This window comes from Pedobacter sp. ASV1-7 (assembly GCF_040203335.1).
Classification (GTDB): domain Bacteria; phylum Bacteroidota; class Bacteroidia; order Sphingobacteriales; family Sphingobacteriaceae; genus Pedobacter.
Window position 1 is genome coordinate 230,686 of sequence record NZ_JBEHBV010000008.1, and the last position, 49,937, is coordinate 280,622.

Annotated in this window: 36 protein-coding genes, 2 pseudogenes and 2 riboswitches (1 of these 40 running past the window's edge); of the genes and pseudogenes, 14 read left to right on the forward strand and 24 right to left on the reverse strand. The window is 36.1% G+C overall.

Annotated elements, in window-relative coordinates:
* From bioD to ABDJ41_RS18315, 3 genes are all read right to left on the reverse strand, one after another.
* Positions 1-515, reverse strand: partial view of a dethiobiotin synthase gene (gene bioD, locus ABDJ41_RS18305; protein WP_349787533.1) — the 5' portion only. Its footprint begins 94 nt before the window's first position; only the first 515 of its 609 coding nucleotides appear in the window; its start codon is at positions 513-515; its stop codon lies off the left edge, out of view.
* Positions 512-1,639, reverse strand: coding sequence for an aminotransferase class I/II-fold pyridoxal phosphate-dependent enzyme (locus ABDJ41_RS18310; protein ID WP_349787534.1), 1,128 nt, complete (start codon positions 1,637-1,639; stop codon positions 512-514). The genes bioD and ABDJ41_RS18310 overlap by 4 nt, the downstream gene beginning before the upstream one ends.
* 113 nt (positions 1,640-1,752) lie before the next feature.
* Positions 1,753-2,529 (reverse strand): XRE family transcriptional regulator, encoded by a 777-nt coding sequence (locus ABDJ41_RS18315; protein WP_349787535.1) that lies wholly within the window; start codon positions 2,527-2,529, stop codon positions 1,753-1,755.
* 135 nt (positions 2,530-2,664) lie between these two features.
* On the opposite strand from ABDJ41_RS18315, the gene ABDJ41_RS18320 reads away from it, so the two are divergent.
* Positions 2,665-3,015, forward strand: coding sequence for a GIY-YIG nuclease family protein (locus ABDJ41_RS18320; protein ID WP_349787536.1), 351 nt, complete (start codon positions 2,665-2,667; stop codon positions 3,013-3,015).
* A 199-nt stretch (positions 3,016-3,214) separates the two neighbouring features.
* On the opposite strand, the gene ABDJ41_RS18325 is transcribed toward ABDJ41_RS18320, so the two are convergent.
* Positions 3,215-6,403: a basic secretory protein-like protein gene (locus ABDJ41_RS18325; protein WP_349787537.1), complete on the reverse strand. Its 3,189-nt coding sequence runs from the start codon at positions 6,401-6,403 to the stop codon at positions 3,215-3,217.
* A gap of 116 nt (positions 6,404-6,519) precedes the next feature.
* Complete coding sequence (locus ABDJ41_RS18330) at positions 6,520-8,967, reverse strand: penicillin-binding protein 1A (RefSeq protein ID WP_349787538.1); 2,448 nt, start codon at positions 8,965-8,967, stop codon at positions 6,520-6,522.
* A gap of 281 nt (positions 8,968-9,248) precedes the next feature.
* On the opposite strand from ABDJ41_RS18330, the pseudogene ABDJ41_RS18335 reads away from it, so the two are divergent.
* Positions 9,249-9,610, forward strand: a pseudogene (locus tag ABDJ41_RS18335) (polyphosphate kinase 2 family protein).
* A gap of 8 nt (positions 9,611-9,618) precedes the next feature.
* Here the strand turns inward: ABDJ41_RS18335 and ABDJ41_RS18340 are convergent.
* Positions 9,619-10,833 carry a serine hydrolase gene (locus tag ABDJ41_RS18340; RefSeq protein ID WP_349787539.1) on the reverse strand — a complete coding sequence of 405 codons (1,215 nt, stop codon included), beginning with the start codon at positions 10,831-10,833 and terminating at the stop codon, positions 9,619-9,621.
* Positions 10,834-10,911: 78 nt separating this feature from the next.
* Positions 10,912-11,117: riboswitch (cobalamin riboswitch) on the forward strand.
* Positions 11,118-11,225: 108 nt separating this feature from the next.
* Between ABDJ41_RS18340 and ABDJ41_RS18345 the strand changes: the two genes are divergently transcribed.
* From ABDJ41_RS18345 to ABDJ41_RS18370, 6 genes are all read left to right on the forward strand, one after another.
* Positions 11,226-13,088, forward strand: coding sequence for a TonB-dependent receptor plug domain-containing protein (locus ABDJ41_RS18345; protein WP_349787540.1), 1,863 nt, complete (start codon positions 11,226-11,228; stop codon positions 13,086-13,088).
* 113 nt (positions 13,089-13,201) lie between these two features.
* Positions 13,202-13,408, forward strand: a riboswitch (cobalamin riboswitch).
* A gap of 97 nt (positions 13,409-13,505) precedes the next feature.
* Entirely contained in the window at positions 13,506-15,584 is a 2,079-nt protein-coding gene (locus tag ABDJ41_RS18350; protein ID WP_349787541.1) for a TonB-dependent receptor plug domain-containing protein, read from the forward strand.
* Positions 15,584-16,729, forward strand: coding sequence for a YncE family protein (locus ABDJ41_RS18355; RefSeq protein WP_349787542.1), 1,146 nt, complete (start codon positions 15,584-15,586; stop codon positions 16,727-16,729). Before ABDJ41_RS18350 ends, ABDJ41_RS18355 begins: the two co-directional genes overlap by 1 nt.
* A 106-nt stretch (positions 16,730-16,835) precedes the next feature.
* Positions 16,836-17,939, forward strand: coding sequence for a cell surface protein (locus tag ABDJ41_RS18360; RefSeq protein WP_349787543.1), 1,104 nt, complete (start codon positions 16,836-16,838; stop codon positions 17,937-17,939).
* A gap of 11 nt (positions 17,940-17,950) precedes the next feature.
* A complete protein-coding gene (locus tag ABDJ41_RS18365; RefSeq protein WP_349787545.1) occupies positions 17,951-19,048 on the forward strand; it encodes a DUF5074 domain-containing protein in 1,098 nt (365 codons plus the stop codon).
* A 78-nt stretch (positions 19,049-19,126) separates the two neighbouring features.
* Positions 19,127-19,696 carry a DUF6580 family putative transport protein gene (locus tag ABDJ41_RS18370; RefSeq protein ID WP_349787546.1) on the forward strand — a complete coding sequence of 190 codons (570 nt, stop codon included), beginning with the start codon at positions 19,127-19,129 and terminating at the stop codon, positions 19,694-19,696.
* A gap of 79 nt (positions 19,697-19,775) precedes the next feature.
* Here the strand turns inward: ABDJ41_RS18370 and ABDJ41_RS18375 are convergent, their stop codons facing one another.
* The 15 genes from ABDJ41_RS18375 to ABDJ41_RS18445 form a co-directional block, all read right to left on the reverse strand.
* Positions 19,776-22,271: an outer membrane beta-barrel protein gene (locus ABDJ41_RS18375; RefSeq protein WP_349787547.1), complete on the reverse strand. Its 2,496-nt coding sequence runs from the start codon at positions 22,269-22,271 to the stop codon at positions 19,776-19,778.
* Between the two features lie 9 nt (positions 22,272-22,280).
* Positions 22,281-23,423 (reverse strand): PepSY-associated TM helix domain-containing protein, encoded by a 1,143-nt coding sequence (locus tag ABDJ41_RS18380; RefSeq protein ID WP_349787548.1) that lies wholly within the window; start codon positions 23,421-23,423, stop codon positions 22,281-22,283.
* A gap of 83 nt (positions 23,424-23,506) precedes the next feature.
* Positions 23,507-24,718: a DUF4374 domain-containing protein gene (locus ABDJ41_RS18385; protein WP_349787549.1), complete on the reverse strand. Its 1,212-nt coding sequence runs from the start codon at positions 24,716-24,718 to the stop codon at positions 23,507-23,509.
* A gap of 32 nt (positions 24,719-24,750) precedes the next feature.
* Entirely contained in the window at positions 24,751-27,144 is a 2,394-nt protein-coding gene (locus ABDJ41_RS18390; RefSeq protein ID WP_349787550.1) for a TonB-dependent receptor, read from the reverse strand.
* A 75-nt stretch (positions 27,145-27,219) separates the two neighbouring features.
* Positions 27,220-28,452 (reverse strand): DUF4374 domain-containing protein, encoded by a 1,233-nt coding sequence (locus ABDJ41_RS18395; RefSeq protein ID WP_349787551.1) that lies wholly within the window; start codon positions 28,450-28,452, stop codon positions 27,220-27,222.
* The gene (locus ABDJ41_RS18400; protein ID WP_349787552.1) at positions 28,436-29,086 is read right to left on the reverse strand and encodes a hypothetical protein; all 651 of its coding nucleotides are present in this window, start codon (positions 29,084-29,086) and stop codon (positions 28,436-28,438) included. Before ABDJ41_RS18400 ends, ABDJ41_RS18395 begins: the two co-directional genes overlap by 17 nt.
* Positions 29,087-29,178: 92 nt before the next feature.
* The gene (locus ABDJ41_RS18405; protein ID WP_349787553.1) at positions 29,179-29,724 is read right to left on the reverse strand and encodes an RNA polymerase sigma-70 factor; all 546 of its coding nucleotides are present in this window, start codon (positions 29,722-29,724) and stop codon (positions 29,179-29,181) included.
* A gap of 98 nt (positions 29,725-29,822) precedes the next feature.
* A complete protein-coding gene (locus tag ABDJ41_RS18410) occupies positions 29,823-30,116 on the reverse strand; it encodes a hypothetical protein (RefSeq protein ID WP_349787554.1) in 294 nt (97 codons plus the stop codon).
* Positions 30,117-30,158: 42 nt separating this feature from the next.
* Positions 30,159-31,901: a peptidase associated/transthyretin-like domain-containing protein gene (locus tag ABDJ41_RS18415; protein WP_349787555.1), complete on the reverse strand. Its 1,743-nt coding sequence runs from the start codon at positions 31,899-31,901 to the stop codon at positions 30,159-30,161.
* Positions 31,901-32,857 (reverse strand): FecR family protein, encoded by a 957-nt coding sequence (locus tag ABDJ41_RS18420; protein WP_349787556.1) that lies wholly within the window; start codon positions 32,855-32,857, stop codon positions 31,901-31,903. Before ABDJ41_RS18420 ends, ABDJ41_RS18415 begins: the two co-directional genes overlap by 1 nt.
* Before the next feature lie 7 nt (positions 32,858-32,864).
* Positions 32,865-33,431, reverse strand: a complete 567-nt coding sequence (locus ABDJ41_RS18425) for an RNA polymerase sigma-70 factor (RefSeq protein ID WP_349787557.1) — start codon at positions 33,429-33,431, stop codon at positions 32,865-32,867.
* Positions 33,428-33,991, reverse strand: coding sequence for a DUF4833 domain-containing protein (locus tag ABDJ41_RS18430; RefSeq protein ID WP_349787559.1), 564 nt, complete (start codon positions 33,989-33,991; stop codon positions 33,428-33,430). The genes ABDJ41_RS18425 and ABDJ41_RS18430 overlap by 4 nt, the downstream gene beginning before the upstream one ends.
* Before the next feature lie 10 nt (positions 33,992-34,001).
* Positions 34,002-34,652, reverse strand: coding sequence for a GIN domain-containing protein (locus ABDJ41_RS18435; RefSeq protein WP_349787560.1), 651 nt, complete (start codon positions 34,650-34,652; stop codon positions 34,002-34,004).
* A 25-nt stretch (positions 34,653-34,677) separates the two neighbouring features.
* Positions 34,678-35,757: a hypothetical protein gene (locus tag ABDJ41_RS18440; RefSeq protein WP_349787561.1), complete on the reverse strand. Its 1,080-nt coding sequence runs from the start codon at positions 35,755-35,757 to the stop codon at positions 34,678-34,680.
* Positions 35,758-35,823: 66 nt separating this feature from the next.
* A complete protein-coding gene (locus ABDJ41_RS18445) occupies positions 35,824-37,020 on the reverse strand; it encodes a Bcr/CflA family multidrug efflux MFS transporter (protein WP_349787562.1) in 1,197 nt (398 codons plus the stop codon).
* 221 nt (positions 37,021-37,241) lie between these two features.
* Here ABDJ41_RS18445 and ABDJ41_RS18450 point away from each other — a divergent pair, with 221 nt between their 5' ends.
* The 3 genes from ABDJ41_RS18450 to xth all read left to right on the forward strand — a co-directional run bounded on the left by ABDJ41_RS18450 (position 37,242) and on the right by xth (position 39,757).
* The gene (locus tag ABDJ41_RS18450) at positions 37,242-37,766 is read left to right on the forward strand and encodes a helix-turn-helix domain-containing protein (RefSeq protein WP_349787563.1); all 525 of its coding nucleotides are present in this window, start codon (positions 37,242-37,244) and stop codon (positions 37,764-37,766) included.
* A 54-nt stretch (positions 37,767-37,820) separates the two neighbouring features.
* Positions 37,821-38,804, forward strand: a complete 984-nt coding sequence (locus ABDJ41_RS18455) for a TerC/Alx family metal homeostasis membrane protein (protein ID WP_349787564.1) — start codon at positions 37,821-37,823, stop codon at positions 38,802-38,804.
* A gap of 185 nt (positions 38,805-38,989) precedes the next feature.
* A complete protein-coding gene (gene xth / locus ABDJ41_RS18460; protein WP_349787565.1) occupies positions 38,990-39,757 on the forward strand; it encodes an exodeoxyribonuclease III in 768 nt (255 codons plus the stop codon).
* Between the two features lies 1 nt (position 39,758).
* Here xth and ABDJ41_RS18465 read toward each other — a convergent pair whose 3' ends face one another.
* On the reverse strand, positions 39,759-41,174 hold the full coding sequence (locus ABDJ41_RS18465; RefSeq protein ID WP_349787566.1) for an alanine/glycine:cation symporter family protein: 1,416 nt from the start codon (positions 41,172-41,174) through the stop codon (positions 39,759-39,761).
* Positions 41,175-41,336: 162 nt separating this feature from the next.
* Here ABDJ41_RS18465 and ABDJ41_RS18470 point away from each other — a divergent pair, with 162 nt between their 5' ends.
* Positions 41,337-41,777, forward strand: coding sequence for an SRPBCC family protein (locus ABDJ41_RS18470; protein WP_349787567.1), 441 nt, complete (start codon positions 41,337-41,339; stop codon positions 41,775-41,777).
* Here ABDJ41_RS18470 and ABDJ41_RS18475 read toward each other — a convergent pair.
* Positions 41,774-43,501 (reverse strand): chloride channel protein, encoded by a 1,728-nt coding sequence (locus ABDJ41_RS18475; protein ID WP_349787568.1) that lies wholly within the window; start codon positions 43,499-43,501, stop codon positions 41,774-41,776. The genes ABDJ41_RS18470 and ABDJ41_RS18475 overlap by 4 nt on opposite strands.
* 206 nt (positions 43,502-43,707) lie before the next feature.
* Here ABDJ41_RS18475 and ABDJ41_RS18480 point away from each other — a divergent pair, with 206 nt between their 5' ends.
* Positions 43,708-44,403 carry a Crp/Fnr family transcriptional regulator gene (locus ABDJ41_RS18480; protein ID WP_349787569.1) on the forward strand — a complete coding sequence of 232 codons (696 nt, stop codon included), beginning with the start codon at positions 43,708-43,710 and terminating at the stop codon, positions 44,401-44,403.
* Between the two features lie 86 nt (positions 44,404-44,489).
* Here ABDJ41_RS18480 and ABDJ41_RS18485 read toward each other — a convergent pair whose 3' ends face one another.
* Positions 44,490-44,801, reverse strand: a complete 312-nt coding sequence (locus ABDJ41_RS18485) for a hypothetical protein (protein WP_349787570.1) — start codon at positions 44,799-44,801, stop codon at positions 44,490-44,492.
* A gap of 641 nt (positions 44,802-45,442) precedes the next feature.
* Between ABDJ41_RS18485 and ABDJ41_RS18490 the strand changes: the two are divergent.
* Positions 45,443-49,937: pseudogene (locus ABDJ41_RS18490) on the forward strand (hypothetical protein); the annotation flags it as partial.

Sequence of the window (49,937 nt, forward strand, 5' to 3'; positions counted from 1 at the left end):
TTCTCTATATATTGCTCACTTTCTTCATTTTTTACCCCATTAAATATTAGACCTGCTATTTCAATCTGATGTATTTTTAGCATTTCTATTGTTAATAGCGTATGGTTAATGCTGCCTAAATAATTCTGAGATACAATAATCACTTTAACACCCAGGTTTTTGATTAGATCAAGGATCAATTCTTTGTCGTTTAAGGGGACCATTAATCCTCCTGCACCTTCTATAATTAAGTTATTGTCGGTTTCTGGTTTTTTTATTGATTCGAGGGAGATTTCAATACCATCCAATCTTGCAGACAAATGAGGAGAGAGTGGTTCACTAAGGCGATAACTTTCTGGATGTATGATAGTATTGGGGCTAACCAGGTGTTTAACAAACAGGCTATCACTAATCTCCAGATCTCCAGACTGAATAGGCTTCCAATAGTCGGCTTTTAATTTTTCGGTAAGTATGGAACTGATAATTGTTTTGCCAATTCCAGTTCCAATTCCTGTGATAAAATAAGTATTATTCATGTGTTAAGGTCTTTAAGTTCATTAACTAGTATTTCAATTTCCTGATCGCTGTTAAATAGGTGAAGGCATATTCTCAATCTTTCTTTTCCTTCGGAAACGGTAGGGCTTAGTATAGCCCTTACATCTAATGCTTTACTTTGTAATTTTTGAGCAGCAATTTTTGCGTCATTAGCATTGTTATATAAAACCGTTTGTATGGCACTTGTACTTTCAATAGTAGGGATAGCTGTATCTTTTAATAAGGATTTATATAATGAAATCTTAGAACCGATCTGTTTGGTATAATCCATTCGAATCAACATTTGATAGGCTGAATATATTGTGGCAATAGAATGAATAGGGGCAGCAGTGGTGTATACAAAAGAACGTGCAAAATTTATAAGATAACTTCGTAGGTTTTTACTACCCAATATTATGGCGCCATGAGAACCTAATGCTTTGCCAAATGTTAGAATTCTGGCAAAAATATCTTGCTCAAGTCCTAGCATTTGAACTATTCCCGAGCCATGTGTTCCAAATATACCCAGGGCATGGGCTTCATCAACAATGAGGTTGGCTTGATATTGCTTGCAAAGCTTTGAAATTTCCATAATAGGAGCAAGGTCTCCATCCATAGAATAGACGCTTTCTATAAGGACATAAACATTTCCTTTTGAAATTTTAAGTTTAGCTTCCAGTTCATTCAGGTCATTATGTTTAAAGGTGTATCGGTTGGCATAACTTAGTCGGGCTCCATCAATCAGGCTGGCATGTATGAGTTCATCAGATATGATTGTGTCTCCACGTTGTGCTAAACTGGATATCAAACCAACATTGGCATCATATCCGGAATTAAAGATTAAGCCTGATTCTGCCTGATGGAAATTGGCAATTGCTTGTTCCGTTTCTTCAGTAAAAGCGTGGTTTCCGTTAAGTAACCGTGAGCCAGTTGCTCCATTCTTATAATCAGTTATCTGTGCCGATTTAGCTGCACTATTTATTTTTAATTCAGAGGAACGAGCAAATCCCAGGTAATCATTAGAAGAGAAATCAATTTGAAGTGGTTTAGAAGAGAGCATTCTTAGTATACCCTTTTCAGCTCTTTGCTGTAACTTACTTTGAATAAATTCTTCTGCTTTGTTCATGGTCTCCAAAAATATGCAAAGCAGTTTAAAGTATACCCGTCAAACTGAATTATTCAGTGAGACGGGCTCAATTATTTATTAAAACATCAGATTTATTATGTCGAATTACATCATTAATTCTTATTTAATTGCGAAATAGATTTTTGCATCTGTGCCATCATCGAACTTAGTGTTTCTATTGTTGGCTCTGGTGTTGGATCAGGTAATGCAGTAGATATATAAGCTTTAGCTTTCCATATTTCCAGGATATCGTCAGCTGGGACGGTATATGGGTCATAGATCTTGTTATCAGATATTAATTTTAAATCCTTATTTTCTTTAAAACGGTTTCCAGCTCTTTTGTATACTACACCTTCGTTTCTACTAATAATAATATAAGTTTCACCTGTTTTAACATCATTCCAGTTATCCATGTATTCTGCTACAATGATACTTCCTGGTTGTATAGGGAGCATTGAATCACCTACAATTTCAAACGCTCTGAAAGTTCCTTGTTTTAAAAAGGGAAGAGGTAACTGGAATTTTGGAAGATCTTTAATGTACTGAGGGTCTGAGAATCCATTTAAGTATCCTGCGCTCGCCTTTACAGGAACCATTTCAATATTTTCATTATCATCTTTATCTACTGATATACTTAATATACGAAGATTTGATCCCTGGCTTTTTGGCTTAGGTTTCCAGTCTTCATTTATACTTTCGTTAATAAACTCATCTATTGTTAAGTCAAAGTATTCTGCTATTTTTTTTAGCAAATCATATTTCGGCTCAGCCCGATCTTCTTCATAAGCCCCAATAAGTGATCTTTTAATTCCCATAGCATCAGCGAATTGCTGTTGTGTATGGCCTTTTTTCTTTCTTAAGTACTTAAGGTTGGATGAAATGTTTGACATAAAATAAAAAGTTAAAATAAATTTGTTTTTACTAAAATTGTTAGTATTATTGTGCCAATAAAGTTAGTAATATTTATTCAAATAGCAAATAGGTCTACTAACTAATTTAGTTTATTAATATTTAAGCTTAATGTTATGAAAAAATTTGTATACGTGATAACGGACAGGAACAGAGCAAGTTTACATGTAGGAATGAGTTCAGACCTAATTAAAACTTTGGATTTCTATAAGCAAATGCCTTGTTTATTCTTTGATAGCAGTCAGCAGTTAACCAGGCTGGTTTATTTTGAAGAGTTTAAAACAGAGGCTCAGGCATTAAGTCGCTTTAAACTGGTTAGTAGATTTACAAGGATGCAAAAGGAACGTTTGGTAAGGTCTTGTAACCCTGATTGGGTAGATCTTACGATAGGTTTGGATTTTGAGCACATTACTTCAGGAAAGAAAATGATCAATCAGGTTAACCTGGCATTTAATATTCTTTCTTAAATATAGGGGGTAAGAATTTTATGTTAACGCACTCGAAGTTAGCTTAACGTTCTCAATTTTTAGTTTAGTACTTTGTGTATTAGCGCTCTCAAATCATTAACACATTCGTTATGGACGCTTTTAAATGGATGAAGGTACATTTAATAATAAGTGTACCTTCATCCTGTAGCCAGGGCAGGATTATATCTCCTGAGAAAACTTACCAGCCTGGCGCGAAAGTTAATCCAAAAGTACCCAATTGTAAATCTCTGCGTTGGAAAGGAATCGCATAATAAGGTTCTAATACAAAAGCTCCAAATACGTTTACCCTCACTGATATGCCTACACTCAACGCTGGCACACGCTCTAGTGTTCTTGTATAAATTGGGTTACCATTTTTATCCTTTAATATTTCCCCCTGGTCATTAGTCAAAGGGTCAAGATCGTATGTTGGTTGTCCTTTGAAACGAACTTTAGAGTTTTCATTCCATGCTAAACCAGCATCAAAAAACAAATTCAGATCAGTAAATAGTAGGTTGGAAGGGATTGCTGATAGTTTCTTAGGACCGGTAAATGGAAGTCGTATTTCCAGATTAAACACCGACATTTTACTTCCTGATAGTTGGTTGATATCAAAGCTATTGGTATATCCAGCATTATTATTATTGTTGTACATGGAATTAGCCTCGTAGCCTCTGATAAAGTAAGGATAACCAACAAATAAAGGATAAAGGTTTTCGCCTTCTTTGCCTAATCTTAAATAGTTGTAAGTTCTGGCTGCGATGGTTATGGGTTTAATACGCCAGTACTTTCTTAAATCTACAGTAACAGCGGAGAATTTATAATCTCCAAAATATTGTTCCATTCCAACGCGATACCTAAAGCCTTCCAGAGGAGAGGTAATGCCATTTATAGAGTTATCGCCAACAAAAGCTGCATTTGCTTGGAAGATAGTGAAGTTTTTTAATCTTGTGCCGAATTGTGAAGTGACTTCGTCTATAGATACTTTTTTCTTGTCGGAAGTAATATATGGGCCAATAATTCCATCTGCGTATTGATAATAGTTGCTGATGCGGTCTGCCCTATAACTATAACGAGAAAAAGCTCCACCTGCTTCAAAGCGATGTACCTTATTAAAAGGATAAGCTGCAAATAACTGTGCCTGATCTTCAAAGGTTCTGATTAGGTTGGTTCTGTCGTCCCAAACATCAATCTTGTTACCATCACGGTCTGTAAGTTGGTCTTTAGCTAATTCTCTGAAACCTGTGATGTAGGGAATATGAGATATGGCTGCTCCCCAGTTAATCCTGCTTTGTTGATTAATATAGCCTACAAGTCCACCAAAATCATATATTTCACCATTAACAGATAAGTTGGCTACAATCTGATTTTGTCCTAGTATATCACTAAACATACCTACTATACCACCTTGAACACCTGTTCCAAATCTACTGCTTGATACACCCACACCGCTATTGGCCAGATAATCCAGTTTAAATTGGGGCCTGTAACGTACAAGCTGCATAGCCTCAGCTTTGGTTTTTTCAAAACGTTCAAAGTTATTGAGGTTGGCATTCACAATGTCTACTCCCAGGCTCTCCATAGGAGGGAGGATCGCAGCATCAAAATTTACCGCTGTTGGATCAACAGTTTTAGCTTTGAAAGAACTGGCAGGTGCATTGTAAAGTGTATACCGTTGCGAGCGATAGTAGCTATATACGATATCGTCATTTCTTGATACAGAAATCGCAGGAGAAAACTCTGTAATGCCACTTATTCCGGTAAAGTAATCTGTCAATTGTTTTACGGTATTATCTGCTAGCGTGTATTCATACAAGTTTCTAAATCCATCTCTATTTGATAGGAAGAATAACCTCTTACTATCACCAGAGAATTGTGCGTTAAGGTTATTGGCTTCTGGAAATACTGGTACGTCTGTTAAGGACTTACTTTCAGTATCGTAAATAGTCAGGTTGATAGGATGAACCGCTTTTTTATTGGTGCTCTGCATCGAAGCTCTGTCTGAAGAGAAGGCAATTTTCTTTCCGTCCTGAGAGTAAGCAGGAGCGTAATCAGAGTAAGTATCATTTGTAATCTGTGTAACTTTTCTGGTCTTTAGATTATAAGAGAATATATCACTTTGACCTTGCACCATGCCTGAGAAAGCAATGTCGTCTCCATTGGGAGACCAGGACAGGTTCCCGAACTGAGCTACATTCCCCATTTCTGCACGCAGCGCTACACTTCCATTATTAACATTAACGATCATGAGCTGGTTTTTACCTTTACTGAAAATACTAAAGGCAAATTGCTTACTATCTGGCGACCATGTACCTGCGGATTCAAGAAAGTTAAAGTCATCGATATGGGAATTAGAAACCTGACTACTTAATTTTCTTAAGATTTTTCCTGTTTTGGCATCTGCGAGGAAGAGATCTATCCCGAAAAGGTCCTTTTCAGATAGGAAAGCGAGGTATTTACCATCTGGACTGATTGCGGGTGCCACATTCATGTTTCCTGCATTTTTATGATCTATGATTTTAGTACCTGTAATCCTGATCTGTGAGCTATCGGCCTTTAACATCGGACGATAATGGGTCTCAATCGCATTTTTCCATAAGCCCGATAAGGCTCTGTCGTCATACCCAAAAGTATATCTTAAGCCATTTTCGTAACCGTATTTAGCTGTTGCTTTAAATAAAGGAACGATAGTGGTATCCCCATAAACAGAGCCTACAAATGTCCAGAAAGCTTGACCATAACGATAAGGAAAATACTTGTTAGAATTTGTCAGGTCTTTTAAAGAGGGGATATCCCTGTTCAAAAGAGCATCACGCATCCACATAGAAGTAAAAGCATCATTTTTTCCTACAGAAAGGTATTCTGCCATTCCTTCTATCATCCATAAAGGAATCTGACTGATGTTTTCAAGACTGATGGAATCTTTTTCAAGTAACAAATGATATTGAAATGCATGAACAAGCTCATGACCCAGAACGTGACGGGTTTGATTATTCAATTCCATCACAGGCATAATTACCCTGTTTTTAAATGCTTCTGTAACCCCACCAGTACCAATGCCTATGTCACCTTGCAGTGCAGTTGTTTGTTGAAAATCCGGATGGTTATTATAAAGGATAATTGGATTTTTTTTCTCGAAAGTAGCCTTGAAGATTTCCTGATGCATTTTATACCAGGTTTCTGCATCTTCAGCAAATTTTGATATAAGCTTTTCATTCTGTAGATAATAGTAAATTTCAAAGTGTGGAGTTTGCAGAACCTTAAACTTCTCATTGTTGTAGCGCACTTTGTTTTGTCCAAAATATTGGGCCTTTATAGCAAGTGTAGATACGATGAGAAGAAAAAAGATAAGTATTGATCTTCTGAGGAAAGTATAGCATTTATTCATATGGCTTATATTTCAAGAGTTACAGTTTAAATTTACAAAAAATAGCAATACATACGATTACATCCTAATTGTATTAAATATGGATCTAATTATGCATAATGCTGCTATAAAAAAGATTACTCGTTATTGTTTTTCTTCTTTTCTTTTTCTTCCTGACGTTGTTTTCTTCTGAGTTCTCTTTCTTGTTTTTTTGTAAGCGGAACTTCAGCAACAGGTTGTTTTACTTGTTCAGGAGTTTTCTTATCCTCAGATTTTTGAACTACAGGAGCATTTTGAGCAGGCTGAGTTGGTTCAACAATCGGAATTTCAAAATTTGTGGAGTCTACTTCCAGACTATCATTTGAGGTTGTATCTGGCACATATCTTGGTGTAGGACAATTGAGATCCTTAGTGATTTTAACTTTGGCTTTAGGGAAAGGACCCATAGTATAACCTGTAGATGGGTCTTTGTAGACCTTTTCCATAAACTTACCGAAAATAGGTAATGCCGTTCTTGAGCCTTCACCTGTTTCTCCATTTTTAAAGTGTGCAGTACGTTCATCGCAGCCTACCCAAATACCAGTTACTAAATCTTTGGTTACACCCATATACCATGCATCAACATAATCGCTTGATGTTCCCGTTTTACCACCAATCTGGTTTCCTTTTTTCCAAAGGTCCCATTCCCATAAGGCTTGAGATGTCCCCCCAGGTTCTTCCATACCACCTCTTAGCATATAAAGCATTAGCCATGACATTTCTTCAGATAACACTCTTTTTGTTTTGGCTGTAAATTCTTCAATAAGGTTTCCATCAAGATCAGTGATCTTTTCAACAAGGATCGGATCTGTTTTTAGACCTCCATTTAAGAAAGTTCCATAAGCTCTAACCATTTCAAAAACAGTAACATCATTTGGGCCTAAACTAACGGAAGGTACAGATTCTAAATGGCTGTCTATACCACATTCATGAGCCCACTTTACCACATTATCCCAGCCAACTTTTTCTGTGATCTGTGCGGTAATGGTATTTACAGATCTTGCCATAGCTAAACGGAGCGACATTTCACTATAGGAATTGCTCCAGCTTGCATTTTTAGGCTCCCAGTATTCTGTTTTTCCTTTTTCCTGATAGGCTATTCTAACTGGTTTATCCGTGAATTTATCACATGGGCCTAAACCGCTTTCGAGTGCAGCCAGATATGCAAAAGGTTTAAATGTAGAGCCAGCTTGTCTTTTTGACTGATTTACATGGTCATATTTAAAGTATTTATGATCTAATCCACCTACCCAGACTTTTATTTTACCGTTAAAAGGATCAAGCGTCATCATTCCTGTATTCATCATTTTTCCGTAATAACGGATAGAGTCCATGGTAGAAAAAAGTGTATCACGATCACCTTTCCAGGTAAAGATTCTCATCTTTTTCTTTTTATTGAACCAGGATGTTATAGAGTCAGGATTGTTGGGGTATTTCTTTTCCAGTATTTTATAAATAGGAAGGCTACGCATAGCGCGATCTGGATAATCCACTTTTTTACCTTCAGAATCTTCCCATGGATCTTCATTTCCCCAAACACTATAAAATCTCCTCTGGATAGTTTTCATTTGTTCAGCTACAGCTTCTTCAGCATATTGCTGAAGTTTAGAATCAATGGTTGTATATATTTTTAACCCGTCTTCGTATAAGTCGTAATTGTTGTCTTTACACCATTTTTCCAGGTATTTATCTACTGCTGCTCTTAAGTAAGAATCACCGTCACTACCATCATCAACTCTTCCTTCTTTAAGTTTTATCGGTGTGCTTTTATAGGTGTTTAATTCGGCAGTTGAAATGTAATTGTACTTATTCATTTGCGCAAGGGCCACGTTACGACGTTCCAATGCTTTTTGAGGGTTTTTAATAGGATTGTACGTTGTTGTTCCTTTTAGCATACCCACCAAAAGGGCTGCTTCAGGTACATCAAGTTGATTGGCTTCTTTATCAAAATAAATGCGTGATGCTGTTTTGATACCATATGTGTTATTACCAAAAGATACCGTATTCAAGTACATGGTAATGATATCATTTTTAGAATAGTTAGATTCTAATTTTACTGCTGTGAGCCATTCTTTAAGTTTAGCAATAAGGGTGCGGACTACAGGAATGCGACTTAAAGCCCCCTGTGATTTATTGTATCTTGTTCTGTAAAGGTTCTTTGCCAGTTGTTGCGTAATGGTACTTGCTCCTCGTTTGTCGCCCGTTGCAGTAGAGATTCCGCTGGAAAGGAGGGAACGAAAATCGATTCCCATATGTTTATAGAAACGTACATCTTCTGTAGCAATTAAAGCATTAATGATACTTGGTGATATTTCCTTAAAAGTTACCGGTGTACGGTTCTCTTTGTAATAGCGACCTATTAACTTACCGTCGGAGGTGTATAATTCTGAACCGACACGAAGTGTAGGTGTTTTAATATCTTCATAGGATGGTGAGTACCCAAATAGCCATAAGAAATTGAGTTGCAGTGCACAAAAGAAGATGATGATACAAAAAAGGAATATGCTTGGATAACGGATGTACTTATTGCGAATTTCTTTAAACATGGGAGTAAAGATGAAAAAAACGTAAAACAGTTTGTGTTAAATAGTGTTAAAGTTACCACGCAAAATTAACATATTTAATCAATAGAATTTTATTCTAAATTTAAAGCTGAAGGATTAAAATTGGAAAATGAGATCAAACAATATTTAGTTGAAGCTGGTAAAAAGGTTTCGCTGGAAAATACGTATTAAGTGAAAAGATTCCCGGGGATCAGGATGTAAAAAAAGTAGATAAAGATTTTTGGAGAAGAAGGTATGAAAGTATCCGGAATTTTGATAAGCACATCAGTGATAATGGAACAGTTATTGTGAAAATATTTCTGCATGTTTCTAAAAGGAACAAAAACAACGTTTTCTGGATAGAATTGAAGACCCTTCAAAAAACTGGAAGTTTTCATCTGGCGATATAGCAGAACGTGGTTTATGGAATGATTATATGAAAGCATACGAAGAAGCTATGACAGAAACTTCTACAGCAGCTCCTTGGTATATTATTCCTGCAGATAAAAAATGGTATGCACGATTGGTAATCAGTAAAATTCTGATAGAAACTTTTAAAAGTTTAAACCTTAAGTTCCCTGAGCTTCCTAAAAATGAATTATTAAAACTAGATGACATCAAGCAGCAATTGCTGGATGAAAAATAGAAGATTTATTACTTGTTTTTATGTTTTCTTTGTAGCTCATAATTGTAAATCAATTTTCCTATGTTTTTCATAAAAGGATAACAGACGGTTTCGTATTCATATATACCATCGTTATAGATGCCATCCTCATTGGATTGTACAACAGCTGTTAAGAAGAATTCGATATTGTTCTTGTCGTCTTTGAAATAAGCATTGTCTATAATGAAACCATAAGAATCTCCATACTTATTGAATATTTTTAAATCAGGGTTTAATACAGCATTTTTCTCCTTACCATAATACAGCATCTTGGCGTAAGTAGGCCAGAACTCCCTTGGGTTATAGGATGGATAATCACTTTCAGTTGGTAGTTTACTCATGTATTTATATATGAGTTGATAATCTTCAGGAGTTAGTTGAAAGCGTTGAGCAAGAGGGAAGGATTTCGGATAAATGAGTCTGATCATCATAGACTGCTGATCAGAAATACTAAAAGCATTTTTATTGGATAGATTAAAAGGTTTAGAAACAAGTTTTTCTGCGCTGTCTAAATAACCTTTTCCCATTATTGTATTAGTTAGCTCTAACGGATATTCTTTGGGATCGTATTGAGCTTCTTGTTGGTATACTAGTTTATTTGCAGTGTAAAATTTTACAGGGTTGGTGTGTTTCGCAGATTCACCAGAATGACCAATTGCCAGTCTGTTTAAAATGCGACTGTCATTTAGTCCATATTTGTTTAGTTTTTTGTTGATCTCCGCACGACCAATAAACTCAAATAGCCGGTTAAAGGCGTCATTATCACTTGTTAAAAGTATTTTTTTGATGTAATGTTCAATTGATGGTAAACCATTTTCTGAAGAGATATCTTTATCAACCCTGGTTTGACCTTTCCAGACACTATCTGTAATCATGATACTTTTAGCCGTTAATCCATTTATTTTAAGCTCATTTATTTTTTCGAGTGCAAATATTACTGCTGCTAGTTTTACGGTGCTTGCCGGATAAAAATATCTGTGGTTATCTAAGTTATAACTATAAGTTTTAAACTTTGGGCCGTTTTCCTTTTTTTTAATGACCTGTGTATACAATACCTGTATCTGATTTTTCTGAGGATGGTTTAATATGCCAGAAAATAGGTCTGGATGCTGTTGCATTAATGTCTTTATAAATATAGTGTCGGTTTTTTGAGCCATAACAGTGCTGCTGATGAGCATGAATAATGTGGAAATTATTTTATTCATCTTGGTGTGATTATATATAAATATAGGTATTAATAGAATATAAGAAATACCCTTGTTGCTGATCAATAGATAATTGAGTACATTCGCATCGCTTTTGGTTTCCGCCAGGGTTATTCTGGTTGAATTAAAAGGGAATACGGTGTAATTCCGTAACTGTCCCGCAGCTGTAAGCTCTGTAACGGTGTTCAAATCACGCGCCACTTTTTCAAGCCTTTAAAGGTCGGGAATGGGAAGGCTGGATTCCGGGAGTAAGTCAGAAGACCTGCCATAAGTTTTATATTTCATAGCTTTCGGGGATTGAAGCTAGGAGTGAATACTGATTTATCATATTTCATTTCCTGAATCTTTCTGTTTGCTGTGGGGAAAATCTCACAAACAAAACATTATTAAAAATGAAACTTAGTAACAAATTATTAATTGCAATGAGTGCCGGCTTTATCCAGCTTGGATCTACTGGTACATTGCGTGCTCAGGAAGTTGTTGACCTGAACGATGTGGTTATTTTTGCAACAAAAAATGATCAGAAACAATCACAAACCGGAAAGGTAGTTACAATTATCGGTCGCGAAGTATTAGATCGTAGTCATGGTAGAAACCTTACAGATCTGTTAAATGAACAGGCTGGAATTGTAATAGGAGGTGGAACTCTTAATTCAGGCTCCAATAAAAGTCTCTTTATGCGTGGAGCAGGTAGCGGCTATGCTGTGATTTTAATTGATGGAATTCCAATGAACAACCCAGCTAGCATTGGTGCTACTTTTGATTTACGTGCATTTTCTATTGATCAGATTGATCGTATAGAAATACTTAAAGGAGGCCAATCTACAATTTATGGTTCGGATGCTGTTGCCGGGGTTGTAAATATCATTACAAAAAAAGGATCACAAGCAGGAAACAGTGTATATGGAGTAGGTAGTTATGGGACATATAATACCTATAAAGGAACTTTGGGGATGAACTATCATAGTAATGATTTTTCGTACAATATTGGCTATACCCAAACTAAGACTGATGGGATTTCTGATGCTGCAAATCCGGTAGGTAACACTGATGTTTTTGATAAAGACGGGAATAAAACATCGGCTGTGAATGCGAATTTCTCTCTTAAAGCTACAGATCAATTGAGCATAAGTCCTTTTATACGTTATTTTTATGGGAATTATGATACAGATCAGGGTGTTTTTAAAGACAATCCGACAAGCTATGTTAAGTTAAAGCATTTTAACAGCGGCATAAATACTAAATACGATTTTGGTACTGGTAAAATCAACTTTAATTATAGTTATGAGAATTCACAATTAGCCGATCCTACAGGTTATGTCCCTTTTTCAGAAGGAAAAATGCATCTGGTAGACTTATTTTATAATCAGAAAATAGGTTCAAAATTAGATGTGTTGGTGGGGCTGGATAACAGAGCTACAAGATTAAGTACAAGTTTAGTTGCTTCTACCAATCAGTTCAGTACTTATGCATCCATCTTTGCACATGATTTAAGTATTTTTAACCTGGAAGTAGGAGGACGTTATAATAAAGCAAAAGCATTTGGAGAAAATTATACTTATAACATTACACCATCTATCAATGTTGTAAAAGAAGTGAAGATTTTTGGAACCATTTCAACAGCGTTTAAAGCACCTAATTTAGATTATCTGTTTACACCTTATGGAGGAAACTTAAATCTCGTTCCGGAAGAATCGAAGAATTACGAAGCGGGTGTTAATTTGAACCTGGCTGATCAGAAATATACACTTCGTGTTTCAGGTTTTAAACGGGACCTGACCAATGCAATTGTTTATGCGGGTAATGGATATATCAATCAGCTAAAGCAAAAGGTTAAAGGCTTTGAAATTGAACCTGCAGCACAACTTGGTATTGTGAATGTAAGAGGATATGTGGCGTATGTAGAGGGTAATGAATATACTTATCTGACCAGTACTGTTCTGGATTATTTATTCCGCAGACCGAAAAATATTTATGCTATAAATGTAGGTGTACAGGCTACAAAGGATCTATTTATCAGCACTAATTTCAAATACAATTCAAAGAGCTATGATGCCGATTATGATACAGGTAATGTAGTTAATCTTGATGCTTATAAGTTATTGGGGGTATATGCTGAGTATACACTTATTAAAAAGCAATTGAGATTATTTGCAGATCTTAAGAACGTATTGAATGAGAAGTATACGGAGATATACGGATATAATAGTATGGGATTCAATATGAATGCAGGACTTAGCTTTACAATTAAATAAATGAAGAATCGCAATATGCTGATATAATCAGAATTGTGTGATATATAAATAGGCTGTATTATTATGATACAGCCTATTTTGTTTAAAATGTTTTTCGGTATCTAATTAATGGGTACCTTTGCAACGCTTTTGGTTCCTGATAGTATTGTGCTGTCTGGATTAAAAGGGAATACGGTGTAATTCCGTAACTGTCCCGCAGCTGTAAGCTCTATTAAAAACGGTATTCAAATCCGTGCCACTTTTCAACCTCAAAGGGCCATGAAGGGGAAGGCAGGATACCGGGAGTAAGTCAGAAGACCTGCCATTCGCATTATGATTTCATAGCTTTCGGGGATTGAAGCTAGGAGTGAGTGCTTAATTATTGTATTTCATTTCCTTGATCTAAAACTGTTTGCTGTGGGTAACACTCACATCAAAATGATAAAGAATAAACTCGTCTATAAAGACGTTAATTATTATTTATTGGCTTTCGCTTTGGCGATATGGTCAAGTATTTTTGTGCCCTTAAATTCATTTGGGCAGGTTGCTGATTCGGTTAAACGGGGTATACCGACTAAGTTTAAGGCAGATTCTTTAAATAAAGTAAATCAGCTCAATGAAGTTCAGATCAATAGCGTCAAGATCACTCGTCGCCAAACATCTTCTACACCTTTACAAATCCTTTCAGGGGCAGAGCTCGAACGATTAAACAGTTTATCTGTTGCTGATGCCGTTCGTTTCTTTTCTGGCGTGCAATTAAAAGATTACGGGGGTATAGGAGGCTTAAAAACGATTAACGTACGCAGTATGGGTACAAATCATACTGCTGTATTTTATGATGGTGTGCAGCTCGGTAATGCGCAGAACGGGCAAGTGGATCTTGGAAAGTTTTCTTTAGACAACATCGAAGAAATAGAATTATACAATGGGCAGAAAAGCTCTGTTTTTCAGTCGGCCAAAGGCTTTTCCTCTGGAAGTGCACTTTATTTAAATGCCAAACAGCCTGTTTTTGAACAGGGACAATCGGACCATTTAACTGCCACATTTAAAACGGGTTCATTTGGTTTAGTTAACCCATCTGTTCGCTGGCAAAAGAAAATTAACGATCGGGTATATACTTCGATAAGTACAGAATATAAAAATGCACATGGCAGATATAAGTTCCATGATAGCAATGGTACTTATGACACGAGTATGGTTAGAAAGAATGCCGACATAGAGACTATGAGACTCGAAGGCGGTCTTTATGGCAAGCTGGCTGATAGCAGCATGTGGAGTGCCAAGATTTATTTCTATACTGATGAGCAGGGACTACCTGGGGCTATAGTGAACAACGTATACGACTTCACTCAACGCTTATGGAATAGGAGTTTTTTTGTACAAGGAAATTATAAAAAAGAAACCGGTAAGTATAACCTTATGGCATCTGTAAAGTATGCCAATGATTATTCCAGGTATCTGGATCCAAATCTTGTTAAAGATGATGGATTAACTAATAATATTTATAAGCAGCAGGAATGGTATTTAACCCTTTCTAACCGATATAAAATTAATTCTTTATGGGATGTTGTATTGTCTGCTGATTACCAGCGTAATATTTTAGATGCCAATCTATATCGTTTCCCATATCCCACAAGGCAAACTGTATTGCTTGCATTGGCGACAGAAATCCACTTAAACAGATTAAACATTCAGGCCAATCTACTTGGAACTTTAGTTAATGACGAGGTTAAACAATATTATTCTGCAGGAGATAAAAATGAACTTACACCAACAATAATGGCTTCCTGGCAGCCTTTCAGTTCTAAAGAGTTCCGCTTACGTACATTTTATAAGCATATCTTCAGGATGCCAACTTTTAACGATCTGTATTATACGTTTATTGGTAATACTTTTCTTAAACCAGAATATACCCGACAATATGATCTTGGTTTTACTTATATCAGGCAGTTTGAGGGTAAATGGTTAAACCAAATCAGTATACAATCTGATGCTTATTATAATATAGTAAAGGATAAGATTGTTGCTGTTCCAGGGGCTAATCTGTTTAGATGGAGCATGCAAAATTTAGGACGTGTAGAGATAAAAGGATTAGATGTAAATGCGCAATCAGCCTGGGAAATTACATCATTATTAAAGGCAAATGCAGGATTTACCTATACTTATCAGCAGGCACTTAATGTAAGTAATGTGAATTTAAACTATAAGCATCAGATTCCTTATACACCAGTTCATAGTGGCTCTGTAATAGCTGGGTTGGATTATAAAAACATTGGTTTTAATTACAGTTATATCTACACAGGGGAACGCTATGACCAGAGTGCAAATATCGCTGTTAATTATGTTCAGCCCTGGTATACTCACGATGTTGCTTTTCAATATCATAAAGCAATAAATCAAAAAAACATCCGGTTTCTGGTCGAAATAAATAACCTGCTAAATCAGACTTATGCAGTCATTACCAATTTCCCCATGCCTGGACGCTCATATCGTTTAACCTTATCCTATTCTTATTAATGATGAAATATAAAAAGATACATTTTTTAAGTACTATCCTACTTTGTACGCTAATTTTTAGCGCTTGCAGAAAGGATTTAGAACCAGTAAAGGATGACAACGAAACTGTTGTTCCGGAGCCATCTTCTGAATTGAAAGGCTTTTATCTGCTCAATGAAGGAAACATGAATATGAACAAAGCTTCGTTGGATTATTTTGACTTCAATTCAGGTTTATATAGTAGAAATATTTATGGTCAGGCTAATCCTGAAGTTGTAAAAGGTCTTGGAGATGTGGGGAATGATATGGCTATATATGGTTCCAAGTTGTACGTAGTAGTCAATATATCCAATAAAGTAGAGGTGCTGGATGTTAAAACAGGTAAAAAGATCAAGCAAATTGATGTGATCAATTGTCGTTACATTACTTTCTATAAAGGCAGTGCTTATGTAAGTGCTTATTTAGGAGAGGTTGGAGATCCAAAGGCTCCTAATGGGGTAGTGGTAAGGATAGATACGACCACATTGCAGGAAGTGCAAAGGGTATCGGTAGGTAGACAGCCAGAAGAAATGGCTATTGTTGGTGAAAAATTATACGTTGCCAATTCAGGTGGCTATAGTCCACCTAACTATGAAAGAACAGTTTCAGTAATCAATTTGAATACTTTTCAGGTGGTAAAGAATATTGATGTAGCTGTAAATCTTCATCGACTCAAAGCTGATCAATACGGTGATCTGTATGTAACCTCCAGGGGTGATTACTATGATATTCCATCCAAACTTTTTGTAATTGACACCAAGACTGAAACCATTAAAAAGAAATTTGACATTGGTGTAAGTAACCTGGTTATAGATGAGGATCATGCTTATTACTACAATACTGAGTTTAGTTATATAACCGGCGAAAACGTAATTAATTACGGTGTTTTGAATATAAAAGATGAAGTGCTGACAGACCAAAAGTTTATAACTGATGGAACTGAGGGAAGTATAATGATCCCTTATGGTATTGCTGTTAATCCGATTACCAAGGACCTATATGTTACAGATGCGAAGGATTATGTTTCGCCAGGAACATTGTATTGCTTCGATAAAATTACTGGAAAAAAGAAGTGGTCAGTTCAGACCGGAGATATACCTAATAAGCTGGTGTTTGTTTACGAGTAGAATTCCCTGATATATTTTAAAAAAAAATATAAATGTCAATAAATCAGAGGTATAGTATAGTTAATTAAATAATAAAATCAAATAAATAAAAAACAAATTTATAATTATGAAAATCAAAAGTTATCTACTCCTGGCGTGTTTATTCGTCATTACATTATCCGCCTGTAAAAAAGATAAATCAATACCTGCTCCACAAGTTGAAATGGGGGATTCAAAAAAGGATGTTGAGGGTAAATTAAATGAAAAACTTTCTTTTTCGGCAAGCGTTAAAAATGGAGTAGCCTTTCAGCAAGAATGGAAACTGGATGGAGAAGTGAAAAGCACAGATAGTATTTATGAATTTACTCCAATTACATCGGGTATTTACCTAATTGAATACACGGCTTTTAATAATTCAGGTACATTCAGTTTTCTATATACCATCAATGTAGAAGCTCCCGTTATACCTGTTACTCCGGAAAGTTCTATGTATGTAACAAAGCTTTTTGAGTATAATCCTGCACCTGGACAATTTATAAATAAAGTACCTGGAAATCTTATAAGTGCAGAAGGAATTCTTGGTAAAAAAGGAATGGTAACCTTAGGTGCTTGGGGTGGAAACATTATATTGGGCTTTGATCATACCGTTATTAATGGTGAAAAGGAAGATATTATTGTTTATGGAAACGCAATGGGCAATTTTGCTGAACCGGGAATAATATGGGTAATGCAGGATGAAAATAACAACGGAAAACCTGATGATACCTGGTATGAAGTAGCGGGAAGTGAGTTTGGAAAAGCAGGTTATAAAAGAAACTATTCAGTTACTTATACCAGGCCAACACCAGATACTGATCCCATCCCATGGAAAGATAGTGATGGCAATACAGGTTTTGTAGCAACAAATACTTTTCACAAGCAGAGCTATTTTCCATTATGGATAACTGGCAATGAATATACATTAACTGGTTCTATACTACCATCTTCAGGTATTGATATGACTAATCCTAGTTATATCACCAGTGCACCTTTTGCATGGGGTTACGCTGACAATACTGCTGGAGGGGATAAGATAGATATTAGTAATGCGGTAGATAAAGATGGTAAAAAGGTATCATTGAAAGGTATTGATTTCATTAAAATACAAACAGCTTTACAAGCAAATATGGGCTGGCTGGGAGAATTGTCTACGGAAGTACTAGGGGTCGCTGATCTTAGTTTAGTAAAGTAAAATCATTATAAATGAATAAAATTAGTTTTAAAAAGGTAGCGTTAGTACTGGCATTTGCCAGTACTTTACTGTCATGTAATAAAGAGGATCTGGTTATAGATGAGATATCTGAACCAGGTAAATACGAGAACGGTTTTTTTGTGATCAACGAAGGATGGGCTTTTACTGGTACAGGGTCCATCAGTTTCTTTGACTATGAATCAGGAACACTTAAGGATAGTGTTTTTCAAAAGGAAAACCCAGATAGCGACGGCTTTTTGCCAAAAAGTTCAACTGTGCAATTCGGCGCTAAGTTCAATAATAATATTTATGTAGTGAGCAAAGCGAGGGGGCCTGTTGTGGTAGCTGATGCTAAGACTCTGAAAGAAGTAGGGCGAATTCCTGGTTCTGCAAGTTATGATTGGCGTGCTTTTGTTGGTCTGGATGAAAATCGAGGCTTGTTAAGTAGCAGCAATGGGGTACATGTAATTGACCTTAAGAATCTTAATGTTTTATCTAAACTTTCAGGTGTGTCTGGGCAGACTGGTGACATGTTAAAAGCTGGTAAGTATATCTATGTGCTTAATCAATCAGCTGGTGCGGTTATATACAATGCTGAAGATTTTAGTGTGGTTAAGAGAATAGCAGGAGTTACATTAGGTTTTGCCCAAACGCCAAACAAAAAAGTATGGTATACAAAGGATAAATTCCTGTACAGTTCTAATCCTCAAACTTTGGAAACAGACAGTGTGGAGCTACCATTTAAACCTGCAACTACATGGGGGACTTGGTTCTCTTCTCCAATCATTGCTTCAACAAAGAATAATACAGTGTATTTATTGCAGGCGCAAAACTATGGTGGTGGTAAGGCAATGTATAAATACATTGAGGGTGATAAATCTTCTCTTAATCAAGCTTTTATTACTACGCCGGCAAAGCAATCATTTTATAAAAAGAACCTGGGTTATAATCCGCAAACTAATCAGATTGTTACCACCACAGTACAGGACGGCTTTGGTGAGAACTACCTGGTCAACAATATCTATTTTTACAATGCAGAAAGTGGAGAGCTGATTAAGCAAATACCTTATAGCGGATATTATTTTCCTTCAATGTTTGTATTCCATTAATGCTGGAACATGATCATTAAGGGGTGTTTTTATTATCCGTAGAAATAATATAACTTTGTATAATAAATTGATATAAACATGTCTGGAACTAAATTTAATCCAAGTACAATAATTTTAGTAGCTATTGTTGTACTGGTTAGTGCTTTCCGCATTGCGGCGCCTTATTCTGATGATTTTAAAGAAATTGCAAATTTCTCTGCAGTAGGGGCTATTGCTTTGTTTGGAGGAGCCTATTTTAACAATAATTTTAAAGCTTTTGGTTTTCCTTTAGCTGTATTATTGATAAGTGATATTTTTATTGCCCAGACTTCTGGATATGGATTTTTCTATGGTGGATGGTACTGGACTTACATAGCCTTTATATTAATGGTATTGGCAAGTAAAGCGTTACTTAAGAAAAAGAATTTACAAAGTATGGTAACAGCAACTCTTGCTGTGGTTTTGATTCACTGGATTGTTGCTGATATTAGTGCAATGTATACGCCAGGATTATATCCACCGACATTAGCGGGTTTTGGTGCTTGTTTGATCGCGGCTATCCCCTTTGAGCTGAAGTTTTTATATGGAACTGTAATATACGGTGCTATTATGTTCGGTTTTATGGCATGGTATCCGGCCTTAAGCTTTAAAAAGGGTTTAAGTGCTTAATTAACAAGTGCAACTTAACAATCATAAAAAAAACGTTGCCCTTCGGAGCAACGTTTTTTTTATGATTGTTTTTTATTGGTTAACCGCCACCTTTAACTCTGTTTTGAATATCTTCACTACCAGTTCTCCTTTCTTTTTTAACCAGATTCTGGTTTCCGAAACGGTAAGAAAAGGAGAGGATTGCCCTGCGGCTGTCAAAGCGAATATGGCTGCTCATATCTATATTTCCATAAATGGTATTGCCTCTGAGCTGTCTGCTTTGAAATATGTCATTTACGCTTAGCTTTATGGTTGCTTTTTCATTTAAAATAAGCTTTTGTGCCCCTGCAGAGACCATATAATTGGCTTTGTATTTCGAGATTCCATAAACTGAACCTCCGTTGTAAAGGCCATTTAATTCAATTGAATAGCCTTTGCCGGCTTTGAAACTATTTTGTGTATTGAAATTAAAACTTGTAGCATTACTGTTAAAACTGCCACTTTCTCCAGTGCCCTTATATTCGTTACGATAGACATTAGCGAAATGTGTACCCGACCACCACTCCGTAAAAGCAGTAGAAGCCGTAAAACTAATGCCATAATTGATCAGGCGGTTTAAGTTCAAGGGCATTTCATACGTAGTATTGATATCATCAATCTGTCCGTTCATCCAGGTCATCACATCGCTGGTCTGACTATAATTAATTGCTGTGGTATACTTTTCTTTAAAACTATGACTCAATTGAATGGTATTGATAAGCTCAGGTCTTAAAAATGGATTACCCTGGTAATATAATAAAGGGTCCCTGAATACGCGAAATGGATTTAGATCACCATAGTCGGGCCGTTCTATTCTGCGACTATAGGCAAGCTGTAACTGGTGGTTTTTGCCCATTGGCTTGTTCACAAAAACACTAGGGAATAGTTGGAAATAGCTACGGGATATTAATGAATCCGTAGTAATCTGGTGTCCCTCTGTATGTGTGTATTCACCTCTTAACCCTGCTTGTATACTAAAGCTTTTAAATGATTTGTTGAAGTTTAAATAACTAGCATGAATCTCTTCTTTGTATTTAAAATGATTGCTGCCATTGTTATCATATTCCCAATTACCATTATTAAGCAGATCATATATTAAGTTATTGTCAGAATTGGTAACACTACTTTTAATTCCGGTTTCTAAATTTAATGTTTTGCTTATCGGATCTGTATAATCAAGTTTTGCAAGATATACATTTGTTACAGCAGGCACATAACCTCGTCTGCTGATATCCGTATTGGGTTGGTTTGGTGCAGCCGCCAGTGTTATAGTGTTCAGATTAAGATTTGAAGTAAAACTATTGCTCGCAAAGTCTGCATCAGCAGAAAGTTCCCTGCCTTCTTTTTTAAACTTATAAAGGTAATTCAGGTTGTAGGTCAGATTTTCCCAGTTTTGTTTATCGTAATTGCTGGTAGCCATATTGCTCAGTAGCATACCTGCATTATTGCTTAGTAGATTGCTGGTCTTGCTATCATGCGTATACTTACCTATATTTCCATTTATAAGAATGCCAAGAGCACTATTGTCGTTTAACTGATAATCAACACCCAGTCTGAAATTATTAGTGTGTAATGGCTCATTTGTTTTCGTATGTTGATTCGAAGTCCGGTCAGGTGTTCCACTAGCAATACCAGAGTCATAAAAGTTTCTTACAAAATCAAGATATTCTGTTTCTCCACGATATCCATAATTATAGCTTCCATAAAAATTTACTTTACTTGTCTTGTAATTAAGACCAATCCCACTGCCATATCTGGCATTTCGGCCAGCTCCTCCATTTAAAGAAACTGTGCCATTAAAGCCTGTTAAAGTATTCTTTTTCATTTGGATATTGATGATGCCTCCATTTCCAGCTGCATCATATTTTGCAGATGGGTTGCTCATGATTTCAATTTTAGAAATCGAGTTGGCATTGGTTCCTTTTAATAAAGTGCTTAGTTCTTTTGGAGAGAGATAGGTCGATTTTCCATTGACCATAATCATCACACCGGGGCGACCTTTTAAAGAGATTTTACCATCCTGATCTACAGTTACTCCAGGTGCTTTTTCTAACAATTCTAAAGCTGTGTTTCCCTCTGATAAGATACTGTTTTCAACATTAATTATTGTTCTGTCTATACCTTGTTCAATCAGCTTTTTCTGCGCACTGATAGTCACATTGCTAAGCAGTTTTGCATCTTCAAGTAAAGTAAGTTTGCCCAGATGTATATGTTGGTTATGGACAGATATTTCAAATATTTTAGATTGATGGGAAGTAAAGCCCATCGTACTGATCTTTATTTGATAATGCCCCTCAGGGATGGCTGGAAATTGGAATATACCAACCGTATCAGTTAACGTTCCTTTTAAAGTTTGTCCGTCTTTATCCATTAATGCTATAGAAGCAAAGGGGAGGGCTTGCCCATCGGATGAGATTACTGTTCCAGAAACCTTTCCTTTTGTTTGTTGAGACAGGGCAGTCAATGGGTTATAAAATGAGAGCAGTATCAGCAAAATAAAGGGCAAAGGGAAGCCTGTAACAAGGTTTTTACCCGTTGTTAATTTTTGTGTTTCCATAAGATTAGATTAAGAAATAGCCAGTTTTTTTTCTTGTGGGGCAGCCTTTTTTGGCTTAGTACTTTTTGTCGATTTCTTCTTTTTTCCCCACCAGATATAAAAGCCTGTTATAGGTAAAGAGGCACAGATTAAACTAGCCAGGAAGAAAAGTATTTTTGTAGTCAGGCCACCAATAGCACCCACATGTAAACTAAAGTTTGACCTTCGAAGCCATGTAGCCAGGTCGGCATCACGTATTTTAGATTGAGAAGCGGGGAGCTGTTTTAAAGTAAACTGATCAAGATAGATGTCTCGCCAGATACCGTTTTTCATATCTGTACATACATAAATAGTTGATGAAGCTTCCTTTCGGAAGGATACTATAATCTCGTCCTTATTAAACTCTCCAATTTCATGTCTTCCCATGAGCCATGCTTTATCAACCTGTTCCAGCATTTTGGTCTGTCCTGTAAATGTAGTGTCAGAAACAGACTGTATCCGTGGTTTATTTTCACCACCTGCTAACCAGAAGACGCCTGAATTAAACCAGGAGAAGCTCATAATCAATCCGGTAAAGGCAAATAATAGCGCTATTGTTAAAGAATAGAAGCCTAAAACATTATGTAAGTCATAGTTTACTCTTTTAAACCTTGCTTTCCAACGCACTTTAAAGCTTTGTTCTATTCCTTTTTTGTTCCATTTTTTTGGCCACCAAAGAATTACACCACTAATTAGTAACAGGAAGAATATTAAAGTGCCCCAGCCAACAAATATTTCTCCGATTTCTTCGGGCATCCATAAATGAAAATGACCTTCTTCAATGAAATGAAAGAAATCTTCATGATCAACCATGGCAACCACTTCGGCAGTATAAGGGTTTATATAAACGATGGAGTCTGAGTTTAAAGTAAGATGAGCTGTACGGCCTGCACCATGATACCATACACTTTTAACAGTTTTTTCAGGTAAGGCTTTGGAAACTGATTCATGCAATTTTGATGGGGGCAGAAAATCTGTTCCTTTCTGCTCTACATGTAACCACGGAGAAGTTAATTGTCTGATTTCCTGTTCAAACACAAGAATGCAGCCGGTTATACTTAAAATAACGACGATGATCCCGGATGCTAATCCAAGCCATAAGTGTAACCAGGCATTTATTTTTTTTAAAAGCATTGATTGTGAAAGTAAAGGGTAAGTATTAAGTATTTAAATAAACAGGCTGTCCAACCTATAGACAGCCTATTTATTCGGTATGATTATTTTATTAGATCCAGACGTTCGATAGTGTTAGCTCCATCTACTTTAGCACCACGTGTTACAGCACCAGTGCTGATGTTGTATTGATAGATATACATTCCTTCAGGTGTGTTTGCACCAATATGGGCTATACCATTATTTACCATTACATTTTGACTAAATGGTACAGCTATACTTTTAGGTATGTTTATTTTTGTTTTTGTCTCGTTGACTACATCCACAACATAATATTCTGTGATATACAATGTATTATAAGAACTAGAAGAAGTAATTTTTGTTCTGTCCAATATTTTAACAATCGCTTTCCCATTTCCAAGATAGAACAATCCTAATGCTTCTTCTTTAGTTCTGTCAGTAAGCTCATAGAAATAATTAGGATCAATCTGCGTAGTACCACCTTTTACTCTATATATGCCAAAAGGTAAGTTTGCATCTCCGGAAGTCCAGATGTTTGGAGAAGCTAAGAAATAAGCAATTCCATTGTCTGTAAAAGAGCCTTGCATATGTAGTGTATAATGTTGTGGCATACCAAAACGAGTGTCCTGACTAACAACAACATTGTTCATTGCCGGGTAATCCATAGCAGCAAGGTAGGTTGTACGGTCGGAAATATCATTAGAATTAGCCGATTGCGTATAGGTTAAATATAGTTTTTCACCCACAAACGCTGCATTATAACCCCAGAAATAATAACCAGGTTTTAATCCCGGAACGTTAATGTTTCCACTTGAAGTAATGGTCATCGTTTCTACATTCAGGATAGCATATTCAAATTGAATAGCTGCATTACTACTAAACAGAACCAGGGTTTTATCATCTTTCCACTTATAAAAGCTAGAATAGAATGCCCAGCTGATTTGTTTGAAAGGGATTTCTTTAACAATTGTGTTTGTTTTATTATTGGATGTATATTTAATCAGGTTACCAGAATCATTATCCAGACCATAGTAAAAACCATTTTTAGTGGTTATGGTAGTTAAATTTGTAGCAACCCCATTACCTGCGGTAGTAATTGTTCCTGAGCTTAAAGAACCGGTTTGTACCAGATAAGATGAAGCTGGACTTCCTGCTAATACCCTTAAGCTATATATGTTTTCAGTTTCAGGTTCTATAACATCAGGTGTTTTGCTTTTTTTGCAAGAACTAAATCCTACAGCGAGTACTGTCGCTATACACAGTGCTGAGACTGGTTTTTTGATTGATTTTAACATAAAGTTTATTTTGAATTATTGTGTTTCTATTGTTATTTGATAAAATATCTGAGTTTCATGAAGAATGATCTTCCTGGTTTTTGTAGCCTGAAATTATCGTAGGTTAATTCATCAGTCAGATTTATACATTCAGCAGATATGTTATACTTTCCATTTTGAAATGAGTAGGATAGTGCTGCATTATGAGAGAGTTGCTGAGGAATTTTGTTGTTTGATTCCTTGCTTCCCCGGCTTTCCCAATTCAGATAAAACCAGTGTACATATTGAGTAAACCAGTTGAACTGTATTCTGGAATTTTTACCAATCAGGTCGTTTTTACCAATTCCAAAATTTGCATTTCCATATAACCAGGGTTGGTTAGGAATATTATCTCCGTAAGTTGCATCGAGTTTATCGGTTCCATACACATACTGTTGGTTATTCTTTACCTGCTGATAACTGGCATTTGCTGAAAACTCTAATAATTGGGCATATCCATATTTTATTTCTGTTTCAGCACCAGAGACCCTGGCTTTTCCAACATTTTCATAAGAGGTATAAATACCTCCACCATTTGGAGAACTGTAAATAAAATCTCTTGCATCTCTAAAGAAGTAAGCAGCTTCTACAGCAAACCTGTGGTTGTTTAGCTGATAATTATAATAGGCTCCAAGGTTAATGTTATCACTTACCTCTGGTTTTAATTTTGGATTTGAAGCTGTGTTGATACCATTTCCAAACAATTCTTCACCTTCCTGTAACCTGTAAGCATGCTCATAAGAGAATTTTAAACCAATATTTTCGGTCAGTTTATATCTTGAAGCTAAACCGTAACCCAGATAATTGTTTGTTGCACTGGTATCTGTTTTTGTCCATGAACTGGTTTGCGAGAAATAAACTGCATTTCTAACAAAGGTACCTAGTCTGTAAAATTTTGTAAATACGGTATTGGTTAGTTTTTTATCAAACAGTTGATTTTGATAGGCTAGGCCCATTACAGTTTTATCAATGGTATTTGGAATATCGAAAGCATTGTTATCTACTTTGTTTATATCTTCAATAGCCGACCTGCCGAAATGATTATAGGTATAATTTAGATTTAAATCCTGGTTGTCATTAATTTTATAGTTAAAATTAGCTCTTACTATACCCGCATTATTTTTATAGTGATAAATGGTTTTGATATCTCTTAACTCTCCGGCAATTGATTCTAATTTACCTTTGCCTCCCCATCCATAAGAGTTTGTTGCTGTATCCACTACATCAGATCTATCTAAAGACAATGAACCTGTAATGTTTGCTGTTAGTCCTTTAATAATGAAGTTGTCTTTTTTATACTTTATAGATGGCATGTAGAAGTTTCCTCTGGTATGCACACCACCAAAAACTTTGTTTTGGCTAGCCCCGGTTTGTAATTCTTTATATAAATTGGAGTAAGCAAAACCAATTGTTATCCTATCAGCCCATGATTTGTTATTGAGGCCTACATCGAATTGTCCCATTGTAGAGCGATAGGCATCATGGAAGCGTCTAGCATCTTTAAGTACCACTTCATTGTTTTCGGTAACCTTAATTGCTGCATCATATTCAGGATTATTTCGCATCATATAATTGTTATCGGAATAATTGTGAAAACCACTAAAATTGAAGATCAAATCTGTTTTTTCATCAGTAAAACGACCATTGAGTGCTGCCCTTGTGGTATTAAAGGAGCCATAGCTGTAACTTGCATCCAGAAATTTTGAGGTATGCTGATCTGTAATAATATTTACGGCACCACCTAAAGCATCAGAACCTAATTCAACTGGAACCACCCCTTTGTAAACTTCAATTCGTTCTGCTAGATTTACAGGGATATTATTTAAAGACATCGACCCACCAAAGCTCTCCATTGGAATTCCATCAAGAAAAAACCTAACCTGTTTGCCTGACAGGCCATTTAATGAGAATTTGAAGTCAGAACCAAGTCCACCTTGTTCTCTTATTTTTATACCAGTACTTCTGTTTAATATCTGGTTCAGATCCGCAGTCGTATTTGCATATTTCTTTGTTTCAATGGCGTTTACTGAAAACCCTGATTCCTTAATCTCCTGAACCTTGGTTTTTCCTTGAATATTAACATTTTGTAATTGTTGCTGATCCTTTTTTAGAGAAAAATTTACACTTAAATTTTGATTATCACTTACAGTAACTGTTTTTGATTCTTTTAAATATCCGAGGTAGGAAACGGTTAAAGTATATACCCCCGATTTAATATCAACTAATTCGTAATAGCCCTGTTCATTAGATGTAGCACCAATCTGGCCCCCCTTAACTTTTACTGTCGCTCCGGCAATGGTTTCATTTCCATCTTTAATGTAACCAGAAATGACAGACGAAGATTGTGAAAAAGCTTTAAAGGAAATTACGCTGAATAAGAGTATAAGTAGAGTTTTACCGTATGACATTTTATTTTAATATTGTGCATTTATACTAGTAGGTAGCATAACTGCCTGTTTACCGAAGGTGGTAAACAGGAAATATTAAAATAATTCTAAATAAGGATTTAATTCATCGATTCTCAGGATGAAATCGGTGTTTCCGGATAGTTGAAGGCCTTTTTTTAATTTGCCTGATTTCTTGTTGTATATCCAGATGTAATTGCCTTCCGTAGAAGAGTTTACTGAGATATACACATCATCTTTATTTACAATTACACATTGTCTGCGTGTTCCTTTATCCAATGGAAGATCAAGCTTTTGTATGGCTTTTGTGATCAGGTCGACAATATAAAATTCAAAATGTGCTGTGCTGTAATGGTCACCTAGATCTTTAAAGAGATCTTTTCTTTCAGATCTGATGATGACTTTATTGTTGCCTAGATACCACATTCCATAAGCGTGATTATGAATTGATGTACTTAGATTAAAGAAATAGCTTTCATCAGGAGTGTCAGAGCCAGTCTTAATTTGCATAATGGCAGTTGGTAGCTCAGGACGATTGCCTAAAGCAATCCCAGGGCAGGTCATAAAATAATAATTGCCCACTTCATCATTAAATGAATAAGGCTGTATGGTGTTTACTCCTCCAGGGTAGGTTGAACGGGTGTCTTTATCTGTTTTTACAACTGTCATCAATGGAAATTTGAATTCAGTAATATAAGTCGTGTCACTAGTTGTATAATTAGCTGTACTAAGTTGTTCATGATAGGTATAACCGACAAAAAGCTTTTCTCCTCGCATTTCAACAAAGCCAATAGAGATATTATTAAAGCGACCTGAAGGACGAGAAATATCTAAATCATCACCAGCAATCTTATGCATGTTCTTTGTATTGATCATTGCATACTTTACCTGCGAAAAATCACTTGCATTTAAGCCAGATAGTAATACAGTATCTGCACTTTTCCAATAATAGTTTTCAATTGAAAAGTCTGTTAATGGTACAGAAGCTATTTCCTTTAATTGTTTATCCTGGATTTTATACTTGATAAATAGCTGGTTTTTTCGATCTAAGTGATAATAAAAACCATCTTTTACAATAATTCCCCGGCTAACAGGGATATTACTCACATCCGTACCATCAAGTTCTGGTTTTAGATCACCTTTACTTAAAGAATTGCTTTCAAGTATATACTCTTTACCATCTATAGCGAGAATGTAAATGCTGTATTTTTTATCATTGCTATCTCCAGAAGCTGTGTGCGACTGATTACAGGCGGTTAAGCAAAAAAGCAATAAGTAAAGAAATTGTAAGCGCTTAAATTTTAAACTCATTAATGATTTGTTTTTGAAGTACAGGAGGAAGATCCATAATGTTTTTCTCATTTATGATAATAACCTTATCATTCCCATCTTCTCCTTTTAGAACAATATAAGTTTGTCCAGCTTTAAATACTATGTTTTCCTGACTCCCTTCAAATTGGAGTGTGATATCCTTTTTGGGACTAATTAATAAACTACCAGTAAGGTTCACAATCCCACTGTTATTGTCAATTTTAGCAGAGGTATTAGGACCAATAGAAATGTTATAAGCATTTGCTTCAACCTGTCTTACATCCAATGATGAATTGTTAATAGCAATCAACGGTTCATCTTGTTTACTTTTCGTAAAAAAATAAGCAGTAACGGAAAGTATAGCGAGTAACAGAGATGCCGCAATAGCACCTGTCCAAAATGAATAACGGTGTATTCCTGTTTTTTTCAAAGTAGGTGTGACAGGGGCATGGGGAATAATGCTTTCAATTTCTTTCCAGATTTCAGCTTTATGTGCCGCTTTATCTTCAGTTAACGGAAGTTGCAAAGCTTCATCACTGTCACCAGAGAATAGCCAGAATTCAATGGCATCGCGTTCCTCCTGACTACATTGGCCTCTATGATATTGCTCTATAAGTTCCTTACTGATCTTCATTATAGCTGTAATGCTAATTTTAATATTAAACACAAACTTAGATAAAATATAAGTAGCATAACTAGCAAATACCCGTAATGATTTTAAAAAAATTAAGAAGAATAATTGGAAAGATTAACTCTTAACACTGATAATGCTTTGGTAATGTGATATTCAACAGCTCTTTCACTAATTAGGAGAGCCGAGGCGATTTCTTTATTACTTAACCCTTGTTCACGACTCATTTTGTATACGCGACGACATTGACAGGGGAGTGTATCAACTAAAATATCAACTTTCTCTTTTAAATTGTTAAATAGTATTTTTTCTTCTGTGCAATTGGAAGAATGAGTGCAATCCTGATATTTTATACAGATATGTTGCTGCTGGCTAACTTTATTTCTGATGTATTCGAAGGTTTTGAATTTTGCAGAACGGATCAGATAATTATTTACATTTTCCAGTTCAAGCTCATGTCTGCGTTCCCAGACTGATTTAAAAATATCCTGAACCATTTCTCTAGCAGGTTCTATTTCCCTGATGTTGTTGTAACAAACAGCATAAACTTTTTCCCAATACATCTGATAAATCGTCTCGAATGTATCTTTATCGATTCTGATCTTTTTACTACCGTTTGTATGCTGTTCCTGGTTTTGCAATGCTATTTAGAATGATGCGTTGCAAATATAGCTATTTAGATTAATTATAAATATATATTGTGAAAATGATACTTATGTAATATAGTGGAAGATTGGGTTTAATGACCATTATCTTTTAAAAAAGCCGTTATCTCTTCTCCAATATAATTTATCGTGTGTTCGCATAAGACGAAGTCCAGTCGATCTGCATTTAAATCTGGTTCATAAAAGGGGATATGACCTTTAGCAATATTTTCATCTGGTACTTGCTCCCATGAGTCCGCTTCTTCGTCCCGTTTAATCGCTCCAACAATGCAATCGTAATAAAGGATAACGTAATGTCCTGCGGCGGGTAATATCTTCAGTGCTACCTCATTTTTCCCAAAGCCAATTTTGATATTAAAGGGTCCCATGTTAACACAACAAAAAACAGGAAAGCTTTGTTTTGTAATGGTTTACATTATCGTTATTCCTGCATTGAAACCTAGCCATCCTTTTGTTGCATTACCAAAGTTTGTGTGTCGGGATGGTACTATATTCTGTTTATATCCCGTCGCACTTGAACCTGCGGGTGAATCTCCACTATATAACGCATATGATGGTCCACCAAAGACGGTTAAACCTCTAAACAATTGAAATTGCAAATTACTCTGTAATCGATTGAGTAAATTTGCAGCATTCCAATTGCCAAGATATAGTGATTGTCCTGTTATTTCCAGTCCGATAGCCAGGCGTTTATTAATTATAAAGTCGTGACCAAAACCAATCCCTGCAGTTTTTATTTTCTCCTGATCTGATATATTCATCCCAATAAATAGGATAGTATATAGATTTGCATTTCCCGTTTTTAAAGAGATATTAGTGTTTACAGTTTCGTTGGTGTAAAAACTTACTTTATGATATCCGTTTTTTATAATATTAATCAGACCAAGACTATAACCTGAGGAAGTGTCAGCAACGTTGATTAATCCTAATTGAAAACCATTTAATTTTTTAGCATAATTAAATAAACCTGCAATCTGTATACCATCTGCATTTTTGGAAACAAAATTCCCGATACCACTAATTTGCGTACCACCAAAGCTCCCGGCAATAATATTTGTGACACCAGCTGCCTGAAATCCTTTTATATTTTTTCTATTCAGATTTGTAATACCTGCAATCTGAAAACCCTCTGTATCTTTTTTTACATGGTTTAACAAACCGGCTGCCTGAAAACCCTTTGTTTCTCCTCGCACATCATTTAGTAGACCCGACATTTGTATTCCTTTTACAGAGCCACCCACTTGATTAAAGAGTCCCGCAAATTGCATTTTTTTAACATCACCTTTAGTAATGTTAAATAATCCAGCCATTTCAAATCCGTCAGTTCCTGCTGTGTAACCACCAAGAACATTTAAAGAAACCCTATTTATAACCTGTGAACTCATATTTCCATGTGAGCTTAGCCCTGGAGTTAATGAAGCTTGGAATGGTGTATTGGCAAAAAAATCAGGAATGTTAAGGCTTTGAATTCTTTGTTTAGAAGAGATGAAGAATCGACCAAGGCCTGAATTTTCAATGTTAGCATCGCCCATGTTAACTCTGCGTCCCTCATGATCATTGTAACCTTCGGGTTTTATTTTAATGTCTGATAGGAAAATCAAGGTGGTGTCTCGGTAACTTTCCTTACTTGCAGTTAGTATCACCTCATTATGATCCCCCTTAAACTTTAACCTGAAAAAACCCTTATTGTCGGTAAGGGTAGATTGAAGTAATCTTTTCTCATAAACACTGGCCTGCTTTACTTTTGTTCCTGTTTGTGTATCAATTACATAGCCGCTAATCAGATATAGTTTTTCGGCTGTCGTAATATTCTCCGGTTCTATAGTAAAGTGGTTTGCAGCATATCTAAGGATAATATATTCTCCATTCTCTGCATAATCAACTTTGTTGTTAAATAGTCGATTTAATATTTCTCTTACAGAACTATTTTTTACACTAATGCTAACCAGACTATCTCGCTTTATTAAAGTTCCGCTATATGAGAAATAAAAGTTTCCTGCTCTGCTTATTTTTTGCAGCACCTGAGATATTTGCTGATCTTTTACTTCAATAGTTACTTTTTTCTCCAGATTATGATTGTTGGCAGGAATTGGCATCTGAGCTTTTGCACATGCAGTTATCAAGAAGAATATGAGGAGTATTTTTAATTTCATTATTGGTGGTTAGACAATATAATTTCGTTTTGGTTACGTATAAGGGTCAGATTAAGTGTTTTACATATGACTTGTAAATTGTCTTCCAGACTTGCGGAGGTTTTTAACGTAGTATTTAAACTAAGACCCTTTATTGCTGGATCTTTAATAATTACTGTTGATCCATATGCTTCGTTGATGACTTCTACTACATGCCATAGAGGAGTATTATTAGTTACCAGCTCATTGCTGCGGTAATAGTTATATAGTTGATCAGTATTTTGTGTTTTAACCAACTGATCAACATTATTTTTAATAATTACTTTTTCTCCTTTTTGAAGATTGATTTCCTCTTTATTCAAACTCACTTTTACTATTCCTGTTTCAACAATCACTTCTGTTTGTTCTTTTAAGTGTTTGATGTTAAATGAAGTTCCTACTACAAGTACAGATATCTTGTCTATATCAATTACAAATGGTTTTGTTTTATCATGAACGACATTAAAGAATACACTTCCTTTTTCAAGGTGAATAGTCCTGTTATTTTTGAAATTGTTTGCATAACTGATTTTTGCATTTTTGTTTAATGTTATTTCAGAACCATCCGGTAGTATTTTTGTAGTTACTTTATTACCAGCCAATACAGGAATATAGGAAACAGGCGAAAGTATTTGATATAAAGACCATGAAGCTGCTATAACAAATAACACCGCTGCAATTTTTAGCCAACCGAAGTTCGGTTTTATCTTAATGATCTCTGGTTGCTGCACATGGGCTTTTTGTTTAAATCTTTCCCATGCTTCAATTTCACTAATATCTTTTTTCGTGGATAGATTTTTACTGCTGTTCCAGATTTTTTCAAACTTTGTAAAATGCTCTTTATTAGCGGGAGAGGCATTTATCCAGTTTTGTACTGAGATGTGTTCATCTTCAGCTGTTTCTTTTAATAGAAACTTTATCAATAGTTCATCGGTCATGCCATTCTTAATTAAAATAATCCTTATAATACATCAGACCTAATAAAATGAGCGAAAGGAAGTCGGCCAATTCTAAACGTAATATTCTAAGAGCCTTACCCATCTGATTTTCTATTGTTTTAACAGATAAGCCCATGCGATCAGCTATCTCTCTGTATTTGAGTTCTTCAAACCTGCTCATCTGGAATATAGTGCGACATTGCTCTGGTAGCTCATTAAGTGCAAGACTAAGGTTATATTCCAGCTCTGTCATTTCGATTCTTGATGAAGCAGGTAAGTGTTGTTTATTCATGGAATAGGATGCAAAATCCTGGTATTTTGTTTTAATTTTCTGGTGTTTTAAAAGGTTAAGACTATCATGATATACAGATTTATACAGATAGGCTTTTATAGAACTTTGCACATCAAGTAATTCTCTTTTTTCCCAGAATTTTAAGAACATATTTTGCACTATTTCTTCCGCATCATCTTCATCTTTTAAAATAACAGAGGCATAAGCGTGAAGGGCTTTAAAATGGTCTTTAAATAATTGTTCAAAAGCCCGGTCATCATAAAACAGATGTGTGGGATTCATGTCTTTATTCTTTTTAAAATCTCCATTCCGGTGATGCTGTTAGTTGCGATCAAATCTATGTATTGAACCTTTGGAAACCAAAAGCTACCACCATTTACTCTTACAAATACTCTTTTTAAAAGGAGGTCTTTTCCTTCATCCTTAATGTAAATATGGTATTTTTGATCTGTTTCAGACTTTTTTAAGTACATAGGCATTTTTTTATAGGCAACAAGTCTGATCTCATACTCATCATCAGCAATCAGTTTAGATAATATGCCATAAGCAAATTTCTGTTCAATGGCTGTCAATTCTTTAAACTTCTGTTTTTCTTCATATCTAATCCATGAACCCTTAATGGGCGCATTTTTCTTTAATGTGCCATCACTGTTAAAATTTAATTCATAAACCACAGTATTAGCATCAGGATCACGTTGCAGGAAGAACAGCATATTGCAGCTTTTTGGAGTAGGCAATGTGGTGTGGTCCATTCCATTTTGTGAATATGAGGTCTGGTTGAGGAGTAAGATTATTGTAAAACTGATCAACAGACGCTGCAGCAGGACTTGAGCTAATACCATGTTATGATTTTTATAACTTTATCACTTTTCCAGAGCCGCTTATATCTGCATCAACATCCGGACTACCATTATAATAAACCTTTCCACTTCCGCTTATTTCTACTCTTAATTTATCCTGTATAGTTAAGCTGGCATTGCCACTGCCAGATATATCCACATCGGCCTGTTCAGCGACCACTTTTAATAAATCTGCTTTTCCAGAGCCGGATATATTTACCAGTATTTTTGTTGCTTCGAATGCATCTTTAACTAAAACATCACCTGAACCACTGATAGAGACCTTTAGTTCGTTTATGGAAGGAAAATCACCTTCAATATTTATCTTTCCACTACCGCTAAGTGCTGCTTTTCTGATAACAGGAAGTGTTAGGAATACTTCAATATCATCATGTTGTACATTTGCATTTTCATAACCTAAATATAATGTGCCGTTAATAATATTGGTTTTGAAATAGGGTATAAGATTGTCAGAACCCCTAAGTTCTACTTTGAATTCGGTGCCGTAAGTGATTTGAACTGGAGTTGATCCACTGGTGTTGATTCCTGTAAATTCTCCTGGAAAACGGATGTCAGTTGTTTTATCCCCACTAGCTGTTAACCTGTCTTTTGAACATCCGATAAATAGGATGCTTATACATGTAATTAATAATAAAAATCTCATAACTATGTTTTTTAATGATCTGATGTTAAAATATATATTGAAGTCCACCACTATAGCCTATGTAAAGTGCCTGGAAATTATTTCCCCATTTGTTTTCCCAACTAGTGACATACTTTTTGTTTAAACTGCGTCCTTCTGCAGTGGTGGTATTTAGGTAGTTGAAGGATGGGCCACCAAAAATTTCCAGGTTTTTACTGATTTTTAATGCTGGCAATAATCTAAGTGATGTCTTCATATACTCACCAGCTTTAAAACTCTCTAAGCCAACACCTGATACTTCAGCATTTAATCTGAATGAGTTGGATTTGAATAAATGTGCTCCTAAACCTGCTTCAAAGGCATATACTTCATCAGCATTTTTGAAATTGTAACCTAAGCCTATGATACCATATAGCACTCTTCCACCAGAACGGAAAGAGAGTAGAGTAGTAAGGGTTTCATCTGTAGTAAGACTGATGCTTTTTTCACCGTTTTTTACCAGATTAATAATCCCAATTGGATAATCACTGCTGTCGGCCACATTCATAAAACCTGCAAATTGCACACCTTTTACTTTTTTTGCGATATTGATAAAGCCAGCGATCTGTGCGCCATTTACATCTTTTGCTTTATTGATGAAACCTGCGAATTGAGAACCTTTTGCATGAGCTGCAAGATTCATAAAACCTGAGAATTGAGCTCCTTGAATGTTTCCAGGGGAGATATTTGCAAATCCACCCAGAGCAAATACCTGCCCCCCTTTATAAGTGTTTAGGAAGCCAGAGAAAAGTCCGCCATTAGCTTGTTTCCCAATATGGTTTGAGAATCCAGCTAAAAGAAAACCTTTAGTATCATTTCGAACAACATTAGACAGGCCGGCAAATGCAACACCTCTTTCTGCTGCGGATATACCCGCAATCAAATGGAATGAGAAGTCGTTAGTATCTAATGGTGCATGTGTACCATTGCTACTTACTGGATAGATTAGTCCAAAATGCAGTTTATGGGATGAAACTGTTTTATCTTCCTGGGCAAATAAATTGGAAGCCAGTAAGGAGAGCAGGAGGCATGTTGTGATTTTTAAGGCCTTTCGGCTAGTGTTAGTTTTTAGAAATGTAAAGTTCATTTTTGTCTTATTTTAAAATAGGACAACGAGATGAAGCTTTACCCCTACGTTGGTGAAAAATAAAAATTAAGCGGGCAGGCTAGCTATTTTTCGTTTACCAAAATATAAGATTGCAATAGCAAGAATAGAAGATAAGGCCATTATACTAACAGTAGGTACTGCCGATTTAACGTTAAACAAGCTTACGCCTACTGAAGCCAATGCTCCAATTCCCATTTGAATTGCACCCATTAATGCTGAAGCAGTTCCAGCATTTTTTGAAAAAGGCAAGAGAGAGAGAGCAGATGCATTTGGGCTTACAAAACCAAGGCAGCAAAGGAAAATAAAAAGTAATGCAGTAGTTTCATATAAGCCAAGCCATCCATTAATACTAGCTATCAAAAATAAAAGAGCAGTAATGGTTTGGGTAATTAATGCTGCATAAATTAATTGCTGACTTGTATATCTTCTTAGTAACAATGTGTTGATCTGGCTTGAACCAATAAATCCTATAGATAGGAGAGCGAAAATCCATCCATAAGTTTCTTCGCTCACATGGAATATCTCCATGAAAATAAGTGGGGAACCAGATATGTAAGCAAATAAACCTGAAAAAGCCAAGGCACCTGTAAGTGCATAAGTATAAAATTGAGGAGTCTTAAATACCGTCCAAAAGCCATTAATGATAGGTTTAGGTTTCAAGGAAAGGTTTGCATCAGGTTTGTAGCTATTTGGTAACCAGAGCCAGCTTGCAATTAAGTTAAACACTCCTAAACCAAGAAGAACTAAAAATATGGTATGCCAGCCGAAAGCAACAGTTACATATCCACCAAGGGTTGGAGCAATCATTGGTGAAACGCCTAATACGAGCATCAGTAGGGCGAAAACTTTGGCATTGTCTTTTACGGGGAACAGATCGCGCACCATAGCAACAGAGGCCACGGTAGCTGCACAGCTACCTAGTGCCTGTATAAATCTTAAACCGATCAGTGCGTCAATGCTGTTTGCAAAAGCACAACCTGCCGAAGCCAGAATGTAAACAAGCAGACCAATGAATAATGGTTTTTTTCTTCCAAATTTGTCCAGAAGAGGGCCGTATAATAGCTGTCCAGCCGAGATACCTATGAAATAACTGGATAAAGACAATGCTACACTTGCTGTACTGGTATTTAGATCATCTGCAATTGCAGGGAATCCAGGTAGGTACATATCAATAGAAAAAGGACCAAGTGCGGTAAGTGATCCTAATATTAAAATCAGACCAAAGTATTTTTTTTGAGTCATTTTGTTTTTTTATGATTCAGCACAAATTTAAGCCTGAAAAAAGATGGTCAGGCATGTGAAGATATGCAAAGATAATAATTGTGAACTAGATGCGTTCAAGGCAGAAAATATTGTATAAGAATTGTTGCGGGATTTTTGACAGGGAATAGGATAGATGGATTAGAATTGCTTTATCTTTGTGTATGTTATATGTTAAGAATATGGTTTGTGACCGTTGCATTATGATTGTAAAACAACAATTAGAAGCTTTCGGTTTAAAAGTTAATGAAATCTCCTTAGGTAAGATAGAGGTTGCTCCAGAACCTACTGAAGAACAGTTGCAAAAAATTGGTGACTCCTTACAGTCACTTGGTTTCGAACTTTTGGATAAAGAAAAAGACCAGTTGGTTGAACAGATTAAAAACCAGGTGATTGAATTGGTACATTATTCAGATCTTAATGAGATAGAAAATAGCTTAACAAAACAAATTGCCGATAAACTAAATAAAGATTATGCTTATTTGAGTCGTCAGTTTTCAGAAGTAGAAGGACTGACCATTGAAAAGTATATTATTCAGCAAAAAATTGAGCGCGTTAAAGAGCTTATGGAATATGGAGAGTTGAATTTGAATGAAATCGCCTACAAAATGGGCTATAGCAGTAGTGCACATTTGTCAACTCAATTTAAATCGCTTACTGGCTTTACGCCCAGTAAATACAAGTCATTAGCGATAAACAGTCGTAAACCATTAGATAAAATTAAATAATTCCGCTTTGGACATTTTTCGACTGTACCTTAAAAATAAATTTTATATATAAGAATGGATAATTTGATTAATCATCCCGGTGTGCTCACCGGTTTTGCAGTAGTAGTAATAGGAATGCTCCTTTTGGATTTGGGCGTTTTTAATAAAAAAGTTCATGCGGTAACCAGTAAGGAAGCTGCAATCTGGTCAGTAGTTTGGATTACACTTTCGATGGGATTTAGTGGTGTCATTTATATGACTTCGGGATTTGAAAAATTTACGCAGTTTCAATCTGCATATTGGATAGAAAAGGCATTGTCGGTTGATAATCTGTTTGTATTTATTCTGGTATTCGGTTTTTTTAAGGTTCCTAAAGAATTACATCATAAAGTCTTGTTCTGGGGTATAATTGGTGCTTTAGTATTTAGGGCAATTTTTATTTTTGCTGGTGTTGGACTTATTAATCTTACCTATCTGCCTGAAATGGTATTGTTTGGACATACCCTGCAGATTAATGTGGTTTTATTCTTATTTGGTTTATTCTTGATTTATGCCGGTATAAAGTCCTGGTCAGGACATTCTGAGGAAGATGAACATAAGGATTACACAAAAAATGCCGGAGCGAAACTAATCTATAAGTTTTTTAAGGTGAGCAAAAATTTTGATGGAGAAAAGTTCTTTACTGTAGAAAATGGGGTTAAAATGGCTACTCCTTTATTGGTTGTGGTTGCCGTAATTGAATTTACCGATTTATTGTTTGCTGTAGATTCGATACCTGCCATTTTTGCTATAGCACCAGATGATCCAATGATTTTATATACTTCTAATATATTTGCTATTCTGGGATTAAGGGCACTTTATTTTCTATTGGCAAATTTCATTTATATGTTCAGTCTATTAAAATACGGGCTGGCAATTATATTAACATTTATAGGTATTAAAATGGTGATATCTCCACTTTATCATATATCTTCTCCTTTATCATTATCAATAGTAGGAGGAGTGTTGGTGCTTTCGGTTATTGCTTCACTTATTTTTTCGCGAAAGGAAGCGGCATAATTCATCAAGTGCCAATTTATATATTCCGGGCTAGCTTAAAAAGCTAGCCTTTTTTATGATAGGAGCTTCTACAGTACTTTTACGGAATTCCAGGAAACGACTTTTATTCCCGGAGAATATTACGAGTATGAATTTTGTAAACCTTTTGATTGATCTTGTGTTTAACGTTTACATCAACAATAATTATGAAGATTGCAACTTATAATATCAACGGGATAAATGCACGTTTAGAGAACCTGTTAAGATGGTTGAAAGAAGCTTCGCCTGATGTAGTTTGTTTGCAGGAGCTGAAAGCACCCGACGACAGATTTCCGGAACAATCGCTGTTGGATGCTGGCTATCATTCTATCTGGCATGGGCAGAAAAGTTGGAATGGGGTTGCGATATTATCCAGATATGGAGAAATTCAGGAAACAAGAAGAGGGCTTAATGGAGATCCAGAAGATTTACATAGTCGATATATTGAAGCATTTATAAATGATGTAGTGATTGGTTGTTTGTATCTCCCTAATGGGAATCCCTTTCCCGGACCTAAGTTCGATTATAAACTTAAATGGATAGAAAGATTGATTGCTCATGCAGACAAGCTGCAATCTTTTGATGTGCCGGTAGCCCTGATTGGTGATTATAATATTATGCCTACTGAATTGGATACTTACAAGCCTGAAAAATATGTTGACAATGCATTGTTCAGACCTGAAGTCAGACAGCTATTTGAGAAATTGTTAAAGCAAGGATGGACGGATGCTATTCGTAAATTACATCCGGATGAACATATTTATACCTTCTGGGATTATTTACGTAATGCTTATGGTAGAAACGCAGGCTTACGACTGGATCATTTCTTATTAAATCCGATTTTAGAAAGTAGATTACAGTATGCGGTTGTTGACAAAGACGTACGGGGCTGGGCGCATTCTAGCGATCATACCCCTGTGTGGATTGTGGTATGATTTACCACTCTTGTGTATTTTTAATATCACATGCTTCAGCATTAAATGCAGGATCCTTGCCAGCTCTTCTCTGTTCCTGGTAGTCTTTAAAAGCTTTTAGTGCAGGTTTTCGGAGTAACAAGATAGCAATTACGTTTAACCATGCCATTACACCTACGCCGATATCTCCCAATGTCCATGCGGCTTCTGCGGTTTTAACTGAACCGTAAAAAGTTGCGATTAATATCAGAATTCTGAGTGCCCATACTGCCCATTTTCTACCTTTTTTATCCAGATAACTGAGATTGGTCTCTGCAATATAATAATAGGCCATGATGGTCGTAAAAGCAAAAAATAATAGAGATATAGCCACAAAGCCAGCTCCCAGAGATGGAAAATGAGAATTTACTGCGTACTGAGTATATTCTGCACCTATCTCTGCACCAGGCAGATTCTCTACTATAAAACCTCCATTAGGATTTATAACGTTATATTGACCAGTAAACAGGATCATGAAAGCAGTTGCAGTACAAACAAAAAGTGTATCTACATACACTGAAAATGCCTGCACAAGGCCTTGTTTTACAGGATGGCTAACTTCTGCAGCTGCTGCGGCGTGAGGGGCGGTTCCCTGGCCAGCTTCATTTGAATATATCCCTCTTTTTATACCCCAGGCTATAGCCATACCAAAAACTCCTGCAAATGCTGGTTCCAGTTTGAAAGCCGATTCAATGATAAGCATTAGCACGGATGGGATTTGCTGTACATGCATAAACATAATGATAACAGCCATTAAGATGTATGCACCAGCCATAAAAGGAACGACTATTTCAGCTACTTTACCAATACGTTTAACACCACCAAAAATGATTAATCCTAATAATATGGCCACTGCAGCTCCCGTATAGGCAACAGGTATTTGGAATGCATTGTTCATACTCAAAGCAATGCTATTACTTTGAACTCCAGGTAAAAATAATGCTGTACTTAATATAGTGGCTACAGCAAATACAATGGCATACCATTTTATACCTAATCCCTTTTCAATATAGAAAGCGGGCCCACCACGATATTGTCCATTGTTTACCTGTTTGTAAATCTGACCTAATGTCGCTTCAATAAATGCAGATGCACTCCCTAGAAAGGCAATTAACCACATCCAGAATACTGCTCCTGGGCCGCCCATAGCAATAGCTGTTGCTACTCCCGCTATATTTCCAGTACCAATACGGCCAGAAATAGCAATGGCAAATGCTTGAAAAGAGCTTACACCTTTGGATGAACCTGATCCGCCAAAAAGCAAAGCAATCATTTCTTTTAAGTAGCGGAGTTGCACAAAACGTGTAACAACTGAGAAATAGATGCCTGTGCCCATACAGAGCAAAATGAGTGCGTTACTCCAGATCAAATCGTTTACTTTGCTAATGATTTCTTCCATGGGTTAAAATAACGCAAATTTTTCTAAACCTTTTATAAGAATAATAGAATGTTGATTTAAGAACCAGGAATTACTAATGCCTATGATGAGAGTAGTACCGGGGGATTGTTAAAGTAAAAACAACAATGGATTATATTTGTTTAACATTAAAACTACTATATTATGAATACTGAACTGCCTGTTCATGCAACTGTAACTTACCATTTTTCTGTGCCTGCTGAAGATGTTTTTGATGCATGGCTGGATACCTTTATGATTGGACGATTTATGTTTGGACCAGAAGTGAGAGATGAAGAGATTGTAAGTCTTAAGACTGAAGCAAAAAAGGGTGGGTCATTTTCATATATTGTTCGCAGACAGGATGTAGAAATTGATCATATAGGAGAATACACAGAGTTAGAAAGACCTTTGAGACTCGTTTTTACCTGGGCTATTAAACAAGATTTACCAGATAATTCTCGTGTAGTTATTGATATTATACCCACATCCACAGGGACTGAACTTACACTTACCCATGAAATGCCATCAGAATGGGAACATTTTATAGAAGGTTCTAAAGATTCCTGGATGAAAATGCTGACAGCTTTAGATAAGATACTCTAACTTTTTGTTTTGTCCATCAGCTTACGACTTCTGATCATCATTTTTAAGCGTTGTCTTTTAAGCGAGAGGTTAATACCTGCTTCCTGGTTTTCTTTGTGATATAATTTATAGGCATAGAGAATATCTTTATAGGTGAGCAAACCGATAATTTCATTTGAATCTTCAGTCAGGACAACTGGTAAATGTTCTTCTCCACTTGAGGCCATTAGCTCGACTGCTTTGGATAGAGGGTCATTAGGTTTTAAAATAGGGATTTCTCTTTTTAAGAGTTCATTTGTAATTTGCTTCTGGACGGTGTTGATTTTTCCCAGAACCTGTGAAACTGTGACTCTGCGAAGGATATCCGGTTCATAAGCGTCAGGTGTATAGATACCTCTTCTAGCTATTTTTTCTGTCATGATAGTATTTTCCATGAAGAAAAAGGATACTAAGTAAGAGGCTGTACATGCTCCAAGCAGGGGTAATAAAGCATGAGACTGCATGGTAGCTTCCAAAGCAAAGGTGATACTGGTTAAGTAGGCCCTTGAAGCACCAGCGAACATGGAAGACATACCAATAAGTGCAGCCATAGGGATGCTGATTTCAGATTGGGGGAAGAACATAAGTATACAAGTTCCAAATAAAGCACCTGCTGCTCCGCCGATTGTTAATAATGGTGCCAGGGTACCTCCTGATGTGCCACTTCCTAAAGCTATTGCCCAGGATAGAAACTTAAAGAAGCATAAACTGAGCATTAATGCAAGAGTAGCTTTTCCTGAAAGCATACTGATGATATTTTCATAGCCCACACCGAGTGTATGGGGTGCGAAAAATCCAATGATACCTACAGCAAGACCACCTATTGCAGGCCACCACATCCAATGTATAGGAAGCTTTTCAAAAGTGTCTTCAATCCAGTATACTACTTTGGTAAGTCCTAATGACATAAATCCTATAAGAATACCCATTCCACTATAAATTGCAAGGGCAAGGTTGGTAGGGCTTTCAAGGTCTGGCATAGGAAATACAGGTCCTGTTTCAAAAAGTAACTGATGCCCTGCTGCTCCTGTAATACAAGCTAATGCTACCGGTAAAATCGCTTTTGGCGAGAATTCAAATAATAACAATTCAATAGCAAGGAAAACGGCTGCTATCGGTGTGCCAAATATGGCAGACATTCCAGCTGTTGCACCTGCAGCAAGAATGATTTTACGCTCATTAGAGGTAATTTTAAATAATTGTCCTATTGTAGAACCCAGTGCACCACCAGTAGCTATTATGGGACCCTCAGCACCAAAAGGGCCTCCTGATCCAATTGCTATAGCTGAAGATATGGGTTTTAAAAATGCAATAGATGGTTTGATTTTACTCTGGTTGATCAGGACTTGTTCCATAGCTTCAGGTATACCATGTCCTCTAATGGCTTTGGATCCAAATAGGGCCATTAAACCAACCAAAATTCCACCTATAGCGGGTAGTATAATAACCAGCAGGCCGAGTTGATTATCCGCAGGGCTGCTAAATGTAAAAGTAAAAGTCCCGTAAAAACATATATTAGTAACGAGATTAATCAGTAAGACCAATCCTTTAGCAATGATGCTGATTAACATTGCAACGGCAATAGATAACAGAGATATTTGAAGCAGTCGCTTTTTTAATAAGATTTCCTTCTTGCCATTTGGAGTGGCGGGTATTAGACTGGGTAGTGAGGGAGCAATGGGAATACTATTTTTTGATGATTTCATCAGTGTATATCTTTTAAACTTTACAAGTAGAGTAATAAATCGCAAAGGTAAGTTTTGGAGTTGGTATTTGAAATAATAATATTGTATATAATATGTTTTTTTACATTTAATTATTTAATATATATTTTTTTATATTGTTTTAGCAATATTATTTGTGTTTTGATCCGGAGATTTGGCAGGCCGTCTTAATTTTGCATATTTGAAGAATGAAAGAATGCAGTAATCTTTGTGATCTTAATAAATGTTTTTTATGTAAGCTTTGTTTGCCTGAATGGCTACCGGCTCTTGCCGTTAAAAAGCGAAATTTTGAAGTAAAAAAAGGTGAATTGCTTTTTACTGAGGGGGATGCTGTTAGTGGAATCTACTTTGTGTATGAGGGGACTTTTAAAGTACATAAGCGTTGGGATAAAGAAAAAGAGCTGATTATTCGTTTTGCAAGATCAGGAGATATAGTAGGACATATGGGCTTAGGGGAGGAGCGTTTGTATCCTGTTTCAGCAACAGCTATTGAATCAGCTATAGTTTGCTTTTTGGATATTCCTTTTTTTGAAAGTACGCTTAGAGTGAATACAAATCTTACATATGAACTTATGAGATTTTATGCCAATGAACTGCAGAATTCCCATAGACGAATGCGTGATCTTGCTCATATGTCCGTGAAAGCTAGAATTGCCCAATCTTTTATTTCTCTAAAACAACAGTTTGGACTAGATGAAAATGGGATTATTAATGTTGAAATGAGCAGACAGGATTTATCGTCGTTTGCTGGTACAACTTATGAAACCTTATTTAAGGTATTGAATGATTTTGCGAAACACAATACTTTAACTATAACTGGCAGAAAAATTAAAATAATAAATGAAGGGGAGTTGACGCGGATTGTTATCAACGATAATATTTAATGATTAGTTGTTGTTAAGTAAAAAGAGGCAGCATCATGTGAAGTGAATGATACTGCCTCTTTTATCTGGATATGTGCTAATTCCAATTATTGAACTACTTTACCATCTTTGTCAATTTTAAGAGAACCTGTTTCTTCTCCTTTTTTCACATTGATCAAGTAGTATTCTGTTTTGTCTGCATTAGTAACTAAAAATGCAGCTGTTGGAGTCCATTCTTTAACTGTATCTGCTTTTAAAGCCTCTTTAACTGGCTCTGGAAGATCTTTTAACTCAACTGGAGTTTTTGTAGTACTGTCTTGATATGCGATAACCTCAATAGGGTTTTTAATTTCACTTGCTTTTACTGAGGTTAATCCTGCTACGGCTAAAAATGCTGCTGATAAAATGATCTTTTTCATAATATTCGTTTTCAATTGTTAAAATTCATGTTAATTATGAATAAGCTATAGTTGATAACCGTGCCTGAATTATTTTTATTTATATCTTGTTGTTTTTCAGTTATTTATGTTTTTTGTTGTCTATTTGAAATTGTAGAGTATCTCTACAATATGTTGCGTCATTAAGCATTTATCTATCTGTATACTATTTGTGCTAAAATGCTCCCAGTATGTATATAGATTCTGTTATATTGTTATTTCTTTATAGTGTAATTATTGTTTTTTAGATTTGTTATTAGCTAAATTTTAAGGATGTTAAGTTTTATTGTTGATGATCTTAGTCCGTTTTTATTAATGATTTGTATTATTGGCATAATTATTTATTTGAATTATTTAATTGTTTATTGCTCATTGTGGGTAATTTTTTACTCAAAAATACACATTATTTTTTGATGTGTTAATTTAGTGTTTTGAATTTTAATTTATAAATATGCTTTTATTTGTGTTTTAATGATGTTTTTGTGTCTGTAATTATTTTTTGGCTCGATTATTATTAATTCGTGTTCTTTTTGTTCATTATTTTTGAAAAATGACATAAATTCTGATTATTTTGCAAGTGTAAATCTTATTTTATTTAAAAGAAATTTGTGTGATCACTTACTATGCGAAAAGCGCTCAGAATTGATATTATAACTGATCTCAAAGTAAGTTGTTTGCTGGGGCTACTTTTTTTGGTCTTTATCTCTTTTAAAGTAAAGGCAGAGGGTAGTAAGGATTTGTATCCGGCAACTCAAACAAAAGGAAGCAGGGCTTTTCTATATTGTAATACGAATACTCAACATATCGCTTCCTGGCCTTTCAAAACTACAGGTACTCATTATGTGTATGCTATAAATGGTGAGACGATTGCTGTTGGTTCTAGTGCACAAGGTGTCAGTGGTGGTTATATTAGAATTACAAGTCCTGATGGAGATGTTTATACATCTACGGTTGGTAGCAAAACTGCTGGGCATATAGTTGATAGAGAGGCAGAACTGGCAGGACCATATAATGGTAGTGGTGCTGTTGGAAAAATGTTTAAACCTTACAATGTTTCAGTAGATGAGACTGGAGTATGGCGTGTTGATTTTTATGCTCCGGGAGGAATAACCGGAGATGGATTATTTGATGTACCTAAAGATTTAGGTTTAGAAAAATGGGATCAGACTAAAGTTAATATAAATGTGATTGCGGCATGGGATGTGTCTGTACGCAATGGTTTAGATTGGCATACAGGAAGGGTTTATACAAATGTGCTTAACCTTTTAGTGAATTCTGATTCATTCACAAGTAATAAATCCTATTATGCTACTCATTATATTCTTACAAAAGATGGAAGAGCATATAGGGTCCAAACAAATGGTAATAATGGTGTTGGTTTTACTTTTTTCTCCAATAGCAATGGCTTTGCAGTTAATTCTGTTCCGACTTATCGAAGTTTAAATGGATCAGAACCCAATGATATTATTCAATATGTGCATGATCCACGGTCGTTAGATGATGGTAAAAATGTAACACATAAGATTTTTTACAATAAACCTAATAAGGATTTGCCTGCCAGCGCGCCACTTCATGTTGCTGGAAACCCAACTTATTCAACCTGGTTAAAAAATGCTGCTGTTTTACCTGAAATTAGTAATATAAAGGTTATTGGAAAAGAAGGTACAGTTGGTCAGGTTAGTAATAAAGGGGCAAATATTACTTTTACTTCAAGTTCTATCGGTACATATAGAATCACTATTCCAGTTCCTTCTGGTGCGGACAGGGTTATAATCGGGGTCGCTAGTTTTGGGGCTAACACTGTATTTTGGGATGGTAAAGATGGAAATGGCGTATTTATACCAGCGGGAACTCCAGTAGGTCAGATTAAAACAAAATTGCAATCGGCGGAAGTCCATTTTCCATATATCGATATGGAAGTAAATCCCCAGGGGATAATAATAGAATTAACCGATAATACACTGGATTATAATTTGAAGACTCTTTCTACTGATGAAGGAGAGTATAGTGATAGGGTTTATTGGGATGATACAGGTGTTGATAAAATTGGACCAGGTATACCTGATCCATTTAGTAATGCCGTAGAGGGAAGATCAAGTAGGGTAAATGGGCATAAATGGGGTGCTTATGTTGATAATGCTGCAAGCACTAGCTTTGGTAATGGCAGATCAATTGATACCTGGACATATATTCAGGGAAGTGAAGAGTCGCAAGCCATAGATATGGTGATTAAAACTGCCGATTTAATGATTGAAAGTATTAGGACTAATGTATCTAAATATTATTCTGATCAAGAGTTGACTTATACCATTCTGGTTAAAAATGATGGCCCCAGTGCTGTTGAAGACGCATTGTTCAATTTTAAAACTCCTGCGGGATTTGTAATCAATACCGTATCCTATATAGTTTCAAATGGTACTGCAGTCGTAAAAAATACTAATCCTACATTAGAAAGCTATTTGAGCTTGTTAAATTTATCTAATCAGGCAGTTGTAGAATTTGTTATTACTGGAAAAGTAAATGCGACACTTTTTAACCAATTACTTCCTGTAGAAGCTAGTATTTTAAGACCAGCTGATGTCACGGATCCGGATGCGACTAATCCCAATTCTGCTAAGCCAATAGATCCTCATTCCGAATGTTTAAATGGAACCGGTATAGAGAATTGTAATAATATTAAATATAATACCTTAAATCCACAGGAAGTCTGTTTGAATGCGGAAATAAGCCCAATTGAATATATATTCTCTATGGGGGGGACTTCAGGTAAAATTATTGGCAACATATTGCCACTAGTTAAGAATGAGAATCTGGTAAGTAAAACCTTAACGGTGACTGGTGCATATAATGCAGCGGGTATTTACAGTTTTATTTTAGGTACGCAGGATAGTGAAAAAGAAACCACGACTGCTGTTATAAGGGTTAATCCGCTTCCTGCTATAATTAACCAGCCACAGGCAACATCAGTTTGTGTAGGACAAGCCGCGGCTTTTACTATTGAATCTGCTTCTACTGATACTTTTCAATGGCAGTATGAAGAAGCTAACATCTGGAAGAATTTTAATGATACAGGGAATATTACAGGTTCAACTACATCAACATTAAATATTTCTGGAGCTCCTTTGACTTATAATGGAAAAAGGATCAGGGTTATTGTTTCTTCGGCATCGGGTTGTTTAACAATATCTGATGTCGCAATCTTGACGGTAAACGATATTCCTAGTAAACCTGTAATAGCGGGTACAAGGAATATCTGTGAAGATGGAAGTGTTTTGCTTACTGCTGATCCTGTGGATGCAAAAGGTTATCAATGGTATTTTAATGGTGTGCTTATTCCAAATGAAAATAGCTATAGGCTGGTGATTTTTGAGCATGGTACTTATACGCTTGCTATTAAAAATGAGTCTGGCTGTTGGAGTGTAAAGTCTGATCCGAAGGTAGTTAATCTTGTGCTTTTTCCTAAGCCAGTAATTAATCATGATGATTTAGTTGTTTGTGCTGGCAATAAGGTGAAACTTACAACAGGACTTGGGGCTATGTATCAATGGATTAAGGACGGTCAGGATATAGTCGGGGCAATTGATCAGGAATATATTGCAGAAGAATCTGGTGAATATTCAGTTATTATTACGAATGCAATTGGTTGTGAAAAGAGTTCTGATCGTGTAACTGTAGAAATTTTGACTCCTCTACCATTGCAAACGATCACCGTTGATCAGGATAAATTAACGTTCTGCGATGGCGGTTCCGTGGAACTGACTTCTTCTACTAGTACTGGTAACCAATGGTACAAAGATGGTGCGCTGATTACTGATGCTACCAGTCAGAAATACGTTGCTACTGAGTCTGGTGTGTATACTGTTCGGTTTACAGATGCCAATGGATGTTATACGGTTTCTGCTGATGTTACGGTAGTGGAAAATCCACTTCCACCTGCACCAACAATTAATGTTGATGCAAACCTGTTAACTTTCTGTGATGGAGGTTCAGTAGAACTTACTTCATCTGTTACTAGTGGTAACCAGTGGTACAAAGATGGCGTGCTAATTAGCGGAGCAACCGATCAGAAATATGTAGCTATTGAGTCTGGTGTATATACGGTTCGGTTTACAGATGCTAAGGGATGTTATACGGTTTCTGCCGGTGTTACGGTAGTAGAAAACCCATTGCCTCCTGCACCAACAATTAGTGTTGATGCAAACCTGTTAACTTTCTGTGATGGAGGTTCCGTAGAACTGACTTCTTCTGCTAGTACTGGCAACCAATGGTATAAAGATGGTTCAATAATAACCGGAGCAACCGATCAAAAATATGTAGCTACTGAGTCTGGTGTATATAGGGTTCGGTTTACCGATACGAATGGATGTTATACGGTTTCTGCTGGTGTTACAGTGTTAGAAAACCCATTGCCACCAGCTCCAACAATTAATGTTGATGCAAACCTGTTAACTTTCTGTGATGGCGGTTCTGTAGAACTGACTTCCTCATCAGCTACTGGCAACCAGTGGTACAAAGACGGCGTGCTGATTACTGATGCTACCAGTCAGAAATATGTAGCTACTGAGTCTGGTGTGTATACGGTTCGGTTTACTGATGCGAATGGATGTTATACGGTTTCTGCTGGTGTTACAGTGTTAGAAAATCCATTGCCACCAGCTCCAACAATTAATGTTGATGCAAGCCTGTTAACTTTCTGCGATGGCGGTTCCGTGGAACTGACTTCCTCATCAGCTACTGGCAACCAGTGGTACAAAGACGACGTGCTGATTACTGATGCTACCAGTCAGAAATATCTAGCTACTGAGTCTGGAGTGTATACGGTTAGATTTACTGATGCGAATGGATGTTATACGGTTTCTGCTGGTGTTACAGTGTTAGAAAACCCATTGCCACCAGCTCCAACAATTAATGTTGATGCAAACCTGTTAACTTTCTGTGATGGCGGTTCTGTAGAACTGACTTCCTCATCAGCTGTGGGCAACCAATGGTATAAAGACGGCGTGCTGATTACTGATGCTACCAGTCAGAAATATCTAGCTACTGAGTCTGGAGTGTATACGGTTAGATTTACTGATGCGAATGGATGTTATACGGTTTCTGCTGGTGTTACAGTGTTAG

Coding starts and splice junctions, on each gene's coding strand:
- ABDJ41_RS18310 (WP_349787534.1), bottom strand. CDS start 1,639: ATGAACAAAGCAGAAGAATTTATTCAAAGTAAGTTACAGCAAAGAGCT.
- ABDJ41_RS18315 (WP_349787535.1), bottom strand. CDS start 2,529: ATGTCAAACATTTCATCCAACCTTAAGTACTTAAGAAAGAAAAAAGGC.
- ABDJ41_RS18320 (WP_349787536.1), top strand. CDS start 2,665: ATGAAAAAATTTGTATACGTGATAACGGACAGGAACAGAGCAAGTTTA.
- ABDJ41_RS18325 (WP_349787537.1), bottom strand. CDS start 6,403: ATGAATAAATGCTATACTTTCCTCAGAAGATCAATACTTATCTTTTTT.
- ABDJ41_RS18330 (WP_349787538.1), bottom strand. CDS start 8,967: ATGTTTAAAGAAATTCGCAATAAGTACATCCGTTATCCAAGCATATTC.
- ABDJ41_RS18340 (WP_349787539.1), bottom strand. CDS start 10,833: ATGAATAAAATAATTTCCACATTATTCATGCTCATCAGCAGCACTGTT.
- ABDJ41_RS18345 (WP_349787540.1), top strand. CDS start 11,226: ATGAAACTTAGTAACAAATTATTAATTGCAATGAGTGCCGGCTTTATC.
- ABDJ41_RS18350 (WP_349787541.1), top strand. CDS start 13,506: ATGATAAAGAATAAACTCGTCTATAAAGACGTTAATTATTATTTATTG.
- ABDJ41_RS18355 (WP_349787542.1), top strand. CDS start 15,584: ATGATGAAATATAAAAAGATACATTTTTTAAGTACTATCCTACTTTGT.
- ABDJ41_RS18360 (WP_349787543.1), top strand. CDS start 16,836: ATGAAAATCAAAAGTTATCTACTCCTGGCGTGTTTATTCGTCATTACA.
- ABDJ41_RS18365 (WP_349787545.1), top strand. CDS start 17,951: ATGAATAAAATTAGTTTTAAAAAGGTAGCGTTAGTACTGGCATTTGCC.
- ABDJ41_RS18370 (WP_349787546.1), top strand. CDS start 19,127: ATGTCTGGAACTAAATTTAATCCAAGTACAATAATTTTAGTAGCTATT.
- ABDJ41_RS18375 (WP_349787547.1), bottom strand. CDS start 22,271: ATGGAAACACAAAAATTAACAACGGGTAAAAACCTTGTTACAGGCTTC.
- ABDJ41_RS18380 (WP_349787548.1), bottom strand. CDS start 23,423: ATGCTTTTAAAAAAAATAAATGCCTGGTTACACTTATGGCTTGGATTA.
- ABDJ41_RS18385 (WP_349787549.1), bottom strand. CDS start 24,718: ATGTTAAAATCAATCAAAAAACCAGTCTCAGCACTGTGTATAGCGACA.
- ABDJ41_RS18390 (WP_349787550.1), bottom strand. CDS start 27,144: ATGTCATACGGTAAAACTCTACTTATACTCTTATTCAGCGTAATTTCC.
- ABDJ41_RS18395 (WP_349787551.1), bottom strand. CDS start 28,452: ATGAGTTTAAAATTTAAGCGCTTACAATTTCTTTACTTATTGCTTTTT.
- ABDJ41_RS18400 (WP_349787552.1), bottom strand. CDS start 29,086: ATGAAGATCAGTAAGGAACTTATAGAGCAATATCATAGAGGCCAATGT.
- ABDJ41_RS18410 (WP_349787554.1), bottom strand. CDS start 30,116: ATGGGACCCTTTAATATCAAAATTGGCTTTGGGAAAAATGAGGTAGCA.
- ABDJ41_RS18415 (WP_349787555.1), bottom strand. CDS start 31,901: ATGAAATTAAAAATACTCCTCATATTCTTCTTGATAACTGCATGTGCA.
- ABDJ41_RS18420 (WP_349787556.1), bottom strand. CDS start 32,857: ATGACCGATGAACTATTGATAAAGTTTCTATTAAAAGAAACAGCTGAA.
- ABDJ41_RS18425 (WP_349787557.1), bottom strand. CDS start 33,431: ATGAATCCCACACATCTGTTTTATGATGACCGGGCTTTTGAACAATTA.
- ABDJ41_RS18430 (WP_349787559.1), bottom strand. CDS start 33,991: ATGGTATTAGCTCAAGTCCTGCTGCAGCGTCTGTTGATCAGTTTTACA.
- ABDJ41_RS18435 (WP_349787560.1), bottom strand. CDS start 34,652: ATGAGATTTTTATTATTAATTACATGTATAAGCATCCTATTTATCGGA.
- ABDJ41_RS18440 (WP_349787561.1), bottom strand. CDS start 35,757: ATGAACTTTACATTTCTAAAAACTAACACTAGCCGAAAGGCCTTAAAA.
- ABDJ41_RS18445 (WP_349787562.1), bottom strand. CDS start 37,020: ATGACTCAAAAAAAATACTTTGGTCTGATTTTAATATTAGGATCACTT.
- ABDJ41_RS18450 (WP_349787563.1), top strand. CDS start 37,242: ATGATTGTAAAACAACAATTAGAAGCTTTCGGTTTAAAAGTTAATGAA.
- ABDJ41_RS18455 (WP_349787564.1), top strand. CDS start 37,821: ATGGATAATTTGATTAATCATCCCGGTGTGCTCACCGGTTTTGCAGTA.
- xth (WP_349787565.1), top strand. CDS start 38,990: ATGAAGATTGCAACTTATAATATCAACGGGATAAATGCACGTTTAGAG.
- ABDJ41_RS18465 (WP_349787566.1), bottom strand. CDS start 41,174: ATGGAAGAAATCATTAGCAAAGTAAACGATTTGATCTGGAGTAACGCA.
- ABDJ41_RS18470 (WP_349787567.1), top strand. CDS start 41,337: ATGAATACTGAACTGCCTGTTCATGCAACTGTAACTTACCATTTTTCT.
- ABDJ41_RS18475 (WP_349787568.1), bottom strand. CDS start 43,501: ATGAAATCATCAAAAAATAGTATTCCCATTGCTCCCTCACTACCCAGT.
- ABDJ41_RS18480 (WP_349787569.1), top strand. CDS start 43,708: ATGAAAGAATGCAGTAATCTTTGTGATCTTAATAAATGTTTTTTATGT.
- ABDJ41_RS18485 (WP_349787570.1), bottom strand. CDS start 44,801: ATGAAAAAGATCATTTTATCAGCAGCATTTTTAGCCGTAGCAGGATTA.